The sequence below is a fragment of the Levilactobacillus humaensis genome, from assembly GCF_024345185.1.
Lineage (GTDB): Bacteria > Bacillota > Bacilli > Lactobacillales > Lactobacillaceae > Levilactobacillus > Levilactobacillus humaensis.
The window spans coordinates 1-57671 of sequence record NZ_BROB01000016.1; the positions used below are offsets into that span (position 1 = coordinate 1).

Below are 57671 nucleotides of genomic sequence, written 5' to 3' on the forward strand. Positions count from 1 at the left end.
TGTTGTGGTAATTCTATTAAAGGCCTCTATGGGCTTTTTTGTCTACAAGTGTTCGGTTATATTTTACAATCTCCCGTGAATTAAAAATTTTGTTACCCATTGAGGGACTACCGCCGATCTGTTTTTCCAGTTTCGTTGTGACCAGTTTGTTTGGCATCGTTAGGTATCATTTTGGTGCTTCCATCTAAGCCGTGAGGCCGGTAGATAGGGGCTCAGGCGCGTCGTTCTCCTTAGTCAGTGAGTGATCTTCTCACTGGCTTAGGAGAAAACCAAGCTTGGAGACTCGTGAGCTTCGAGGCTTCAAGTTGTGTTCGCACCGTTCCAGCCCCTAGCTACCGGCCGGTAAGGCGACAAGTACTGCCACGGTTGCCGATTGAACGAAAAACCTGTGACAAAAAAAGAAGCCATGCTCCGCGGCATGACTTCTCTAAAAAAGTTAAAAATTTAGTTCTTTTTGAATAATGCGGTTAAGTATTCCATGAAGGTCTTCAAGTAACGGTCCTTATCAACGGCAACAGAAACTTTGACGTTGGTAGGTTCGTTCAGACGGTTATCGTCACCGATAGTCCGGCCGTAAGTTTCCTTGTTGTAGTTAACCACCATGTTTAAGTCAATGGTCGTGACGAAGCTAGGGTCAAGGGCAACACCAACGGCGAGTGGGTCATGCAAAGCACAGCCACCAAGGTTGTCGTTAACGTCAACGTAAGCTTGGATGTAGTAGTCCACGATGTCGGCAAACTTTTCACCGGCTTCGGTACCTAAGTCACGCCATTGTTGGGTTTCCTTCTTGGTTAAGAGGGTCCGTAAGGTAACGTCCAAACCAACCATGGTTGAGTGCATTGGGCTGGTCAATACGGCGTTAGCAGCTTCAGCATCTTGGTTGATGTTGGCTTCAGCATAGGCCGTCACGTTACCAGGAACAGTTAAGGCACCACCCATGAAGGTCATGTTCCCAATTTCATTGGCGATTTCAGGAGCCTTCTTGAGGGCAGCAGCTAAGTTGGTCATTGGACCAGTAGGAACTAAGGTTAAGTCCTTACCATATTTGTGGGCAGCTTCGATTAAGAAGTCGACACCAGATTCTTTTTCGATAGAGCGCTTTGGTTCAGGCAATTCGACTTGACCAATCCCATTTTCACCGTGGATGTCGGCACTAACTTGCATGCGGTCAAAGTGATCACTAGTTGAAGAATGGCTTTCGCCCAGGTAGACAGGAATGTCAGTGTGGCCGAGTAATTCCAAAATCTTCAAAGAGTTTTGGCCACCGGCTTCAACAACAACGTTCCCATAGGAACCAATAATCCCAATTAAGTCTACATCTGGAGCACCTAATGCATATGCGATTGCGAGTGAATCGTCAATCCCAGTATCTAGGTCTAAAATCATTTTGCGTTTTGCCATGATATATTTATCTCCTCTTTCAGCTATAGTTGGCGGGTCGCCTACTACAACTATAATGTAACTGTTTACATTTAGCAACCTCCGAACCATCAGATGTTGAAGCGATTCGTCGTTCAGGGTAAGATAGGACTCAGGTTTAAGAAACGACTTGCAACACGCCTAAACCGTTTAGGGGGGACTGTGTATGGCTGATAAAGAGTCAGTAAAGCCGGTTAAACGGCATTTCGAGTACCACAATCATTTACTAGATGATGCAACCAAAGAGATGAATGAGTGGACTGGAGAAAATAAAGTTGTGGAAATTCATTTATTTTCGATGTTTTCCGCCGTATTTAAGCATCATGATCTGGACGACGCGGAGTCGTTGTTTATCGTCGGAACCCGAACAACCACACCATCGTTGGAGGCCGTTTCGGCGGCACCCGTCAAGCCTTGGTTATTTTCACGAGTCTTTGGCGTCCTAGGGGTCAGCTTCGTGCTACTAGCGCTGTTATTCCTGGGATTCCGGAGTAATAATGCCGTACCCGGGATGATCTTCATTGGGTCATTGACGGTGCCATTCTCACTGCTGATCATGTTCTTTGAAATTAACGTCTTCCGGAACATTTCCGTTTACCAACTGATGACGGTTTTCTTAGTCGGCGGTATCCTATCTCTGGTGGCGACAATGATTCTCTACTCCTTGATTCCATCTGGAAATGGGACCTCGTGGGAGTCGGCCGTCATTGTTGGCTTTATTGAGGAAACGGCCAAGATGTTGATTATTGCTTATTTTGTCAATCGATTTAAATTAAATTATATCTTCAACGGTCTCCTCATTGGCGCCGCGATTGGGGCTGGATTTGCCGTCTTCGAAACCGCAGGATATACCGGCCAGTATGGGTTAGTGACGTTGCTCATGCGAAGTTGGCAAGCCATTGGAACCCATACAATCTGGTCAGCAATTATGGGAGCTGCCATCATTTTGGCTAAGGAGCGACATCAGCCTGTTACTGGGAGCAATATGGTTGCCCCCAAGTTCCTTAGGTTTTACCTACTGGCGATCGCGCTACACGCCGGTTGGGATTGGAATGCGCCCTTTAACGTTCTAGATATTCTCTACCTACAACAGTGGGTCTTGATTGCTATTGGTTGGCTGGCCATTTTCGTTCTCATCAATGCGGGATTGCGTGAGGCCCGGACCTTACAGGGGCAACGCATCCTAAAGAATAGTCAACTCGGTGGATAGAGGAAGCGAATCATGATTCGGTCGATTGCCGGATTCTCATGAAGCAGGGAGTGCTGCATCTGCCAGACAGGCCCTCTAAGCTCTTGAAAGCGGTAGCTGGCTACTTGTCCGGCTACGAGGCGTTTCAGGGGTGTGACGGTGTCTATGGGCACCTCACTGTCGTTATCGAGGCTACCAATAGCTCCAGCCAGGTTTAAAATGTGGAGTTGAGGTTCCGCCTGCTTGAGTGGTTGGCGACCTGGAAAGTCGGCGCCGATACAGACGAGGCGTGAGACCGTGACTGGCGCGTGTTGGGCCTGGTTCAAATAATCATAGGCAATGGTACCGCCAGAGGAATGCCCAACCATATTAACGTGGGTAATGCCATAGCGATTATGGAGCTGTTGCAGGACAGTCACGAGTTGCCGAGCTTCTTTGCGGGAGTGCGTGTTATCTTTAAAGAGCACGGGGATCAGCGTATTCGTTGTGATGGGGGCATGTTGCTGCCAGCTGACCTGACCGTCATTTGTCACGCGTGCCGTTAGGCTGTAATGCCCAAGATGGGGCCGGTCGAGACTGGTGACCATCCCACGCAGGGACAACCAACCACCACTATTCCCCGGTAGAAAAAGGGTGGCGGTGTGGGTTTGCGGGACGCGCAGGTTGGTTAAGGATCGTTGGCGTGCCTGCCAGGCCCAGCCCAAGACACCCAGGGTCAGACAAGTTGTGAGAAAGATAATGAGGCCACGACGATGTTTCAAGAGTAAGACCTCCTTTAAAGGCGTCGAAATGGAGTGAAGAGAATTGATCGAAAACTTTGATATCACAATTATTGGTGGGGGACCGGTCGGCATGTTTGCGGCCTTCTATGCCGGCATGCACAACGCCCACACCCAGGTTATTGAAAGCCTGAGCGAGTTGGGTGGTCAGGTGAATGCCTTGTACCCGGAGAAAACGATTTTAGATATTGCTGGGGTGCCGAGCATCACCGGTAAGGATCTGATTCGTGCCCAGCAGGACCAGTTAACGCAATTTCCATTAACCTTGAAGACCGGTGAGGCAGTCAATAACGTCATCCCGAATGAAACAGGATTTCTGGTGACGACCCCCAAAGGAACCAGCCAGACCAAAGCGGTGATTGTCGCCGTCGGTAACGGAGCATTTACCCCGCGGCCACTCAAGGTTCCAGGCGCCGCCGAACTCACGGGGCAGCACCTTTTCTACAGTGTTCGTGACCTGGAACGGTTCCGCGATCGGCGCGTCTTGATTGCCGGTGGCGGGGATGCGGCGATCGACGAGGCTTTGATGTTAGCAACGGTAGCTGAATCGGTCACGCTGATTCACCGTCGTGCCCAATTCAGAGGGCTTCCGCACATGGTGGACCGGTTGCATGCCTCCAGTGTTCAGGTGGTGACGCCGTATCTGATCAAAGCCCTGGCCAGCACGCCAACTGGTGAGATTGCCGTGACCTTGAAGCCCGTGGGCGGCGACGGTGAACCGCTAGAGCAGGTCGTTGATGACGTTGTGGTCAGTTATGGCTTCATTGCCGACCACCGGGCGTTAGATGCCTGGGACGTGGACTTCGAACAGGACCGACACGTGATTACCGTTGACCGCCAAATGATGACCAGCGTTCCCGGCATTTATGCCATTGGGGATGGTGCCACGTATCCCGGCAAGCAACCTTTGATTGCCGTGGGCTATGGTGAGGCGCCGCTAGCTGTTCAAGCCATCATGGATCGTGAATTTCCGGATCGCCGGGGTCCTATTCATAGTACCTCCCTGGCACCTAAACAGTCCTGATAAAAGCTTAAAAATTAAAGGAAGCTGACCAATTAACCCTTGTGGGATTGGTCAGCTTCTTTTGGTGCTTGTGGAGATTGAGGTAATAGAAAAGGTGGCGCTGCTGCTAGCAGGCCACCTTTTGGCGTGTGCGGGGAAGTTTACATTGTCGAAACGTGTGCGCCCAGGCAGTCAGCTCCGCTTAACACCGATAGCCAAACAATCCAAGTTCGGGATTGTCTGGCTATCGCCGTTAATGCTCACTGACTAACCGCCTGTGCGCGCACTCTCTTACTTGCCGCTAGTATCATCCTGATTCGTAATCTTGATCCGGTTAGAATCAGTTTCCTTATGGTTCAGTTCCGGAGCATCCGTGCGGTAAAGGTCCTGAGTCGACTTGTCGCCGTCTCTGGAGAAGATACTGGTTGACTTGAGTCCCAGTGACTTCTCGAGTTTCTCGGCCTTGGTGAGGCCGTTAGCGTAGTTGTAATCAGAAGGGTCTACTGCCTTGAAGCCCTTAGGATTGTAGAACCGCAAGAGATTCTTTTGGTTCAATGAGTCGGAATCGGACAGGCCTTGGTTGACCTTATCCTGCATCTTTTCCAACTTTTCCTTGAGCTTACCGGTTGGATGGATCTCCTGTTGCGTCTTGTTGCTGTAAATCGTGCCGTCGATGGACGTGTAGTCTGGGCTGATCCAGTCACGGTTACGGAAGGCCACGACCTGGTTGTGTTCCTTAGAGAAGAGGTCGGTCCCAAATTGTAGGTACTGTTTAGAACTCATCCCCATCAAATGGAGCAACGTTGGCAAGACATCGACTTCACCACCATAGGTGTGTTCAACCTTCCCGTGTTTGTACCCAGGCATGTTGAACATGAGGGGGACGCGTTGGAGCTGCGCATTGTCGTAGTCGTTCCAGTCGTCGGGATTGACGCCCAGGACCTTGGCCAGATTCTTATTCGACGAGTTAGAAATCCCGTAGTGGTCCCCGTAAATCATCACGATGGAGTTCTTAGCTAAACCAGACTTGTTCAGGTAAGCGTAGAATTCTTTGATGGATTGGTCGAGGTAGTTGGCGGTCTTGAAGTAGTTATCCACCGTCTTATCCCCAGTATCTGGCGTCTTGAAGGAAGAATCTTCACTATCCAGAGTGAATGGGAAGTGATTGCTGACGGTCAGGTACTTCACGTAGAACGGTTGTTGTAAATGCTCGAGGTATTTGACCGAGTCATTGAAGAGGAGCTTATCCTTCAAACCATAACCCAAGGACTTGTCACCCGAAGTATCGTAGTAGCTGGCGTCGAAGAAGTATTGATAACCTAAGTTTTTGTAGGTGTTATTTCGATTCCAGAAACTCCCGACGTTTCCGTGGAAGACAGCCGTTGAGTAACCAGCCTGATCGAAGATGGCAGGGGCCGCCTGGAAGGTGTTGTCATTCCCTAATTGGGTGAACAACGATCCTTGCGGCAGGCCATAGGTCCCGGTCTCCAGCATCGTTTCGGCATCAGAGGTCTTACCTTGACCGACTTCATGGAAGAAGTTGTCAAAGGCATAGGTCGACTTGCTCTTGTAGAGCTTGTTCAAAAACGGCGTGACCTCTTGGCCGTTAACCTTCTTGTTAATTAGGAACTGTTGGAAACTTTCCAAGTGAATGATGATGACGTTTTTCTTTTTGGCCACCCCGTAGAGTTGTTTATCCGGAGCCGCATAATTTTTATGGATGTATTTAAGGATGCCATCGAGTTCGGATTTCTTGGCGTTCGCCCGCATCTCGCTAGTATGTCCGGACTTGATACCGTCGTAAACAGTGAAGGCATCCAGCCCGAGGTACTTGACCACGTAGGTCCGATCGAAGGTCCGCGTCAGGAGTTGCGGACGGTCCATTTCACCCAGCGACAGGTTTACCGTGAAGGCTAGAAAAGCGACCGAGGTGACGGCCAGGCCGACGCGCTTGTTTACCGGTCGAGGGTCGATGCGAATTCGCCGGACGGCCAGAAGAACCAAGATGACAACCAGGTCCAGCCAGTACAGGATGTCATGAGGGGAGGTCAGGGCCAGCGAACTCCCGGAGAGTCCTTGGTCAACCTTGGAATAGCCCAGCATCGTGCTCACGGTCATGAAGTCCGTGAATTCCCGGAAGTAGATGACATTGATGTAGAGTAATAGGGTATTGAGAATATCAATCAGAAAGAGAAACGGGTAGAAGAAACGGGCCCGTTTAAAATAAAGAGCGAGACCAAACAACAGGATGGTCGTCGCGATAGGATTGAGGAGCACAATTAGAAATTGAAACGGGTCGCTCAAGTTTAACTTAAAGTCAACGAAGTAGGCGACCAGCGTTTTTAACCAAAAAAGGATGACCATCAGGGTGACAAAGCCCATACGGGTTCCCGTTCTGGCCCATAGTTGTTTGAGACGTTCCAAAATATTTCGCTCCTTCATGTCTAAATAAAGTAGTTCCAGTTTACCATAGATGAGTCGCGGTGCGATCACTAGGGTCCGGTGTTCATCCTAGCAAAGAATTCAGCTAAGGTGGGGGGAATAGGGCAACTTTAGGAAAAGTTTAAGGCCGCTTAAAATGCTTGTCGCGGGTGACCACATCTTTGGTAGAATAGAGCTAAGAACGGAAGTAACTGATGTGATGAAAGGTGTGAAGGCGTTATGGATAAGGAAGTCACGCTCTACGTGGTTCGCCACGGCCAGACCTATTTTAACATTTATAATAAATTGCAAGGGTGGAGTAATTCACCTTTGACGGACAATGGAATTGCGGATGCTAAGGCCGCGGGAGAACGGTTAGCCGCTGTGCCCTTTGTGGCCGCCTATTGCAGCGATACCACGCGAGCCGAACAGACGGCTGGCATGATTTTAGCCGCCAATCAGTCGCAACCGGCAGTTCACCTGACCGCGTTACCTGAATTTCGTGAGGAGTTTTACGGCTATTACGAGGGAACGGACATGGCACAGGCCTGGTACGTTGCCGGTGCTCCCCATGGCACGCCAACCTTTAAGGCGATCGAAGAGAAATATTCGATTGGCCAGGCCAAGGACTTCCTGAAGGCTGCCGATCCTTTCCATCAGGCGGAAGATAATCAGGAGTATTGGACGCGCGTGGACCGCGGCTTTGCGGCGATTTTGGCCAATCCAGCCGTGCATGACGGCGACAAGGTGCTTCTGATCAGCCATGGCAATACGCTCTTGAGTCTGATGGAACGTTACGGCCAGGGTCGCTACGACCTGAGTGTCCGGCCAGCTAACGGGAGTCTGACCAAGTTACGTTTGACCGCCGATGGCATTACCGTACTTAGTTATAACGAAAAAGATGAGAAGTGAGGGTGGCTTAATGGAGTGTAAACATGCTTGGGGTGTCGCAACGCCCTGCTACGAGGACGCGCTAGGAATCCGTGAGGCGGTCTTTATCGATGAACAAGGGATTGACCCTGAAATTGAGTTAGACGGCGCTGACGAGGATAAGATGCACTATGTCGGCTACGTCGATGGCCAACCCGTGACGACGGCCAGAATTGATATGCTCGCAGGTAATCGCGTGAAGATTCAGCGTGTCGCCACGGTTAAGACCGCTAGACATCACGGTTATGCTGGCGCTTTGATTAAGCAAATTATCAGTGATGCCCAGCACTCCGAAGTTCGGGGCGTGGAGCTCGATGCGCAGGAAACGGCGATCAATTTTTACAAAGAACTCGGGTTTGAACCCGTTGGAACAACCTTTCAAGAGGCTGGTATCACGCATCAAACCATGCGTTATGGTGCCTAAGATGGCCCTAATAAGACGTCCCACTGACCGGTAATCGGGAGTGGGGCGTTTTTCTATGGGATCAGAAAAGCGTCACCGTAAGCCAATTGCTTACCGGTGACGCTTCATTTATAACGTTCAGTCATTCATGAGGAAACTTGAAACTAGTCAGTCGTCACACGAGCATAACCAACAGCGTGCCACCATGGGGCGTGAACAGCTTCGCGAACCACACCACGGTTTTGTGCATCGATCATCTTACCTTTACCAATGTACATCCCAACGTGAGAGATAGAACCCTTACTCCAACCGAAGAAGACCAAATCACCCTTCTTGATGTTCTTGTAGCTCACGTGCTTGTAATGGTTGTATTGGGCTTGAGCAGTCCGAGGAAGTGTGGTCTGAGCACCCTTCTTGTAGATGTAGCTGGTAAACCCAGAGCAATCAAATGCGGAAGGACCAGTAGCACCGTAAACGTAACGGGCACCTAAATGCGACTTAGCAACTTTGTAAACTTGGTTGTATGACTTGTTTGAAGCAGCAGAAGCGGTCGTGGAAGTGGACATGGTCAGTGCGAAGAAACCAACAACCAGTAAGGCTAAAGCGGCAATCGTTTTGACAACTTTCTTCATTCCTATAAACAACTCCTCATGAATTATTACAACTACAAGCCTACCAATGTAATGTGACAAACGTGTAACAAGAAAGTTGCAAGCCCGTTAAATGTCTTAAACAATTCATTACTTTTGCTGAAATCTTGTAAAATAACGCGTAATATTGGTAAAATCTAACATGAATGGTAACTAAGTTGACAGGGGAGGTTGAGATCCAGATGGCAGAATTTACGAAACAAGTGCGTGAAACCTTTGATTTTCACCGGTTAGTCTTTCGAATTGGGGAATTGGGGACGATGACCGGCGTTTCAGCCCGGCAACTGCGATACTGGGAGAAGAAGGGCTTCATTACTTCGCAGGAACGGACTGATGAACAGCAGGCCCGGGTCTACACGTTCAAAACCCTCATCAAGGTATCCATGATGAAACATTTCTTGGATATGGGATTTACGCTGACCGCCGCAGAACATCAGTCCACGGCACGTGAGCAACGGGTTAAATACATTCACCGGTTTATTTCAACGGGCTTGCAGGGACTGGCTAACATCGATGGGCAGATGGCGCTGAACCTGGGGGCCTTTGATGATCAGCAAACGCTGATGGCGCTGCTCCCAGATGATGGTCCGATAACCTATCGGTTGTTACCTAACGCCGAGGCCCAGCGCTTAACGGATGAAACAGAGGAATAGATTGACTGAAAGACGACGTCCGGTCGTCTTTTTTTCATGAGAATTAATTGTTGAATATATCGTCCCGATATATTATAATAAGTTTCCGAAAGTTGAGGTGTTCGCGTGATGTATCATTTATTTGTGTTGGGCCAGCTCATGGATCACGCCATGACCGGCTATCAGCTTCGTAAGGCTTTGGCGGCCGCAGTGGGGCAGGAGCAAACCATGAGTTATGGCGTCCTCTATCCCTTACTCGAACGGTTGGCCGCGGCGGGGGAAGTGACCCTGACCGAGAAGACCGAGGGTCAACGTCAAAAGCGCTGGGTGGCAATCACGGATCGGGGACGTGACCAGTTCCACCAGTTGATTGTGATTCCCGTCGTGCGTAACAAACAGACCCAACTCTGGTTCCAGATTAAGATGATGGGGTTACACCTCTTGTCACCAGCAGACCGGCGATTGGTGTTGACCGACTTTCAAACTTGCACCCAGGAGCAACTGGCCCATTGGCAACACGTTCACGACTACTTCTCCGATCAGCCGAATATGGTTCCCGGGGATGTGGCCGATGGCTTGCAATTGAATCAATTGCAACAACAGCAGACCCAGGTTCAACTGGACTGGATCACGCAACAACTCACGAGATTAGATAAGGGAGAATAAGTATGGCAGTGAAAAACTTTGCGGCAGATCCGCAGATTCAAAAGCACCGGTGGTGGATTCTCATCGCTGTGTGCCTCTTTACATTTATGTCGACGTTGGACGGGAGTATCGTCAATATTGCGTTACCGGTCATGAGTCAAGATTTAAGGATTCCGATGAATCAAGCAGAGTGGGTCGTGTCCGTTTACCTGATCGCGATCTGTGCATTATTGCTATTATTTGGAAAATTAGGGGATACCCGTGGTAAGATTCGAATTTTTAAAATTGGGTCCGTGTTGTTTACCATTGGGTCCTTACTCTGTGGATTCAGTGTGGGCTTGCCCTTCCTACTGATTGCCCGAGCCGTTCAAGCTATCGGGGCCGCCATGACTATGGCGACGAACAGTGGGATTATCACGGAAGTCTTTCCCTTCAATGAACGGGGACGGGCCTTGGGGATGATTGGATCCTTCGTGGCGCTTGGCAGTATTGCCGGACCTGTAGTTGGGGGCATCATCCTGGCCCATCTCAGTTGGGGGTACATCTTCTGGATCAACGTGCCGATTGGGATTGTGGCCTTGTTGATTGGCCAACGAATCCTACCGCGAGATATTACGGTCACCAAGGCCGCCATCGACGGCCGGGGTGCAGGATTATTCGGCCTCATCATGGTGAGTGTTTTTGCCGGCGTCTTCGTGGGCCAAGAGATTGGGTTCAACCAACCAGTCATCTGGGGGCTCTTCGCCATCGGATTGGTGGCAGTTGTGGTCTTTGTCCGGTGGGAACTCAAGGCCGATGATCCCATTCTGGCGTTGAAACTCTTTAAGAATAAACGGTTCGCTGTCAGTATTCTCTGTGCCTTCTTAATCTTCGTGGCCAACTTCTTCTTTAACGTGATTTCACCATTCTACTTGGAAAATGCTCGGGGGATGGCGGCCAACTACGCTGGCTATGCGCTGATGACTTTCCCAATTGTGCAGGTCGTTGTGGCGCCAATTGCCGGGGCGGTTTCCGATAAGATTGGGCCAGAATTATTGACGTTTATCGGCTTAGTTCTCATCTCAATTAGCCAAGTGGGGTACATGTTTGCCGGCCTAGCGACACCGCTGTGGGTCTTCATGGGCTTCATTGGTCTGGTTGGTTTCGGTAACGGAATCTTCATGGCACCAAATAACACGATTGTCATGAGTTCCGTTCCAGTGAAAGATCTTGGGGTTGCCGGAGGCATCAACGCCTTGGCCAGAGAACTTGGGATGATTATCGGGATCTCCGTGGCCACGACCGTGCTGTTCTCTGCGATGGGCCACTATGCTGGGCATCGCGTGACAGCCTACCTGCCAAAGCAACCACAAGTTTTTATTGATGGGATGCACGTGGCATTTATGGTCTCACTGGCAATCTGTCTGGTTGCCACTGTCATTACCGGTTGGCGACTGTTTCATCGTCAAGGGCCGGCTAAGACCGCTGCTTAGATTAATAAATGATCGCAAAAGAAATCCCCGCAACCAGATATTCTGGCTACGGGGATTTTTAAGTTATTAGTTTTTTTACTTATCTTGGTCTTGATGATCTTCTGGGACGGGCCGGTCAGCACGCTTCTTGTGGCGGAACTGAATTGGCTTTTGTCCAGGGATAATCACGGACAGCTTCCCGAATGAGGAGGCCATCAGTGGTAAGGCCAGGTTGAAGATGATCGCCGTGAAGATGGTAATCAGGGCCACGGCGGTTAATGTCTGCGATTCCGCGGCCAAGAGCCCCAGGACCCCAGCAATGACGATAAACAGCGAGTGACGCATGGTTTGACCCACTTCATGGATACCTGGGAGTAACCAGTCTAACAATGGGGCATCATTGAGCCGGTAACTCAGTGCGAGTTGCGTGAGTTCAACGACGGCCAACACCGTCAGTGGCACGAAACTCAACAATGGCACTTGCCAGTTGAATTCATTGTTTCCAGTTAACCACTTCATCAGGAGTTGCGTCAGTTGGTAACCAGCAGCGGTCGAGGCGATAAACGTCAGGAACCAGTAGCTGGATTGCAGGACGGAACGGCTGAAGAGGATCAGGAGTAACAGGGTAATTCCAGCAATGAGCAGGAGAACCCGTGGTAAGTCGTGTTGATATTGTGATTGAATGGTGCTGGCAACGACCGGTTGGCCGCTAAAGGTTAACGTTGCCTTGGAGAGGGACGTGCCGCGAAGTTGACTCTGAGCGACTTGCTTCAATTGCTTGAGCGTCTTCGTTGTCGTCTTAGCGTTTGGTTCCTGCTTCAAAGTGATGGTCAGGTACGTGGTCTTAACCTTAGCATCGGTATAGTTGACCAGGGACTGTTGGAAATCGCCACTGGAAATCTGAGCTGGTGATAGGTAGAGGGCCTTTGCTGCTTCGGACGTTTGTAAGCCCCCGAGGTAGAGGTAAATCTGGTTCAATGACTTTTGCATTGAAGCAACCTGCTTCTTCGAACTCTTCAGGCTCTTGTTAACGGCTTTGAGAGAGGCAGCGTAGTTGCTGAGGTTACTGTGAGCCGTTGTCACGTCGGTATTGGTGGTGCTGACCGCGGAAGAGAGGCTACTCAAGGAACTCAGCGCACTGTTTAATTCGGAATTAACCTGGTTTAACTGGTTAATGTATTGGGTGATTCGAGCAGAGGTCTTGCTGCTCCCGGAAGCGTTTGAACGGTTCAATGCCGCTTGGAGGGAGGTTTGCAGAGAACTGCTATCGCTCATCAACGTTGATGTCTGACCGGCCAACGTGTTTAAACGTTTGACTTCGGCATTCAACGTCTTTTGTTTCAGGTTGGACTGGTCGGACTGCAAGTCATTGCGGACCGTTCCCAGTTGACCAACGATCCCTGTGAGGTTTTCACTCAGGGAGGTCAGTTGGTTAGAAACGTAATATTGGGTGATTGGTTGACCACCAGGTTGCGTTACTGAGGTGACGGAAGCCACACCCGGTTGCGCCTTGAGTTTTTTGGTTAAATTGTCCAATTGGAATAATTGGTTCTGATTGTCTAGGCGTTGGTTCGATTGGATGTAGAGCGTTACCGGAGTGGCTTGCCCTTGACCGAAGTGCGCGCTTAAGACCCGAGCACCCTGCACGGCTTGGTTATTGGGAATATCCTGAGTGTTGTTGTAGTTGAGCTGTTGGTGACCGACCGTCAAAGGGACGATCAGGTAGAGGACGGCAGCAACGGCAATCCAAGGTTGCCAGAGGCCGAACTTAGCCAAGTGTCCCCAGAGACGGTGATCCTTGAGCTGTGGCCGCGTCTTCTTAGGCCAGAAGAGGCTTTCGCCAAGCATCCCGGTGAAGATTGGGGTAAGACTCAGGCTGGCGATTCCAGTGATGGCAAAGCCAATCCCGAGAATGCCGAGGGCCCGAACAGATGAGAAGTCAAAGAACATGAGGCTACCAAAGGCAATCGTCAAGCTCAGGGTACTGATTAGAATCCGGTAACCCAAGTTGTAAATGACCGTCGAGGTGGCTTCTTGACTCTCCATCCCGTCGTCAACTAACTGGCGTAATTCTCTGTAGAACCAGAAGCTGGTCAACAGCGTGAAGAGGCTAATCCCCATTAACAGGAAGATTGGCGTGTATTCGGAGTACGCGAAGTTCCAGTGGTAGGCCAAGTTGGTTGCGAGTGAAAGCGTCGTCACATAACTGATTAAAATGGCAAGGAACGTAATAATCGGTGCAATCACTGAGGCAAAGAGAATGCCCATCGCAACTAAAGCAATCAGCAACGTCATGAGAATCACAATGAGCGTGAACGAGGAAATATGTTCGTTGGCCGCGTCACTGACAATTTCTGGACTTGTCACGTAGGTCGTGAGGCCAACGGTGGAGACGGCCGACTTCAGTTGACTGGCCATCTGGCGAACCGTGCCTTGGTTCCGGCTAACGGCCAGCTGCACAATTTCCGTGGATTTATCCTTGGAGAAGAGTTGTGGCTTACTGGTTGGCGTGTTGGTCATCGTAGTAATCTTCTTGATGCCGTAGTAGCTCGACTTCTGTTGCAAATTGGAAACGGTCTTGTTGACCGAGGCCAATTGCTTATTCGTCAGCACACCATCGGGATTGTTGAAGACCGCGTTAACGGTGTAGGTCCCGTCTAAGTTGCGTCCCCAATTGTTCTTAATCTGGGATGCTTTTACGGGCTGACTCGTATTTGCTAATTGTGGTTGACCGTCATATTGAATGATGGTCTTGATGTTTGGCAGGGTAACAATTGCCGCAAAGACCACGATTAGCCAGAATACGAGTGCAAAAATCCGGTTGTGGTGAAGCTTTCTTATCCGTTCTTGCATATGTAATCTGAGTCCTCTCTATGTAATCAATTTCCCGCCGTGCAAGCAGGGTGCAGTTCAATGTTAATTTTACCATATCGGCAGACAATCGGGCTGTTTTCCTGGTTATTTAAGAAAGTTTAAAAAAGTCGTAAGGATGTCTTTCGTTGACTCTGGCCACAAAGCGGGTAAAGTAAAAGATCTGATTCTAAATATTTAAGAAGGAAAGTGACCCCTAATGGCCAAACATCGTCGTCCTTATCAAAGTCCCTTTGCCCCACTCCTTACTGCTGATCGCTATGCGTTTGCGACACAATTAGCCACGCGTTATGGCAAGGATCAGAGTGAGATTCTCTTCGCCTACCTCCAAATCACGGCCGCTACTCAGGCTTTAAGCTTAGCCGAAGGCTCCCGGCAACGAGAGATCGATCGCCGTTTTCAAGCCTTTTTAGCCGCGGATCAGCCGCAGTAAGGCAATTGATTGAATCGGTTCAAATTTTCACGTAAACTGAATTAACGATCTAAATTAATTATTCAGGGAGGGTGTTTGGCATGTGTACCAGTATCTTACAGTTGACGCGCGATGGTCGCCACATTCTGGCGCGGACCATGGATTGGCACCGTTTGGCGGTGCAACCGGTCTTCGTTCCCCGGAATTTTCGGTGGCAGAGTGTGTTTGACAATCGCTGGCACACCAGTCGTTACGCGATGATCGGTGGTGGCGGAGCGCATCATCACGAGATCGACGTGTCCGACGGCGTTAATGAACAGGGATTGAGTGTTCAAAAGTTGACATTTGCCAACGGCTCCCAGCTCGTTGACCACCCTACGCCAGGTAAAGTTCATCTGGCGCCTTACGAATTTTCCTATTATCTGCTAGCTAATTTTGGCACGGTGGCCGAGATTGAAGATCATCTGGCCGAAATTGAACTCATGAGTCGTCAATTTGCGGTCAATCCAATTGGGGATGCGGAACTCCATTTTGCCGTGGTCGACCGAACTGGTCGGACCGTGGTGATTGAACCGACACATTTTCCCATGACGATGCGGGAGAACCCCCTGGGGGTAGTTACCAACAGTAAGGACTTCGAGGTTCAGTTGTCGCGCTTGGGACAGTATGTCACCTACACCGATGACTTCTTGGCCGGCACCGTGCCCCTTAACACACCGCGAGTGACGACCGGTAAGTTCTCCGGTAAACCCGTTCCCAGTGGATCCTTTACGCCCGGTGGCCGGTTTGCCCGTGCCGCTTATTATAAGGAACGAGTAGATTTTCCGGAGGATGAGGCGGCGGGAATCATTAGTGCTTGGCACCTGCTAAATAGCGTGACGGTTCCTCAGAGTCATCGCTATCGCCCGACCTATTCCGTGTATCGGGCGGCGACGAGTTGCGAGTCGTTGACCTACTACTTTCAGCCCTACAATCGGTTGGACGTGGTGAAACTACAATTAACCCCGGCGATGCTCACGGCAACCGAGCCAAAGTTCTATCCGGTAGCGAATACCTTGCAGGTCACGTCGCTAAATGAGTAGCCAGACCAGGTTAACCGCTAGTAAGAGCACAGTCACCAGACAGTGAAAACGCCAGTCACTAACCAAAATGGCCATGAACTCGCGGGCAAAACCGATGGGCACGTAGTCCAGAGGCGTCGGCGCGGGAACACTACCGACGTTAAGGCCCAGGTGACTGGCCAGGCGTCGCGTTCGAAATAAATGATAGCCATTGGTGATGACGACGACGCGGCCACCGTGGTTAGGCAGTTGTTGCCAGATGGCTAGGCTATTGGCGAGGTTGGATCGCGTATTGGTCGCAGCCGTTTCCAAGCGAATGGCGGTCGCCGGAAAGTGGTGGCTTCGCAGGTAAGCAGCCATTGCCGCAGCTTCGGTCAGGTCTTCATCGGGGCCTTGACCACCGCTAACAATGATGGTGACGGGATGGTCCTGTCGGCGGGCGACTTGTAGGGCTGTGTCGAGCCGAGCAGCCAGCACGCGACCAATGTGGTGGCCGGCGATGAGTCCAGCCCCCAGAACCACGAGGGTGTCAGCCTGATGTGCGCGCCAGATAACGACGCGTAGATAACCCACGACACTGGCCGCGAAGAGCAGCCCGAGATAGGCACTCAGTCCGGGGATGAAAGTCAGCCAAGGCCAGAGGGTGCCAGTGAAGTGGCCGGTGCTTAGCGCCCAGATCCAGCCGGCGGTTAGCAGAAGCCACCCCCAGATGCCTACACTCATCCCCAGTGAGAGACGTTCCTGCTTGCGGACGATAAGCTGGGGGCGTATCGCAATTAGCAAGAGTGTCAGTAGGCCCCACAAACCGATGAAGCCAATGGTAATGGTACCGATGCCAGCCATCAGAGTTGGCAACCAACCGTGGGCCCGATAGGCCATCCCCGTGATGATCCCGCCACCAATGACGGTGAGTGTAGCACTGAATAGACGCTGTGGGGGCCACCAGGTAGCCAGGATCATGATACCGATAATGAAGATGATTAGGTAACCGAACATAAGCCACCCCTTTCAAAGCTTAAGTTTTTTTGAGAGTTCGTAAATTTTAACGTTTTAACAGGAAAGATCGTTATAATTGAGAACATTATAACTGAGATTGGAGGGACGAGGGTGCCTAAACGACGAAAAAGACGGCGAAAAAAGACGGCGAGTCCGGCGACGGCCACGTGGATCTTTGTCATGGTCCTCTTGGTTCTGGGTGGCGGATTGCTAGTCCGCGGTAAGATCAAGACGGAGATGCAAAACCAAGCGACGACCCAGACCGAGACGGGTGCGAGTTCCAATGAGTCGGCGAGCCAACAGAAATTTATTAAGAAAATGGCGAAGCCGGCAGTGCGTGTTTATCGCCAAAATGGGCAGGTGCTTCCCAGCATCGTGATTGCTCAGGCCATTCTTGAATCCAGTTGGGGTACCTCAGCCCTTTTCCTACAGGCGAATAATCCGTTTGGTGTGAAAGGAAGTTATGAAGGGCGGACTAAGAGTTTTCCTACCACGGAATACGTGAACAATAAGAAAATTTCGATCAATGCCAACTTCCGGGATTATCCGTCATTAACGGCGGCGATCTTGGACCACGATGCGTTACTCAAGCGGGACTACTTCAAGCAAACGGTCACGGATTATCCGACGGCGGCTAAGCTCCTCCAGCGAAATGGCTACGCAACGGACCCCAAGTATGCCAAGAAACTCACGAATTTGATCGCAACGTACAACTTAAATGAATATGACACCTAATAAAAGAGAGTGGGAAAAAAGGCGGTTAGTCAGCGAGCATTAACGTCGATAGTCGGACAATCCTGGGTTTGGATTGTTTGACTATCGGGGTTAAGCGGAGTTGACTGCCTTTTTTTGCGCGTTTTGGCAAGATAAACTTGACGGCAAAAAGACCGGGACAGTTGTCCCAGCCTTTTTTTAATTTCAGATTAGTTTTCGTTGTAGTAGCGCGCCACATCGTAGAGGTCTTGTGCCAAATCGTCAATCGAACGCGTTGGACGCTGGTTGGCGAAGAGGACGACGCCTTGACGGTTACCCTCGGTACCATAGAGGATGGCTTCGTAGCCACTGCCACTTAAGACCCCGCGAACTCGTTTGATACTCCCGGTCAGGTGGTAAAGCCCACCCGCATAGGAATAGTGATAGTCGTTCATCAGGTCGTAGTACTGGTTTTTCGTCAGAATCTTGCCATTACGAATCCCCTTTTGGATGGCATAGTAGTCTTCGGGGGTGGTGTAGTAGTTCCCTGCACCCAGAAGAGATGACATCATCTTCGTGGAGACTGCGCCGGACTGGTTGGCTTTGCCGTTGGCGTACCGGTAACCCGTGGCAACCTGGGCGTTACTTGGCAACTGGTTCCAGGCATAGGTGTGCTTCAAGCCCAGCGGCTTCACGATACGCTGATTGACCAGGGTGTTGTAATCCTTACCGGTGACTTTGGAGGCAATGCCGGCCAGCAAGACGTAGTTGGCATTGGTGTAATTATAGTTATTGTTCCCGGCAACCTTCATTTGGTCGAGGGTGTAGTTGATTTCGGAATTCTGCGACGTCAATACCTTGCTAGGGGTCGTTTCATCCATATCGATGCCGGAACGGTGATTCAGGAGTTGACGAATCGTGATGTTCTTGCTGTTATTGACCGAAGGATAGTAGGCACTCAACTTGGTATTCATGGAGAGTTTACCGCTGGCCGCCAACTGTTCGATGAGGGCTCCGGTCATGACCTTCTGTAGGGAGGCCGTTGGGTAGAGAGAGTTCGTCGAGTTCAGGATCTTCTTGTCGGCATTGGCATAGCCGACGCTGACGTGGCTAGCCCCTTTTGTGAAGTTGTTGAAGACCATGGCACTCCCTTGAAAGTTAGCATGATTCAAGAAAGTCTGGATCTTCTGGGAGCGACTGTACTTTTGGAGGGCCTTGACGTCTACCCAACCAATGGTTTTCCCATACCAAGAGAACTTGGCAAATTGTGCGCCGTTTGACAATGTGACGGTTTGGCTAACCCGGACGAAACGATGCTGCCAGTTCTTACCGCTAGCATCCCGTGTCTTCGCGGAATGCTGGGTGTAATAGGGACCATAGTAGTAAATCCCATCGTTTCGAGCTTTCTGATTCACAAACCGGGCATTATAATCGGTATTCTTCGTTTTGGTAATGGTTAAATAACTTTTGGCATGAGCGACTTCAACGGGTGCCACTGCACCAACCAGGAGAGACAGTCCAGCAACAATCCACAAATACTTTTTCAAATTTATCATCCATTTCCCTTAAATTACCTCCCATACTAACGCGTTTTCATTGCTATTGTGTAACAGAGGCGTCGCAATTTGGTAAAGTTTTAAACGTTTTAAATTATAAATGAATTATTTTTGCTTATTAAATCGTTAATTAATAGCGGCCCTGTAACGATGAATACCGTGCAAGTCATGGGGGTGTATGGTACACTAGCCAAAAATAAATATGTTAATTAAGGAGCTGAACCAAGCGTTGTTACATTTTCTTGGTCAATTATACGGGCCATTCTTTTCTGTTCATAATTGGGAAACCGTGATCACTTCCGGGGATGACTGGTTAATTATTTTTTCGTTAGTTTTAATTGAATGTTTATTATCCGTGGATAATGCCGTGGTACTGGCCGCGCAGACGCAGTCGTTGCCGACCCAGAAACAACGGGAAGAATCCCTGTTCTATGGGATCTGGGGTGCCTACATCTTCCGGTTTATCATCATTGGACTGGGAACCTATCTGATTAACTTTTGGGAAATCAAGGTGGTTGGGGCCCTATACCTGGCCTTTTTGGTCTTCCAATTCTTCAGTAAGACTCGTGTCACCCACACGCGGAAACTGGTGAGCGAGAAGAAGCGACGGATCTTACCGTTGTTCTGGTCGGTGGTGCTGCAGATTGAAATGATGGATATTATCTTTTCGATTGATTCCGTCCTGGCTTCGTTAGCCATTTCCAGTAATCCGGTGATCGTGTTGATCGGGGGCCTGATTGGGATTCTAGCCATGCGAGGGGTTGCCGAGGTCATCATGAAGCTGATGCAACGGATTCCAGAACTGGAACCCATGGCCTACATTCTTATTGGCTTGATTGCCGTAAAACTCTTCATTTCGATTCCTGCCATTGACATTGAAATTCCAGCTGCCTTGTTTGGCATGATCGTCGTTGGGGCCATTGTCTTGACGTTACTGATTCATGTCGTGCGTAAACGCCGTCATGACAAGGAAACCGAGGACAAACCCGCAACCGAAGATGAGAAGTAACACGCTTCGTTTCGTTCGATAAAATCAAGATAAGTCAAGGGATCTGTGAGCTCATCACGGGTCCCTTTTTACTGGGCATTGGGGGTCTACTTCAGTGGTATGATAGAGATAAGTTATGAAGGAGGCACCGCTTATGCAAATTGGATTTATCGGAACCGGTGTGATGGGCACCGGAATTGTGACGAACTTGTTGAAGGCTGGTCAATCGGTGGTTGTTTACAACCGAACGAAGGCCCATGCGCAGACTGTGTTGGATGCCGGGGCGACCTGGGCAGATTCACCCCAGGCCGTGGCGGAACAGAGTCATCTGATCATGTCGATGGTTGGCTATCCTCGCGATGTTGAGGACGTTTATACCGGGCAGCAGGGGGTCTTTGCCGGTATCCAAGCTGGGAGTATCGTGGTGGATATGACCACCAGTACCCCCGCATTAGCGGTTAAATTAGCACAGCTGGCCCATGACCACGATGTACTGGCCTTGGACGCTCCCGTCTCCGGTGGGGATGTTGGTGCCAAGAATGCCACACTGACCGTGATGGTCGGCGGTGACAAGGCGGCCTACGATCAGGTGCTACCAGTCTTCAATGAAGTAGGACAACGCGTGGCATACTTTGGGGATGCCGGCAAGGGTCAACATACCAAGATGGCCAATCAGATTATGATTGCCGGCACCATGACCGGGATGACAGAAATGTTGGTCTACGCGAAGGCGGCCGGCTTGGATTTACCAGCTGTCCTGGAAACGTTGGCCAGCGGTAGTGCCGACAACTGGAGCATGGACAACTATGCCCCACGCATCTTAAAGGGTGACTACACGCCAGGTTTCTTTGCTAAGCATTTCCTGAAGGACTTACGGATTGCCTTACAGGAGGCGGATCGCATGGACCTGAATCTGCCAGCAACTAAGCAGGCAAAGTTATTGTACGAGGCCATGGTCGATGACGATGAACTCGGCAATGACGGGACGCAAGGCTTAATCAAGACCTACGAGAAGTAAGTTTTTGATAAAAATAAACAGTCAATGAACAGGGGCAATGTTGCGTTGACCCTGTTTTGCGATCAAGTGGAAGTTGGCGGAAACTATGTTAAAAGCCTACTTAAAGGGCGTCGTGCCATTTATTTTGATTCTAGCCATTAGTACTTATAATTTGCGGGCTGGAAAATTTGATTTCAGTCTATCCTGGTGGCTGGTCTATCTGATTCTGAGTTATCTGGTTATTTTTCCCTGGGCGTATCGGCGTCTATCGGGGGACTTCAAGCGGGCGCCCGACTTCGCCAAACGACTAAACCGTTCGCAGGAAGATTCGGAACAGAAGGCTTTGCGGATGGGGTCAAACTATGCCAACACCGGTCGGATGGGCGTTAGCCGAATTGGGGATGCTTCCGGAAAGGAAAGTTGGATCACCCGTTGGGGGACGGACTTCGTACTACGGATTTTTCTAATTCTGGCGGGTGTCTTTCCGGCTGTCTATTGGTGGGTTAAAGATCGTCGAGCGAGATGAGAGTGTAACAAAAGGCGGAGTTGACTGCCTTTTGTCACACGTTTCGACTATAGATGTTCGGAGCGCAAGAAGGGCCTGAGACTTTTGTCTCAGGCCCTTCGATCATTTAAAAGGTTTTGTGCAGCACCACTACGGGCGCGCCATCTTCATCATATGGACCGTCACTAACGGTGTAACAACAACGCTCATAGAACTTCTGGGCGGTAACTTCACCGTGAATTAGGCCATTCTGATAGCCGTGTTGGCGGGACCAGTCTTCGGCCACCGTCATGAGTTGACGTCCCAATCCGTGACCACGCAAATTTTGGCGGGTGCAGACCCGACCAAAGCGCATTTCAGTGGGTGTTTGGGGTTCCAACCGTAGCGTGGCAACGGGATGACGGGCATCCTGGTAGAGCACAACATAGAGGCGTTCGGGTGTATCGCGGTCATCGAACTCAACCTCGCGAGGGATGCCACGTTCAGTGACGAAGACCGCCTGACGGAGTGACAGGGCAGCGGCGCGGTTGAAAGGTTCATTTGAAATAACGATTTCCATGATTCAGGTTCTCCTATTCAATATCGGCAAAGAAGCTGTAGAGTTTTTCGGTGGTCAGGGCCGCCTTTTCCTCACCGGAAACGTCGAAGGTGACCTGACCGTGATGTAGCACAATCAGACGATTGCCGTAGGTTAGGGCATCTTCAAGGTGATGGGTGATCATCAGGCAGGTGAGCGCTTCTTCTTGAACCCGCTGGTTGGTCAGGTGCATGAGGTCCTGACTGGTTTGTGGGTCCAGAGCGGCAGTATGTTCGTCGAGCAGCAGAATTTCTGGCCGCTTCAGGGTGGCCATCAGGAAACTCAGCGCTTGGCGTTGCCCCCCAGAAAGATTTCCGGTGGCTGTGGTGAGGCGTTGGTCCAGGCCATTATGCATGGTGGCCGTAATCTTCTCATAGCGTTCGAGTTGTTTATTGAGATGACGCGGTGCTAGGCGCCGGCGTTGGCCGCGGCGTTCCGCCAGCAATAGATTTTCCGCAACGTTCATCCGCGGTGCCGTCCCTAGCTTGGGATCTTGAAAGACGCGCGCGAGGAAGCGGGTGCGTTTCTCCACGGATTCATGGGAGATGTCCTTGCCCTTCAAGAGGATTTGACCGGAATCGATCGTCAGGTCGCCCCCGATGGCATTGAACAACGTGGACTTGCCGGCCCCATTTGATCCGAGGAGGGTGATGAAATCGCCCTCGTTAACGGTGAGGTTGAGGTGATTTAGAATCGTAATTTCTTCGGGCGTGTGGCGATTAACCTTGAGTACGACGTCCTTGAGTTCGAGTAATGGTTTAGTCATTGGTATCTAACCCCCGTTTCAGCAGGTGTTTAAAGTTCAAGACATTCTTGAAGACAGGTAACATCATGCAGACAGCCAGGATGATGGCGGAGATGAGGTTGAGGTCGTTGGCCTGGAACCCCAGCTTGAGCACAATCAGCAGGACAAAACGGTAGAGAATACTCCCGAGGGTCACGGCTACCAGTCGTTGGTTCAGCGTCAGATCGCCGAAGGCCACTTCACCGATAATGATGGAGGCCAGGGCAATGACAATGATGCCGATTCCCATGTTAACGTCGGCGAACCCGTTGTTCTGAGCGACGAGGGCACCGCCAAAGGCGATCAGGCCGTTGGAAACCATCAGGCCCATAATCTTCATGTTGTCGGTGTTGATCCCCAGGGACCGTGCCATGGTTTGGTTATCACCAGTGGCGATGAAACCTTGACCCAATTCCGTTTGCAGGAAGTAAATCACGATCGTGGTGATAATCACCATGACAATCGTTCCCAAAACCACACTGTCGAAGTATTGGGGGAGACTGGCGAGAAAATGATTTTTAAACAACGTGTTTTTTCCGAGTAGGGAGACGTTGGCTCTGCCCATGATTCGTAAGTTCACGGAGTAGCAGGCCGTCATCACGAGAATCCCGGCTAATAGGATGGGAATGTGTCCCTTGGTGTAGAGCAACCCGGTGATGAGCCCGGCGAGAGCGCCCACGGCAAAGGCCAGCAGCGTGGCTAACAAGGGATTCATACCGTGGCTGATCGCCATGACGGCGGTAGCCGCACCGAGCGGGAAGGTTCCCTCAACAGTCATGTCGGCGAAATCTAGAATTCTAAAGGTCAGGAACAGCCCGACCCCGAGGACGGCCCAGAGCAGGCCTTGTCCGATAGAAGAAACGATTAAACTCATTTGAAAACCTCCCCGTGTTTTTGGGCTTCTTGAATGACTGAATCAGGTAACGTGATGCCGAGTTTTTTGGCCTGGGTGAGGTTGATGGTCATTTCACCCTGCCGTTCGAAATGAATGGGGGTGTCGGCCGGGTTCTTACCCTTAAGAATGGCGGCCGTCATCTTACCAGTCTCAACACCCAGTTTGTATTGGTTGATGCTGAGGGTCGCGAGACCACCGGCCTTAACCATCGTGTCGACGGCTGGAAAGACGGGGACCTTCTTCGCGTTGGCCGTGGAGACCAGTGTCTGCATGGCACTGGCGACGGTGTTGTCGGTTGGCACGTAGATCGCGTCGACCTGGCTGACCATCTGTTGGGCTACTTGGTTGAGGTCGTTGGTGCTGGCGATCGTGTAGGCCTTGAGGCGAACGTGTTCCTGTTTACAGAGCGCCGCAAATTGGTGGTACTGTGCGGTTGCCGAGTCGTCGGAAGAGGTGTAAATGATTCCCAGCGTTTGCATCTTAGGCATGATTTTTTGGATGAGCTTCAGTTGCGATTTGAGGGGGGCTTGGTCAGAAACACCCGTGACGTTGTTGCCAGGGTGCTCGTTGCTGTGGACCAGGTCGGCGCCCTTGGGATCCGTGATGGCGCCAAGAACAACGGGAATATTGGAACTAGCGTTGGCCAGGGCCTGGGCAGATGGGGTGGCGATGCCGATCATGGCGTCCGCCTTCTCGTCCACGAAGCGGGCACTCATGGTTTTCAGATTACTCTGATCGTTCTGGGCATTCTGGAAGTCAATCTTAACGTTCTTGTTGACGTGATAGCCTTCCTCAGCCAATCCGTGAATAATTCCCTTATGAATGGCATCCAGGGCCGGATGGGATAACAGTTGAAGAATGCCGACCGTGGGGACGGGTTTCTTAGTGGCGGAGTCCGGTCGACTCTCCTGAACGAAGGCGAAGCCCAGGAAGACCACTAGAATTGCGATTAAACCGTATAGACGTTTCATATTTTTACCTCACTTTAATTCAATGGTTGATGGTGTTAGTCGTATAGAAAAAGAGCACCCAGACCGGCTGGGTGCCCAAGAAAAAGGCCCGCAAAACCGGAGAAGAAGACATCCGTGCGGGCTATTGCATCAGAAAGTTAGCCGGCGCAGATGCGAGAATCGCTCTGGGAGCTCAAGTCGCATCTACTCGATGACGACTTGATTACCGGCTTTGCCAACGTCCATTTAACTGAATACCAGACATTTGCATAAACTTTCCTTCTTTCCGAATTTGATTAAGACTAGTTTACGGCATCGCTGAAAAACCGTCAACCACCTTTTCGCCTTTTTTGTTATACTAGAAGCCAATAGAAACGATGAGGAGGGTGGCACTAATCATGAAAATTGCAGTGATGACGGACACATCATCGGGAATTTCTTTCGATGAAGCGGCACAACGCCACATAACACTCTTACCGGCACCCATCATGTTCGGTAACCGGCAGTATCACGAGTACTTAGACCTGTCCACGGCGGATTACTACCGTTTAATGCGACTGGCAAAGACGAAGAAGGTTGTGCCGACAGCGCCACAGTTATCGATGAAGACGATTCAGGCAGCTTGCCAGAAGTTAGCCAGTGAGGGCTACACCGATGTCATTGTGATTGGGCCATCGCTGGGGATTTCCGGGTTCGTGAATACGCTGGCGGCTTATGTGGAAAATGTCACGGCGCTACACGTGCGACCATGGGATTCTCGGGGCGTCTTGACGGTCATGGGCGATCAGGTTCGTTTAGCGGCTGCGATGGTGCAACAAGGGGCCTCGATCACCGATGTCTTTGCACAATTGACGGCCTTACGCGCAACAGTTCACAGCGCCTTTGTCGTTGACTCCATGAAACCCCTCCTGCGAACGGGGGAAGTTAATCCGCGCCACGCACCCGGGAGTAATCCGCTCTATGCGGGAAAACCAATGTTGACGTTTGAACCCTCGGGTAAGATGCGCTATGCCGGGAGTGCCTTGCGTTCTAAGGGCGCGCTCAGTGACTTTTTGGATAGTCTGGCAGTTGATCTGTCAGGGAAACACCCTGTCAAGACGACCATCCTTAATGCCGACCAGCCAGAGACGACGCAACAGTGGGTGGCGATTGCGCGCGATCGGTTCCCAATGGCGACCTTCGATGTTGCCCCAATTGGTCCCAGCTTTGGGGTTCACGTTGGGGACGGCGCCATGGGCTTGGCCTGGTCGCAGGACTATCACAGTCTGATTCCGAAAGATGAGAACTAAATGAGAATTCGGGGTTGACAGTCTCATTTTTTAATGGTTAACTGGTACTTGTAAATTGAAAAATGAAAGGAACTTCACTCATGAAGCCAAACAACCTCACTCATTTAAATAACCAATTTGCCTTTAGCTTTTTCTTTAGATAGCGTTTGTATTCACACGTTGGATACGAACGCGCCGCTCAATTGCGTTCGTATCTATCGATTAGCTAAAGTTTTTCAACATGACTTAAGCGCCAGATAGGTACGGGTATAATCTATCTGGAGAAAATATATCGGGGCCCGATAACACCAGGTAGATTCTACTCAGAATCTATCTGGTGTTTTTTTGTTTTCAGAGTGTGAACCAAGGCGGTTAGGGGACGAGCATTAACGTCGCTAAGCCGATAATCCTGGTTTTGGATTATTGGTTTAGCGGGGTTAAGCGGAATCCCCTTGGCGAACACGTTTCAGAAGCAGGCCAGGCTGGCAAGATGGACGCATCACACCAGCCGCCACGTCGACTTAAACAAAACCAAGTCAGTTGAAGAATCGGTGAGCCAAATGGCCCCATACTTATCAGTCAATGAAAATAACGAAGTGGCCAGCGCAACTGGTCCAACATACTTTGGAGGAATCGATTATGAAAAAAGGATTATTAACGGGTATCGCCTTATTAGGATTGGGATTAACATTAGCGGGCTGTTCGAGCAAGTCCGATGCTAGCAGCAAGGACACACTGAATGTTGGAATTTTACAGGTCGTCCAACATGGGTCCCTCGATGAAGCCAGACAAGGTTTCAAGGCTGGCCTGAAGCAGGAATTAAAGGATCATCACAAGTCTACTAAGGTGACCTATCACTACCTTAACGCGCAGGGGGATCAGGCCAATCTAAACACGATGAGTCAACAGTTGAGCCAACAAAAGAATGACCTTCTCTTAGGGATTGCCACACCGGCCGCTCAGGCCTTAGCCAAGAAGACGAAGACCACGCCAACCCTGGTAACGGCGGTGACCGACTTGAAGGCCGCCGGGTTGGTAAAGACCAACGACAAGCCACAGACCAACGTCAGTGGGACCAGCGATTTAACCCCGGTTGGCCTGCAATTGAAGCTCCTAGCCAGCCTGAGTAAGGGCAACAAGCCATTGGGAATTATGTACAACTCATCCGAAGAAAACTCGGTCTTACAGGTGAAATTAGCCAAGGCTTATGCGAAGAAGCATGATTTGAAGCTCAAGGTTGTCAGTGCGACCAGCACCAACGATGTGGCCAGCGTACTTGCTGGTTTGCAAGGCAAGATTTCTGGCTTGTACCTGCCAACCGATAACCTGATGGCCAGTGCCATGAAGACAATTGGTCAGAAGGCCAAGGCCGCCAAGTTGCCTGTTGTGACTGGGTCGATTGAAATGGCTGAAGATGGTGGGACCGCGACCTACGGCATCAATTACTACGACCTCGGCAAGCAAACCGGGAAGATGGCATACAACGTGTTAGAGAACGGTAAGAAGCCACAGAACATGGCGGTTGAAACCTCCAAGCACCTACATCTCTACATCAACAAGGCCAACACCAAGGCCATTGGCATGCAACCCAAGCAGATTAAGCAACCCTAAATTTAGAAAGGATGATCAGTCATGTTAATCACGAGTATCGGTCAAGGTCTTCTGTGGGCACCCCTGGTAATTGGGGTCTTCCTGACGTTTCGTATTTTAGATATTCCCGATCTGACCACCGAGGGAAGTTTCCCACTGGGAGCCGCGGTGACCGTCAGTGCGATGATTCACGGCCAGTCGGCCATTGTGGCTAGTCTATTAGGCTTCTTAGCTGGCTGTCTGGCAGGATGGGTGACAGGGATGCTGGACACCAAGTTAAAAATGCCGTCGTTACTGGCGGGGATCCTCACAATGACGGGACTGTATTCCGTGAACATGCATGTGATGGGTAAGTCTAACGTGCCGCTCCTGGATCAGAAGGTCCTGACGAGTTATCTACCAGCGACTTGGTCGGTGGACCTGCAGACCATCGTCGTGGGCCTGGGCGTCACCGCCCTGGTCATGGCGGGCCTCATCTGGTTGTTCCGAACGCGGCTTGGCCTTTCTCTCATGGCGACCGGGAACAATGCCGCTATGAGTGCCGCTAACGGGATTTACACCGACCGGATGGTGATTCTGGGCTACATGGTTTCTAACGGCTGTATCGCCCTCTCTGGGGCCTTGATTGCCCAGAGTAATGGATTCGCCGATATTGGCATGGGGATTGGGACCATCGTGATTGGCCTAGCCTACGTGCTGGTCGGGGAGATCTTCTTGCGTGGCCGCCAGATTTGGTTACGTCTGACCGCGATGGTGTTGGGAGCCGTGATTTATCGTTACCTTCTGACCGTTGCCATGGGTCTGGGTTTCCCAGTCGACGACCTCAAGATTCTCTCAGCGGGCATTCTAGTTATCGTGATTTGCCTGCCATTGTTACGAAATAAGTTACAGACGAAGCAACAGTTGAAACGTTATCTCAAACAGATTGGAGTCGATGAGCATGCCACAACCAGCAGTCTTAAGCGTCAAGCACCTACAGAAGGTCTTCTTTCCCGGAACGGTAAATGAGCGTCACGTCTTAAAGGATGTCAGTCTCACCATTGAACCAGGGGACTTCGTGGCCGTCATCGGGAATAATGGTGCCGGCAAATCTACGCTACTCAATACGATTGCCGGCACGTTGCCGGTCGACGCTGGCGAGTTACGGCTCGCCGACCATGATGTGACGCATAAGCCTGTGGCTTACCGGTCGCGTTGGTTGTCGCGGGTCTTCCAGGATCCCAAGATGGGCACGGCTGGTGAACTGAGTGTCGCCGAGAATCTCACGCTGGCGGAACAACACACCGGTAGCATGAGTCTTCGTGGATTCCGGCATAAGGGTCAGACAGCGGCCTATCAAGAACTTCTACAGCCCTTGAACATGGGGTTAGAAGACCGCTTGACCACTCAGGTGAAATACCTATCGGGTGGGCAGCGCCAAGCATTATCCCTATTGATGGCGACGCTGAGCCATCCTGAATTGTTATTGTTAGACGAACATACGGCAGCGCTGGATCCCCAGACTAGTCACCAGGTGATGGCCCTGACCCAAAAGATTGTGACCGAGAATCACTTAACCACCCTGATGATTACCCATAAGATGAGTGATGCCTTAACTTATGGTAATCGCTTGGTCATGGTGCAAGATGGCCAAATTAAACTGGATGTTCGGGGCGAAGAGAAGCAACGAATTCGTCAAGAGGATCTCTTGGGCTTGTTTGCCGATTAGCGCAGAGGGGTTAACGTTCCATTTCAGAAATAGCCTGAAGGCACAAATGACGGGGCTTAAGGACAAAACTAGTCAATAGTCGTTAATACTATACGCCACTATCGCGAATGTGTGGAGATTTGCTTTATCTTCTGATAAATCAGCCGTATACTAAAGCCGTATTTAAGATTACGGATTTTTCTGAAGGTGTTCGGGGGAAGCCGTAAACAAAGTTGTGGAAGCTTCTTGTTGAAGACCTAAACGGACTAACCGTAATGAGAAGGCCACTATCCCAGTGATAGCGGCACTAAAAGGTCACCACCATCAGCGACGGGCTAGCGTCCTGTGGTGCAAGAAAGGTCCCCCGAGCGATTGCTCGGCGGACCTTTTTGTTATGTCGCTAGATTAATGACATCAAATTATTTAAGAAATGTAGGACGATGTTATAGCGAATATCCTTGAAGTGCAGGTAGGCGGCCCCGAGGACCCACCCCAGTCCAGAGTACATGAGTAGGGTTGGTGACAGGCCGGAGACGTGCATGCTACCGAAGATAATCCCAGAGATGAAGACCCCAAGGAAGTTCATGAGGCGGGTGTTCTTTCTGAAGAAGTAGTTCAAGAAGATCCCGCGGAAGATGAATTCCTCATAGATTGGAGCCAACAAGATTGGATAGGCGGTGTTCCAGAAAGGCAACTTGACCACTTGCTGATCGATGATCTGCTGGTTAGCCGGACTCGGCAGAATGTGAAAGTGAATCAGCAATCCCCAGCTGTATTGAATGGCCATCATGAGGATGAAGAAACCAATCAACTGGGCAACGGACTTCCATGAAAAGGGTGTTCGGCCGATCTGCCGGGGATTGTTCTGCTGAAGCTGTTTTTGATAGCGCCAGGTGATAAATGCCAGCAGTAAGCCAGAGTAAATCAGCATTGTCCCGATCAGCTGATTGGTGGATCCGCCACGACTCGCCTGATCGGTAGCTAGCAAGAGAATCATGCTATCAATCAGATAGAGAACGAGGAAGCCCACCCACTGGAGATCACGTTTGAACCAATTCAGGAGCCAGCGGGTACTAGAACCAAACATATTCATTCAAGCTGACCTCCCATTAGTTGTCGTATTTACCAATTTCAATGAGGTTTTCATCCGGATCTCGGACGTAAACGGAGGTCATTGGGCCCTGGGCACCTTGCTTGGGGATGGGACCGTCCACGATCTCAACGGCATAGTTGGTGAGGTGAGCGAGGATGTTGGCCAATGGGTCGGTGGCGATGATAGCAAAATCAGCGGCCCCAACCGTTGGGTGCTTGGCAATGGGCAGATGAGGGGCATCGGTGACTTGGAAATTCAGCTTTTGTTTTCCCAGCTTAACGCCCTTACGGCCATCGTCGAAGGTAATAATGGGGAGGTCTAAGACCTCATGGTACCAGCGAAGTGAGCGTTCTAGGTCACTCACGGTGAGCGTAAGATGATCGATGTTTCGAATATTCATGACAGTCAGTCCTTAACTAGTAAATTTCAACCATTATAGCATAGATAACCCCCGAGGCCCTAGGCGGTGAAGTTGACGAACCCGGGCGTTTCGTGGTAAGTTACTACTTATATATTGTTTAAATAAAGGCCTTGACGCTGTCGAGGCTTTTATTGCGTTAAGAGAGAGGAAGGATTTTTGTGCCACTATTAGAAGTTGACAACCTGAGCATGAGTTTCGCTGATAAGAAGCTGTACGAAGGTGCCAGTTTTCAACTCAACAAGGGAGAACACATGGGCGTCGTTGGGCAAAACGGTGTCGGCAAGTCAACCTTGATTAAAATTATTACCGAACAAGAACTACCACTGACTGGAAGCATCAAGTGGCAGAAGAAGACGCATATTGGGTACTTGGACCAATACGCCGATATTCCGGCGGGGATGCAGTTGATTGATTTCCTCCATACGGCCTATGCAGACCTGTATGAGATGAATGACCGGATGACGGCCCTGTATTCGGAATACGCTGAAACCATGGACGACAAGCTCTTAGAGCGCGCCGGTCGAATTCAGGAAGAACTCGATGCGCGGAACTTCTACGGTGTCGAAACCGAAATCGAACGGGTTATCTCAGGTTTGGGTCTCGATGACATTGGTCGGGACCATGAAGTGGCGAAGATGTCCGGGGGACAACGGTCTAAAATTATTTTGGCCAAGCTACTCCTGGAAAATCCAGACGTCATTCTGTTGGACGAACCGACCAACTATCTGGATACCGCGCACATCGCGTGGTTGGAGGACTACCTGAATAACTTTGAGGGTGCCGCCCTCATCATCTCCCATGATTATGATTTCTTACAAAATGTGACGAACTGTATCATCAACCTGGCCTTTGGGCAAATCACCAAATACCGAGGAAACTTCAAGCAGGCCATGCGGCAACGGGCCGAGAAGGAAAAGGTTCAGCAACGTGAATTCGACAAGCAACAGGTCGTGATTGAGAAGGCCGAACGCTTTATTCGGAAGAACAAGGCCGGGACGAAGTCAACGATGGCGAAGTCCCGAGAAAAGATGCTGAATCGGATGGATCGGGTTGATCCACCTTCGACGAACATCCAAGCCCACTTTGATTTCCCTTATCAGGAAACCGGGTCACAGAATGCCTTGGTCGTGGATGAATTGTCCGTTGGTTATGACCGGCCACTGTTGAAGCCCGTGACTTTCTCCGTGACGACTGACCAAAAGGTAGGTCTGACTGGATTCAACGGGGTTGGGAAGTCGACACTGATCAAGTCTATCCTGGGCATTATCAAAGCCAAGGGTGGCTCGGCCAGCTTCTCACCTTCTGCACGGATTAGTTACTTTAGCCAAGACTTGGTCTGGGAGAACAACCGGCAAACACCACTCCAGATCATTCAAGCCAAATACGAAAAGATGCCACAAAAGGCCATTCGAGGCAAATTGTCTAAGTGTGGTTTGGATTCCGCCAACGCCATGAAACCCATCGGAGAACTCTCCGGGGGAGAACAGACGAAGGTTAAGTTAGCCTTGCTGGAATTTGAACCCGCAAACTTCTTGATTATGGACGAACCCACGAACCATTTGGATGATGAAACTAAACACGCCTTGAAAGAGGCCATCGACAAGTTCCCAGGGAACGCCATCATCGTGAGTCATGAGGAGAGCTTCTACACCGGATTGGTCGACAAGATCTTAAACGTGGAGAAGTTAAGCTTGCGTAACGCCCCACAAGAGTAAGTTACGGTAAGATTATAATTCGGTTAAGGCCGTTCCCTTTTGCCTTAAAATCCGTTACAGTGAAGCTAGTATGAATTTTACTGAAAAGGACGGAAGAACATGAGACGATTTAGACAGTTACTCGTCATTGTCGTATTGGTCCTCGTGGCGGGATTTGGCATTAATCGCGTGATTCAACGGACTTCCGCTAATCGGACGCCGGTGGCTCAGACGATTCGGAAAAAGTTTACGGCGACCAAGCAAATTAATTGGCGGGAACCTTCGGAAGATAAGGCGTATCCTAACCTGAAATCCTATCCCAATGCCTGGCTGGATGTGAATACCAGTAAGCAGCGGGTCTACGTCCGGAGTGGCAACAAGGTGCTCTACACCATGTACTGCTCGACGGGGACCGGGAAAGACAATGCCACGCCGCACGGCACGTATTATATTCAGGCCGAGCGGGGCAAGTTCTTCTACAACCAGAACTCTGGCGAAGGCGCCAAGTACTGGGTATCGTGGAAGGACCACGGGATTTATCTCTTCCACAGCGTGCCAACCGACAAGAACGGGAATTACATTGAAAGCGAAGCCAAACAGCTCGGCAAGACGGCGGCCTCACACGGTTGTGTGCGGTTGTCCGTGGCCGATGCCAAGTGGGTCTACACCAACGTGCCTTACGGGATGAAGGTTGTGATTCACTAACTTCACAGGAAATTTATCAAGCAGTCCGACAGCAATCCTTAGTAGGTGGTTGTCAGACTGCTTTTTTGACGAAAAAAATCCTCATCACTAATTTTACTAGTGATGAGGATTTTAGATGACCCTGATTAAGCGTTGAAGTTGTCAGATTCCACGTCGCGGATAAACGTTGCCAAATGGTCGTAGTAGACCGGGGCATTGTCAATCATGTGGTGGTGGCCACCTTCAGGCGTCGTCACGAAGCGAGAGTGGGGGATGAGTTCAGCCATCTTTTTACCGGTGGCAATTGGCATGGTTTCGTGTTCACCGAAGGTCAAGAGCGTTGGCACTTGGATTTCCTTCAGGTGTTCGCGGAAGTTCCATTCCTTGAGCTTACCCTTGATAACGAATTCGTTGTCACCTTGGAAGGCCCCGTAAACGGCAGTTGCCGTGGTGTCGATTAAGTGAGAGATAGCGGCTGGCTTTTTCCGGTCAACGTAGCCATCGTTTAAGATGCCCACGTAGCTCTGGTATTTAGCGTCGTCGTAGTTTCCGTTGGCCTCGACTTGTTGCATGTAAGCCACTTGGTCAGCAGAGAGTACCGTTTCACGGATATGGTTGATGCTTTCAACGTATTCGTCAATGTTATCAACCATGGATGAAATGATGGCACCCTTTAAGTGTTGGCCATACTTAGCAGCGTACATTTGAACTAATGCGCCACCCCATGATTGGCCAATCAAATAAAATTGGTCGATGCCTAATTTTTGCCGAACTTCTTCAACTTCGTCTAAGAAGTAGTCGTAAGTCAGGTACTTTTTAGCGATCTCTGGGTCGCTATAGTCGGGTTGGTCTGAATACCAGGACCCGAGTTGGTCGTACATGTGAACCTGAACGTTGAGTCCTTGGTTCGCTAATTGTTTCGCGGTGTCTTCCCAGTATTCGTGGTTGCCACCAGGGCCACCGTGTAAGGCGAGCAGGTGAATGTCACCAGTGCCTTGGGTGTTGGTCCAGAGGTGGTAGCCGTTGTCTAGCGTGATAATCGTGGTTCCTTGTTTCATGGGAAAGCCCCCGTTTCTAATAAAGTTATTATTATTTTATCACTGTTATCTTAGTTACGAAACCGTGACCTGTAAATTCAAGTTAGTCCGTGACGGTTGGAATGGCCAAATTGGCCTGGGCCAACTGGATGGAATATTGTAAATCTTGATTGCCACGCACCGTCATGCCAAAGTCAGTGGCATAGATGACCAGGCCAAGTTGGTGACCCGCAACTAACTTGTAGTGAGTGGGTTGCAGGGTGACGGTGAGATCGTAGAACTGGTTTGGCTTGAGTTCGTCAATCTGGTAGGCGTTGGTACGGTTCTGCAAGTTGCGATGGCCCTTGGTAATCATCTTCCAAGGGGTCGGTGCGGCCAGCTGGAATTCACGCAGGTCGTCTTCACGCCAGCGATAGCCCTCATCGAGCGCCTTGCGGGCAAGAATGGTTGGGCTGACGCCTAAGCGGGCCGCTTCACCATAGTCGACGACTTGGAAACTCAGCATACCAACAGGTTGGTTAACCGCCACCTGTAAGGTCACCGTTGGCTTTCCATCTAGGATCAAGTCATCGGTAAGGACCGCTGACTTGAAGATGAGCCGGTGACCAAAGAGGTCGTTATGTTTGTCGCCAAGCAACTCTTTCTGCCAAGCGGCGATGTCCTTCGTGTAGCGATGGTACTGGGCCACAGGAAGTTGGTCGTTGAAACTCGTGGCGTAGGGCTGTGGGTCCTGCGTGCCAGCATCGACCAGTTCATCGTGTTGGAGGTTGAAGACCCGTTCATTGTTGGCGGGATTATCCCAATCCGCAGCGGCGTGCCAAGTTTCGGGTTCGACGTTGTCCTGAATGATGACATTTGGCAGGAGGGTGTCCGCTTGGTTATCGACGCCCAGGAGTTCGTGGGTCAACCAGAGATTGACGATGTCGGTATAGTCGATGGAACGAAAGGCATTGATGTAGATGTGCTGCCCTTGATGCAGGATGAGTTTCTTGGTAACCGGGAGGTCGCGTACCGCGTTCCAAAGGTTGTTAACGTTACGGGGCTTGACGTTCCAGTCGTTGAGACCATGAACCAAGAGCAGGTCGGCCTTGATGTTCTGCGCGTGTTTGATGTAATTTCGCGCATCCCAGAAACTGTTGTAGTTTCCAGTGGCGCGGTCTTGATCATGGGTGATGCCAGCCAGATCGGCTTGCCATTTCGCTTGAATACGGTGATAGTCACCGGGCAAGAGTTCACGGCTAAAGGTTTCTTCGGCCAACACATCGGCGTCTTCGCCAGGGAAACCACCGGGAGCGATGACCAAGCCACCGTCACGGTAGTAGTCATACCAGTTGGAAATAGCGGCTTCACTGATGATCGTCTTGAGCCCCGTGACCCCGCTGGTTGCGGCAGCGGTGGCCAAGGTTCCCAGGTAGGAACGACCGGTCATGGCAACTTGGTGGTTGCTCCACCAAGCGGGGATGGCTTCGGTCGCGGCACGGGTGGTGAAGGCGGTGCGATTGCCGGCTAGCCATTCGATGATGGCAATGGTCGAGGTCGTTTCCTCGGGGTCACCCGTGGTGCGGACCCCATCCGAATCCCTGGTCCCAATCCCAGCGGCATAAACCACGGCGAATCCCCGTGCTAAGAAGTAGTCATTTAAGGTATATGACTGTTCTCGCGCGAAGGTTTCGACGGCCGTGTGCGTACTCGTGGTTACTGGACGCGGGTCGGGAAGGGCATCGGTGGCTGGTGTGGCTAAATCAGCCAAGGTGACCTGTTGAGGTTGCTTGGGCTGTAGCGGAACGTTGACGTTGTGGGTCAAGGCTTCACCAGCTTCATCGTTGGTACCTTGATTGTAAGGACTGGCGGTGTAGAGTACCGGAACCTTGAGGCCCGTGGCTGTTTCGACTGGACGAATGATCTCAGCCTTCAACAGGTCACGGTGCCCGTCGTGGTCAGTGTCTTGCGGACTTTCGACGTAGACGACCTCGCGGATGAGGTGGGTCGTATCGAAGACGGCCTGGGCCTTACCGTTGAAGATTAAGGGCTTAGGAACACTGGGATCGGTCACGAAGGGGGCAAAGTAGCCGTGCGTCGTGAGGTGGTCCAGGAAGCTTTGACCATTCTTGGTATGGGTAGTTAGCAACAGATACCAGGCTTGCTTTAACTCGTTGACGGTGAAGTCATCAGTGGCATGGCCGCTAACGGGCAATTGGATCTTAGCCATAGCGGCCAGAGGATCGGTTAGCTGGAAGTCCAGCTCAGGACTGAAGCCTAAGCGTTGGAGAGCCAGGTTGTAGAACACTGTGACGGGTAATGTGTCGTGGGTGGTCAGGTACGTCCAACCATCTTCGTCCGGGGTGGCCATGAGATTGGCTAACTGGGCGGTGACACTGGCGTGGTCCTGATATTCGGGCCAACTTAAGTCATAGAAGTTTAGGAGCAGGGCGGTAGGACTGGTTAAATCCTGATTGTCCGTCGTTAAAAAGTGAATCTCTTCGAGCTCGCGCAGGGCTTCCGCCGGCTGCGTCGGTCGAATAGCAAACTGTTGATTACGCAAAACGATCGCCTACCTTTTCTAAAGTCTGACTAACTAATTTTAATCCTGATCATTTAAGCGGCTGTGATGTAATCCATAGCTGAAGTAAATCACCAGGCCAAGCGCAAACCAAATGGATGATGCAATCCAGGTTTCGGCGGGTAATTGAAGCATCATGCCGAAACACAGGAGTCCCGAGATAATGGGTAAGACGGGATAGAGGGGAACCTTGAACCCAGAGTTCTGGGGCAGTCCCTTGAGGTGCCGGAGCCGCAGAATCCCAAAGGAAACGAAGAGAAACGCCACCAGCGTGCCGATGTTAACCAAGTTGGTCAGCTGGGCCAGGGGAACGAAGCCCCCGAGCAGGGCAATGACCACGGTAATCACGGCGAGACTGTTGCGAGGCGTTCCCGTTTCATCGTCGATCTTGCCGAGAAATTTGGGTAACAGGCCGTCGCGACCGATCGAGTAGATCAGCCGGGACGAACTGTAAATCATGGTGACCATCATGGTAAACATCCCCGCGAGGGCGCCCAGTGAGATAATCCCAGACGTCCAATCCTGATGAACCAGGGTCAGGGCAAAGGCGACGGGGTCGGCCACGTTGAGCCGGGTGTAGTGCACCATCCCGGTGAGAACCACGGCGACCAGCATGTAGAGCACAGAGGCCACGATGAGGGTCCCGATGATCCCAATTGGCATATTCTTCTTGGGATTCTTAACCTCGGCGGCCGAGGCCGAAACGACGTCGAAACCGAGATAGGCAAAGAAGACGGTCGAGGCACCGCGGAGAATTCCCTTGGTTCCAAAGGGCGCGAAGGGATGCCAGTTAGCTGGCTTGACGTAGAAGATCCCAACCAGGACGAAAAGAATAATAATGGCAATTTTCACGATGACGATGACGTTGTTAATCCGCATCGATTCGCGCATGCCCCGGCTGAGTAGCCAGCTAATCAGGAAGACCACGAGAATGGCAATAATGTTGCCATAGGTGCCGTGAGCCGGGTCATAGGGTCCGGTTACAGCCGTTGGCAAGGCCAGGTGGAACCCCTTCAGGAGAGAATTGAAATACGCTCCGAAGGAATTGGCAACCGCCGCCACGGCGAGCACATATTCCAGAATGAGGGCCCACCCGAGGACCCAGCCGATGATTTCGCCGAAGACCAGGTTCCCGTAGGAATAGGCGGATCCGGCGACCGGTAAGACGGAGGCAAATTCGGCGTAGCACATCGCCGCAGTGGAACAGACGATCGCGGCGAGGAGAAAAGACAACACGATTCCCGGTCCGCTGTATTGGGCCGCGATGGTGCCGGGGAGAATGAAGATCCCGGTTCCAATCACCGCCCCAATACCCAGTGACATCAAGTCCTTTGCCGACATGGTTTTGGCAAAGTGTTGGTCACTTTCTAAATAATTATCTAAGCGTTCGCGGCGGAAAATTCGCGAAATAGCCATAAGAAGCCTCCTTAATTAATGGTGATATCTCGGATAGTGTACCCTAGACTTAAATTAAAAGTCAATGAGAGTTGGCGGTTGTTTTGAAAAATGCAGCGGAAAACCTTTCCGTTCAGGGGACTTTCGGGCTAAAATAGAACAGAACTAATAACGAGGAGGAACGCTAGTCATGATTACTGAACGCGCAAGTGGCGCTGTGGTTTACCAGCGCCGTGCTGGTGTGCCCTATTATTTATTATTAAAGAGTGCCACCAGTGACTTCTGGGGGTTTCCTAAGGGCCACGTCGAGGGTCAGGAAACCGATGTCGCCACGGCCCAACGGGAGATTCGCGAGGAGACAGCATTAGAAGTTGCGGTTGCCACGGAATTCCATGCCGACCTCGATTACGATATGGCCAATGGTCACCACAAACACGTGGTGCTGTTTACCGCGGAGGTGTCAACCGATGTGGTGATTGACCGGCAAAAAATTGAAATCAGTGAGACGGCTTGGTTACCATACAACGAGGCTCGTGAACGGCTGACGTTCGATAATCTTAAGGGATTATTGGATCAGGCCAACGACTACCTAGTGGGGTCGACACATGGCAAATAAGGTGTTGGTCATTACTGGGGCAACGGGGACTGGGAAGACCACGGTCCAGGACTACCTCGTGGAACACTTTCCAGTTACTAAAGTGATCACGCATACGACGCGGCCACCTCGTCTGGGAGAAGTTGATGGGCGCGACTACTATTTCGAGACGACCGAGAGCTTTGAACAGAACCATTATTTGGAATCGGTTCGTTACGCCGGCTACCAGTACGGCTCGTCTCGTGAAGGTCTGGCTGATGGTTTTAATCGTGCGCAATTCGTGGCCATTGTCCTTGATTCCAAGGGTGCGGTGACTTATCAGGAACAGCTAGGTGATGAGGCTGTTGTTCTGTTCTTAACGGTAAGTGATCCCGAGTCACTGATGCACCGGGTGACGCGCCGTGGGGATGACCAATTGATGGTCAAACAACGTTTCGCCAGTGCCGAGTATCGGCGTGATCTGACGATGCCATTAGCCTTACAGGGACGAGTTATTCAGATCAACAATGACAATTGGTCACAGACCAAGGTCAAGTTGGCGAACCTGATGCGGACGCTTCAGGAGGACTAAGCGATTCGGTTGAGTTTATCCCTGAGATATGCGACACTAGCAAGGAATTCGGACTAAATTTGAGAAGGAGGCCGCCCATCATGGCAGAGTCATTAAACGCCGCTGTGGCTGTTTTAAGAAAGAATAAGTTGAAGTTAACCAAACAACGGCACGCGCTGTTAGAGTTTTTGTTGACTAATCAGAGCCATTATACCGATGTGGTGACCGTCGATGCGTACATGCGCACCGAGTTCCCAGGGATGAGCCATAACACCGTCTACCGCAACCTGAAGGAGTTCGAGGAAGTTGGCATTGTTGAGCAGAACACGGAACAGGAACGCGCCCGGGTTAAGTATCAGTGTGATGCCCAACACTCGCATCATCACCACTTCATTTGTCAGAACTGTGGGAAGGTTACGGAGCTTCAAATGTGCCCAATGGCGTTCTTCACGGACCAACTGCCAGGGTGTGAGGTGACGGGGCACAGTTTCGAACTCTATGGTCTCTGTGCCGATTGCAAGATGGCCGGTGTGACTACCGAGAGTTTAGCTAAAAATTAAGAGAAACTTGAGAGATTTTTGAGTTCCACGTGGGATAATGAATGCAACGAGTAATTGTGAAGGGAGGATGACGACATGGCATACCGCACACCACCATTTATCACGCCATTTGCCTTGGTCTCAATGGCCTTGGCTTTGGGTGCGACCAATGTGGTTACCAACTCGGTCACCAAGACGAATGAAGGGGCGACGCGAACTTCGCAGACCTCTTCAGTTGTGTCGAACTCGTCGACGAGTTCCAAGAAAAAGGAAAGCGACGACAGTTCGAAAAAGAAAAATTCGGATTCTTCTAGCAGTAGCGAGTCATCCGATGAAAGCAGTAGCAGCAGTAGTTCATCGACGACCACGCAGAGTTCTTCCGCGGATAACACATCCGAGACGGAGAGCTCACATGGCACGACGACTGGCAATACCGGGACAACGTCTTCATCGACGACCTCGTCAAGCACTAGTGACACTACTGATGATACGACAGGCACTTCTGGTGATACCGCTAATGATACGACCACCCAGAGTTCTCACACTTACAGTGGGACGACTGATACGGGTGAATAAGACAGAAAGGGGGACCGATAATGCTTAGTTTTCTAGACATGATTAACCACTACTTAGGTTATATCAACGTGAGTGTTAAGCTGAAGAACCGCATATACACGGTGCTCGGGGCCCTAGGTAATCTCTACCTGTTCTACATTGGGTTCCGTTATCTCCAAAATGGCCATCCTTTCTGGGGATTGTTAATTCTGGCGATTGCCGTTGTCATGCTCTACTTCGTTTATCTCAATACGATGTACTACTTCACCAAGAAGAAGGCACCCTTCGACATCTCACCGAAGATTGAGAAGTGGTTGCACATGAAGCCCAAGGACGCCGACCTGGAAACGGGTAAGCCAGTCATTGGGGGGCGCAACATTCCAGCCAATGGGTATTTTGACGAAAAAAAGATATTACCCGGGAAATTGTCATCATCCACAATCGAATTGCAGAATATTCAAAACTTGGCCACTCGGTTGCAGCAGAATCAGCTGATGCAGCTGGATTACTCTGGCCTCGGTGACCGGGAGATTACCGATCAAGTTCGTAAACTTGGGAAGCCGGTTTACGCTTCGGGACCAGGTGTCCTGATTCCCTACTTTGAGATGCAGACCGAAGGCAAGCAACTCGTGGTCTACGCCGGGATTAACCAGGCGGAGAAGCAACGAGTCGGAACTGTCGCAACGGTTGGTCTCCAACAGGTGGCCGATGTTCAGGACCAGATTGAATTGTACCTGGCCAATGCCACACTGGTCGGCGGTCCTTTCAAGGTTCTCGGTCGGACGAGTCTGATTGAACAGGACAATGATTTCCAAGTAGCCGTGCAATTGGCCTATAAGCACCAAGGGTCAACGCCAACGACGACCTCGCGGGTTACCCGCGAGGCGTCACCGGTCACGCCGACCCGTGAGTCGGAACCAATGACGCGGACGTCACGTTACCATCACTAGGGGTGACATTGAAAGTTCAATAGCATAACGAAACAGTAAGGACCTTCCGGCTAAATTTAGCTGGAAGGTCCTTTTTCTATAACGACTGGCAATTAAGTCATATTCTGTCCAAACGACGCGTCAAGACATTTATTTTTTCAGGGGACTCGGTTACGAAGAAAATCCTTGGTACATCTAATATTAAGCGGCCTAAACTTTTTTCGGGGGTCCCCATACTGGAAGTGTTTGTTTTGACCGGGTTATTTTTTTGGTTTAAACTTTGCATTAGACCCTAATCAATTCAGGTTACGACGCGGATAAAGACGATCGTCGAGAGGGTTGATGGGACGCCGCTGAATTCAGTTTGTGACGGTGTAACTTGATGGATAATCTGTTTGCATAAGTATTCATGTAAGCCGAAACAATTTTTTAAAAATGCGATTAATCAAGCAGGGGGAAAAGCTTATGTCAATGATTGAATTTCACAACGTGGAAAAGTATTACGGTGACTTCCACGCGCTGCACAATATTAATTTGACGATTGAGGCCGGTGAAACGGTTGTGTTGATTGGTCCTTCCGGTTCAGGAAAATCGACGCTGATCCGGACTGTCAACGGGCTGGAATCTATTCGTCACGGGCAATTGATCGTTAACGGTCAAGACCTTGCCAACCCCAAGACGGATATGAACCGAATTCGCAAGAACGTGGGGATGGTGTTCCAACACTTTAATCTCTATGCCAACAAGACCATTTTGGAAAACATTATGTTAGCCCCACGAATTGTGTTGCACCGAGAGGAAGCAGAGAACAAGAAGGTCGCCATGGAGATGCTCGACCGAGTGGGCCTGGCTGACCAAGCCCCAAAGATGCCTTCCCAACTTTCCGGGGGGCAACAACAACGAATTGCCATTGCGCGATCCCTGGCGATGAAGCCGAAGTGTTTACTGTTCGACGAACCAACCAGTGCCTTGGACCCAGAAATGATTGATGATGTGTTAAATGTTATGAAATCCATTGCCCGTGACTCCAGTATGACGTCGCTTGTCGTGACTCATGAAATGGGCTTCGCTCGTGAAGTGGCCAACCGAGTAATCTTCATGGCGGACGGCCGTGTTCTGGAAGACGACACTAAGGAACAATTCTTCGATGGCCAGCCAACCAATGAACGGGCTCGTCAATTCTTAAGTAAGATTTTGACTCATTAGTTGGGGGGATATCGAAATGAAAAGATTAATTCGTCGTCTGGGCCTGCTGGTTGCCCTGACTGCCCTCACGGTGACGGTGACGGCCTGCGGGAGTAAGCCGTTGTCGTCACGAAATGTGTGGCACACGGATCAACAGTCCAAGACCATTACGTGGGGTGTGAAGGCCGATACCCGGTTGTTCGGGCTTCTTGACACCAAGGATGGCAAGATTAAAGGTTTTGAAGTGGATCTGGCCAACGCCTTAACCAAGCAGATGCTGGGTAAGAATGCTAAGGCCAAGTTCATTCAAGTGACGAGTTCGACGCGGATGCCCATGTTAAAGAATGGGAATATCGATGCCATTATGGCCACGATGACCAATACGCCAGAGCGGCGTAAACAGGTCGATTTCTCAAACACCTACTTCTTTGCCGGACAATCGCTCCTGGTGAAGAAGGGCAGTTCGATTAAAAATGTGAAGGATTTAAACCATGAGAAGGGCACTGTCCTTGGGGTGGTTGGATCCGACTCCGTTGAAAATGTTGCTAAGGTTGCGCCGAATGCCAAGGTACTCCAATTGACTGACTATGCGCAAGCCATGACAGCTTTAAAGTCTGGTCAAGGTCAGGCGTTAACGACCGATAACGGGATTTTATATGGGATGTCCGTTCAGAACCCGGGCTACGTCGTCACGGGTGGCACATTCGTCTCTGAACCTTACGGCATCGCGGTTGATAAGAACCAACAAGACTTCGTTAAGGCCACCAACAAGGCCTTAAAGGAACTCCGAGCTAACGGCGAATATAACCGGTTGCTTCACAAGTGGTTCCACAACGTGAAGGGCTTTGACTACGAGGAGGCGGCTAAAGAATGATTAGTATCTTTCAAAACTACGGGGGAACGCTCTTGTATGGCTTGGGTCAGACACTGTTATGTAGTCTGATTGCCTTGGTCCTTAGCCTCATCATCGGAACGTTCTTCGCTCTGCTTGAAGAGTCTCCCAGCAAGCTTGCTCGGGGTATTGCTCGAGTCTACATTGAAATTTTCCGGAACATTCCCTTACTGGTCATCACGATGTTCTTCTTCGTGGTTTTTCCCTTGTACGTCGTCAAGATGAACGGGTTTACCGCGGGGACCATTGGACTGACGTTGTATACGTCCTCCTTTATTGCCGAAACGGTGCGGGCGGGGATTAAGTCCGTGGATCCTGGTCAGATGGAAGGGGCCCGGGCCAATGGCCTGAGCTTCTGGCAAAGTATGCGTTACATCGTGTTACCACAAGCTTTCCGGTACGTTATTCCGCCATTAGGTAATCAATTTGTGAACCTGGTTAAGAACTCCTCGACGCTGGCCTTCGTGGGTGGCTTTGACCTGATGTATCAGGGGAATGTGATTGCTTCGAGTTCACTACAAACCATTGCGGCTTACTCCGCGATTGGGGTGCTCTACTTGGTTATCACGTTGCCAATCAGTTACTACATGCGTTACCTGGAAAAACGGTTAGCTTAGGGGAGGAGAATAGATATGCTACAAAACTTTATTAACGCCTACTCCCCTGACAACCTCCGCTATCTCTTTGGCGGACTGGGGATCACACTGCTAGTCTCTGTGATTTCTATCATCGGGAGCTTTATTATTGGGGCCATTCTGGGGATCATTCGTTACGTCAAGATTAAGTACGTCTCCGCCATTGTCGGGGTCGTCATCGATGTCATTCGGAACCTGCCGCTGATTCTGATTCTGTTCTTCACCTACTTCGGGTTACCCAACCTGGGGGTCAAGCCAGAGATTATTCCAGCGGCAATTCTGGCCATGACGATCTTCGAATCGACAATGCTGGCCGAAATTGTGCGTTCAGGGATTCAAGCCGTGGATTCTGGGCAGATGGAAGGGGCTCGAGCCAATGGGTTAACCTACTGGCAAGGACTCTGGTATATCGTCTTGCCACAGGCTTTGGTGAAGATGATTCCAGCGATCGTGAGTCAATTTATCTCGCTGGTTAAGGATACGTCGTTGGCGACGATTATCCTCTTGCCAGAAATGCTGTTCCGGTCCCAGATTATCTATGGGCAGAACACCAATTACATTATTCCAATGTTCGTGGCCATTGCCGCCATGTACTTCGTGGTTTGTTACCTGCTATCATTGCTGGCACGCCACTTGGAAAAGCGTCAGGCTTAACATTTTAAATTTGAACGCCACACCGAGAATCAAATTCGGTGTGGCGCTTTTTGTTATGTTGTGTGCAGTTTGGCCGCCTGCGGCTGCCAGGGATTACGCCTGCTGTGGGGACGCTTCAGCCTGTGGGCTTCTCGCTCGATTTGAAGCCCCGCCAGGGGCGCGGGTCTTCAAAGTCGCCCGTGGTGTAAGGCCGAGAAAGATCACTCGGTCTAACACCACCTCCACGGCCGGCTCCATCCCTGGCCTCCTCCGGCTAAGATTGATCGTTACCGCGACAAAGAAAAAAGGCAGCGACGCTATTGTCTTGAGCATTCAGGTAGCCGGTTGGTCTGACTTATTGGCGTTTAGGTTATGGGATGGCTATTTGACTGCTCTTCAATTTTCACAGTGACGGACTTCAAGGACTTCCTCCTGAAGTTGGCTTGGTGCTTCCACCTAAGCCGTGAGGCCGGCAGATAGGGGCTCAGGCGCGTCGTTCTCCTTAGTCAGGGAGTGACCTTCTCGCTGGCTTAGGAGAAAACCAAGCTTGGAGACTCGTGGGTTTCGAGGCTTCAAGTTGTGTTCGCACCGTTCCAGCCCCTAGCTGCCGGCCGGTAAGGCGAGTGATTCTGCCAAAGTAGCCGAATATTGGAGATAGACTAATTGTCTTAGTACATCCCTAAACGGGATTGAGAACAAGAAAAAAGCCATCCTAGCAAGTGCTAGGATGGCTCACAAAACGAATTTAGCTGTGTTCTTCGGTAACGACGAATTTCTTGAAACGGTCAAAGTCAGCCTGTTGGAGTTCGACCTTGATGGCTGTCCCATCCTCGACATAGTCCGTGCTCAAGACGTGGGCATGTTCGTTGAGGTAAGAGACCACTTCACCCTCAGAGAAGGGGATGAGGAAGTTAGCCGTGACGTAGTTGTGGAAGACTTTCTCCTTGATAGCTTGAACCAACAGGTCCAAGGAAGCATCATCCAACGCCGAGAGGACCAATTGGTCACCGGCCCGGGTTGGGTAGGTGGCTTCGGTCAGGTCGGCCTTGTTGAAGACGGTAATCATGGGCACGTCGGTCACGCCAATGTCCATTAAAGTCTTCTCAGTGGTGGCCATCATCGATTCCTTATTGGCGTCGGCGTAGTCGACAACCTGAATCAAGAGGTCGGCATTGGCAGCCTCGGCCAGCGTTGAGCGGAAGGCCTTGACCAGTTGGGTTGGCAACTGGCTGACGAATCCAACGGTATCGCTCAACAACATTTTCTTTTGATCGGGGAAGACCAGTTGCCGCACACTGGTATCCAGCGTTGCGAACAACATGTCCTTAACGAAGACCTGTTTGTCTTCGTTCTTCCCAAATTTACGAACTAGGGCATTCATCAACGTTGATTTGCCGGCGTTGGTGTAACCGACCAGGGCAACGGAAGGCAGTTGGTTGCGTTCTCGTTGTTGCCGCTGAGTCGCAGCGGCCTGGTTGATTTCCTTGAGTTCGTGGTTGACGTGGTTGATGGACCGTTGAATGGTCCGCCGACTCATTTCAGTCTGAGATTCACCGGAACCACGGTTGGTGAAACCACCGCCACCACCGCTACCAGTCTGTTGGTCCAGTCGTTGTGAGGCGCTGGTGTGTAGGCGAGGTAACTGGTATTGGAGCATGGCCAATTGCACCTGAAGCTTGGCTTCACGGGATTGGGCCCGGTTAGCGAAAATTTCGAGAATCAGGCCGGTCCGATCAATGATGCGGGCCTTGGTGCCATTCTCCAAGTTACGAATCTGACTTGGGGTCAGTTCGTCATTGACGATGATGACATTGACTTCGTCATCCGCCACAATCTCGGCCAATTCTTCAACTTTCCCAGTTCCGAAATAAGTTCCGGGATTTGGTTTGGTGAGTGATTGTTGAATCTCCTCAACCACTGTCATGTTGTTGGCCTCGACCAAGTTTTTAAGTTCCGTCATCGAGTAATCAAACGTGGCCTGACCAGCGTTTAATCCAATCGTAATAACGGGTGTTCGTGGGGTTTCTTCCATGAGATGACCTCCTCTTAAAGTCCTTGTGTTGAGTATAACATGCAGGGCAAAATCCGGTTGATTTTTTGCCAGTAAATTAAATTAATTAAAAAAACATGTTGATTCTCACCGTTTTATAATCTACAATGAATCCTGACGTTTACGTCGAGAGGAAATGAAAGATTGAGAGGGGTCGGAATTAGTATGAAGGCTAGGTCATTAATTACGTTAGGAGCCGTTGCCACACTCGCTGCAGTTTCATTAGCAGGTTGTGGGAACTCCTCGAGCAGTGCCAGCCAGGCCAAGGATCAAACCTTAACTTGGATGGAAAGTTCTACCTCACCCACCATGGATAACTCATTGGCAACCGATGTGGTTTCCGGTGAAACACTTAACAACACTGGTGAAGGTCTACTGAAGTTTGGGAAAAACAGTAGCACACACCCAGGTGTCGCTAAGAGCTATAGCAAGTCCAAGGATGGCAAGACGTATACGTTCAATCTCCGGAAGTCCAACTGGAGTAATGGGGACAAGGTTACCGCAAAAGATTTCGTTTATGGGTGGCAACGCACTGTCAACCCGAAGACGGGGTCACAATACGCCTACTTATACGCTGATGTCGCGAATGCCAACGCCATTATGAAGGGTAAGAAGGCTGTCTCGACCTTAGGAATTAAGGCTGAAGGGGATTACAAGGTTAAGGTTACCTTGACGCATCCCGTTAGTTACTTCCCAACGTTGGTTGCTCAGACAGCATTCTTCCCACAAAACCAAAGCGTCGTTGAAAAGTACGGTAAGAAGTACGCCACGACCGCTGCGGACAATGTCTACAACGGGGCATTTACGCTGAGTTACTGGACCGGGACTTCCGATAACTGGACCCTCTCTAAGAACAACAAGTACTGGGATGCTAAGCATGTGAAGTTACATAAGATTAAGTTTAACGCGGTTAAGGATCCGCAGACGGCACTGAGTCAATACCAGAGTGGTAAGCTCGACGCCATCTACTTGAGTGGTCAACAACCAAAGAACTACAAGCACGATAAGGAATACCATGCCCGGAACAGTTCACGAGTTTCTTACATCGAACTGAACCAACGTAAGGATAGCATGATGCAAAACGTCAAGGCTCGTCAGGCTCTGTCGCTTGTCTTGAACCGTAGCCAATTCGTCAACAAGGTTCTTGACGATGGCTCAAAGGTGGCTACTGGTATCGTTACCAGTGGGTTAGCTATCCGTAACGGCAAGGACTTCGCCCAACAAGGGACGATTCCAGCTGCTACTGAACACAACGTTGCTAAGGCGCAGAAGTTGTGGAAGGAAGCCTTGAAGGAAACGGGTCGCAAGAGTTATGACCTGACCTTAACGGCCGACGACACGCCTGAAGGTAAGAGCACGACCGAATACGTTCAGAGTCAATGGTCGAAGTTGTCTGGTTTGAAGGTCACGAATGCCAACATTCCTTACAAGACGCGTTTGTCACGTTCCGCTTCTGGGGACTTCCAAGCCGTTGTCACCCTTTGGGGGGCCGACTTCCCAGACCCAATCACCGACCTGTCACTGTTCACGTCTAACAACACTTACAACGATGGTCGTTGGAAGAACAGTCAATATGACAAGTTGATTGATGAAGCTACCACCAAGAACGCTAACAAGCCAGCCGCTCGTTGGCAGAACTTGATTGATGCCCAAAAGGTTCTTTTGAAGGACCAAGGGATCATTCCGGTTGCTCAAAGTGGGAAGCCACAATTGGTCAAGTCTAACGTCAAGGGTGTTATCTACTTCCCAGTAAGTTCTAACTGGGACTTCAGTAGAGCCTACATTAGCAAGTAAAAATTAAACAGGAAAGGTGGAAATCGGCGTGTTCGCTGATTCCCACCTTTTTGGTCCTCAGGATAATGAGGTGACGGTTTCAAATAGCGGTTGTTGCAGGGTCGACCGACTGGGTTAAATACTTAACCTATAATAGGAAGAAACTGATGAAAACGTTACCAAAAAGTTATCTGAATATGAGAGAAATGTGTAATTTAATTTTAATTTGCCATTTTAAAGCCTGTTATACCGGCATTTGCAAGTAATTCGTTAGTTTAAATTAATATTTGGCATTGATTTTAATCGTATTCTAATATACAATTGGAAACATCAAATTTGAGGCTATCAATTTATATCACAACTACACATAAAGGGGTTGGATTTATGAAAGTCAAATCGGCAGTCAAACTGGGGACGGTGGCTACTTTCGCCGCAGTAATCCTTGCGGCCTGTGGGTCATCGTCGAGCAGTTCAAGTGAAGCAAGTAAACAAACGTTAAACTGGATGGAAGCCTCTGCTTTACCATCTATGGATTCCGCCACCGCCACCGACGTCGTTTCGGGCGAAACGCTTAACAACACTGGTGAAGGTCTGTTACGGTTCGGTAAGAACAGTAGCGTTCATCCTGGGGTTGCCAAGAGTTACAAGGTTTCTAAAGACGGCAAAACCTACACCTTCAATTTACGTAAATCTAACTGGAGCAACGGGGACAAAGTTACCGCCAAGGATTTCGTTTATGCCTGGCAACGCACTGTGAACCCGAAGACAGCTTCCCAATACGCCTACATGTATGCGCCGGTTAAAAATGCCAATGAAATCATGACCAGTAAAAAAGCTGTTTCTAGCTTAGGGGTCAAAGCTGTTGGTGATTACAAGTTGGTTGTGACCTTAACGCAAGCGACGGATTACTTCCCATCCTTAGCCGCTAGCCCAATGTTCTTCCCACAGAACAAGACGGTCGTTCAGAAGTACGGTAAAAAGTACGCCACGAACGCTCAGGACAACGTTTACAACGGACCATTCAAGTTAACCTACTGGACTGGGACATCAGATAACTGGACGTTAAGTAAAAACAGTAAGTACTGGAATGCAAAGAATGTTAAACTAAAGAAGATCAACTTTAAGACGGTGAAGGATCCACAAACCTCTTTGAGTCAATACCAAAGCGGGAAACTGGATGCCACTTACTTGAGTGGTCAACAACCGAAGAACTACAAGCACGATAAACAATACGTTGAACGGAAGGGGGCTTCGACGTTCTACATTGAATTGAACCAACGGAAAGACAGTATGATGAAGAACAAGAAGGCCCGTCAAGCCTTATCATTGGCTATCAACCGGAAACAATTTGTGAACAAGGTCTTAGCCGATGGCTCCTCAGAAGCTAAGGGGTTGGTCTCAACTGGGTTGATGTCATACAAGGGTAAGGACTTCAACACCGCTTCCGCCGTTCCAGAAGCCACTTCCACTGATTTGACCAAAGCCAAAAAGCTTTGGAAAGAAGCCTTGAAGGAAACTGGTCGTTCAAGCTACGACTTAACGTTAACGGCTGACGATACGCCAGCTGCTAAGAACACCTTGGAATTCGTTCAAAGTCAATGGTCGAAGTTAGGCAACATCAAGGTTACCAACCAAAGTCTCCCATTCAAGACGCGGTTGAGCCGTTCCGAAAACGGTCAGTTCCAAGCCGTTGTTTCTGGCTGGGGTGCTGATTACCCAGATGCTATCTCCTTCCTGGAAATGTTCACCAAGACCAATTCCTACAACCGTGGGAAATGGGTCAATGCTTCATACGACAAGGATATTGCCGCTGCTGATGGCAAAGATGCCAACAATGAAGCTGCTCGTTGGACCGATTTGGTTGACGCACAGAAGACGTTATTGAAGGACCAAGGGATCATCCCACTGTACCAACAAGGGAAATCACAACTGGTCAAGTCTAACGTCAAGGGTGTTATCTACTTCCCAACCGGCGCTAACTGGGACTTCAGTAAAGCTTACATTGCCAAATAATTTCATTTAAATTAGTCATTACGTTATAGAACCAATCGTGATAGTTTCATCGGGGAGTAAGGATTAACGAGACTGTTAGTCCTTACTTTTCGATATTTAGCAATCATTTATCGTCTTGTTGTTTTCAACTAATTCTTGTTAAGCTTAACAACTTAACGGTAACGAATAAGTCTACTGATTGAGAGGTAAACAAATGGCAAAGTACCTAGCAAAGCGGATCTTTTATCTGATCCTGACCTTATTCATCGTTATTACCGTCACATTCTTCCTGATGAAGTTGTTACCAGGGACTCCCTTGACCAACCAAGCCAAGCTCTCACAGAGCCAAATTGCCTTAATCTACAAGCAATATGGTTTGGACAAGCCAGAATGGCAGCAATACCTGCTTTACTTAGCAGGGGCTGTCAAAGGGGACTTTGGAACGTCCTTCCAATTCAGCGATCAACCCGTATCCTACCTGCTTTCTAGTCGGATCGGACCATCCTTACAGATTGGGCTGCAAGCCATGGTTGTTGGGGTTGTTCTGGGAATCTTGGTCGGCGCCATCGGAGCTATGCGGCAAAACACTTGGGTTGATACGACCACTACGGTGGTGTCAATTCTGGGGATTTCAATTCCTTCCTTCGTTCTTGCGGTCTTACTCCAATACTACTTGGGGTTAAAGGCCCAGCTCTTCCCAATCGCCGAATGGGGTGGCTTCATCTACACGGTGCTCCCAACCCTGGCGTTAGGCGCGACACCGTTAGCCGAATCGGCGCGGTTCGTTCGAACGGAAATGGTTGACGTACTCAGTTCCGATTACATTGAACTGGCAAAAGCCAAAGGGCTCAGCCGGATGGGGGTTATCTACCACCATGCCTTACGAAACAGTCTGATTCCGCTAATTACCATTGTGGGGCCTTTAGCGGTTAACATCATGACCGGGTCCATGGTTGTGGAAAACATCTTCTCTATCCCTGGGATTGGGGAACAATTCGTCAAGTCCGTCTTGACCAATGACTACCCAACCATCATGGGCTTAACCATTATCTATTCATTCATGCTGTGTGTCGTCCTGTTGTTCACCGATATCCTTTACGGAATCGTTGACCCACGGATTCGACTCACGGGGAAAGCTAACTAGGAGGTAAATAAATGGCAGATACAGCAAAACTTCCAGCAGATAGCTTCAAGCCAATGTCGGCCGACGATCGGGCTGCGTTAGATAGCGAAAAGATCGCGGCGCCTTCACTGACATTTATGCAAGATGCCTGGCGTCGACTCAAGAAGAACAAGGGTGCTTGGGTATCCTTGATTCTCTTGGCGTTGATCTTCATCTTCGCTTTTGGCTCAGCCATCGTTTCACCACACGATCCGAACCAAGTTCATCCAGAGTATGCGAACTTGCCGTCTAAGATTCCTGGCATCGGCATTAACGGCTTTAATGGGACGCTGGTTCAGGCTGGCCAACGGATCGACGCTTACAAGCAGGCCGGAGCTACTGGTGCTCACTACTTGATGGGGACCGACTACTTAGGTCGTGACCTGCTCTCCCGGGTACTCTACGGGACGCGGATTTCTCTAATTATTGCCTTAGTGGCAACGTTGTTTGACCTGACCATCGGGGTAACCTACGGGATCTTCTCCGGTTGGAAGGGTGGCCGCGTGGATACCTTCATGCAACGGATTATTGAAATTATCCTGTCCATCCCTAACCTGGTGGTTATCGTCTTGTTAATCCTGATCTTAAAGCCTGGGATGCTGTCGATTATCATCGCAATTGCGTTGACGTCATGGACCAACATGGCCCGACTCGTCCGAGCGCAAACGTTGGAGATTAAGGAACAAGAATACATCTTGGCGGCACGAACCTTGGGGGAGAGTTCCCTAAAGATTGCCTTCAAGCACCTGTTGCCAAATCTCTCGAGTGTCATTATCATCAACACGATGTTCACCATTCCAAGTGCCATCTTCTTCGAAGCAACCTTGTCCTACATTGGGATCGGGATTTCTTCGCCACAGGCTTCCCTCGGGACCCTGTTGAACGATGGGCAAAAGAACTTCCAGTTCTTGCCTTACCAGATGTGGTGGCCAGCCTTGGTCCTATGTATCATCATGTTAGCCTTTAACCTTCTGGGTGACGGGTTACGCGATGCATTCGACCCACGCACGAAAGAGTAGGTGAAATAACGTCATGGATAACGAAAACAACATTTTAGAGGTTCGTAACTTACAAGTGAACTTTAAGACCTATGCCGGTGACGTTAAGGCTATTCGTAACGTGAGCTTTGATTTACGGAAAGGGGAAACTCTCGCTATCGTGGGGGAATCCGGTTCCGGTAAGTCCGTTACCACACGGACGATCATGGGCTTGAACGCCAGCAACGCCGACATTGCCAGCGGTAGCATTATGTACAAGGATCAAGACTTACTCAAGAAGAGTGAGAAGGAAATGGAAGGGATTCGGGGGCAAGATATTGCCGAAATCTTCCAAGACCCGATGACCTCACTTGACCCAACGATGAAGATTGGCCGGCAGATCGCCGAACCCCTCATGGTTCACAAGGGGATGAAAAAGGATAAGGCCTGGGCGCAAGCTCTGGAAATGATGAAGCTGGTTGGGATCACCGATGCCGAAAGCCGAATCAACGATTATCCTCACCAATTCTCTGGTGGGATGCGGCAACGGATTGTGATTGCGATTGCTTTAATCAACTATCCAGAAATTCTGATTGCCGATGAACCCACGACCGCTTTGGACGTGACGATTCAGGCTCAGATTCTGAACTTGATGAAGGAATTACAAGACAAGATTTCGACGTCAATCATCTTCATCACCCATGACCTTGGGGTTGTGGCGGGGATGGCTGACCGGGTCGCCGTCATGTACGCGGGTAAAATCGTGGAATACGGGACCGTTGATGAAATCTTCTACAACCCAAAGCACCCATACACGTGGGGCTTACTGAGCTCGATGCCAACGTTGGACTCCAGTGGTGATGAGTTGCCTTCCATTCCAGGAACGCCACCCGATCTGTTGGATCCACCAACTGGGGATGCCTTTGCGGCTCGTAACGCGTATGCGTTGAAGATCGATACGGAACAGGAACCACCATTCTTCAAGGTTTCTGATACCCACTATGCCGCAACTTGGCTGCTCCATCCGGATGCCCCTAAAGTGACGCCACCCGCTCAGATTGTGGAACGGCAGGAGAAGTACGCGAAGATGCAACAGGCCTTGGCTCAAGCAAAGCAAACGACCGGGCCAGTTGAAGAAGAGGAGGAACAGCAATAATGGACTACGAAAATGCCGAAAAAATCCTCGAGGTCAAGCACCTCAAGCAGTACTTCAACGTGGGTAAGTCCGACGAAGTTCACGCGGTTGATGACATTTCCTTCGACATCTACAAGGGCGAGACCTTTGGACTTGTTGGAGAATCCGGTTCTGGTAAGACCACGACTGGACGCGCGATCATTCACCTGTACGAACCCACGTCCGGTGAGATTTTATTTGACGGGAAGAACGTTGATTCCTTTACCAGTAAGCAGGAGAAACGCGACTTCCGCCAAGAGATGCAGATGATTTTCCAAGATCCCTATGCGTCTCTGAATCCACGGATGAAGGTCAAGGACATTGTCGCCGAAGGCATTGATATTAATCATCTTGCCAAAGACGATGATGACCGGACCAAGCAGGTCGAGGACTTGTTGGAAACCGTTGGATTGAACAAGGACCACTCCAGTCGTTACCCGCACGAATTTTCTGGTGGGCAACGTCAACGGATCGGGATTGCCCGGGCCTTGGCCGTGAGACCAAAGTTTGTCATTGCCGATGAACCGATCTCCGCTTTGGATGTGTCGATTCAGGCCCAAGTGGTTAACCTGATGAAGAAGCTCCAACGTGAACAGGGCTTAACGTACCTGTTCATCGCCCATGACTTGTCCATGGTGAAGTACATCTCCGATCGCATTGGGGTTATGCACTATGGCCGGATGTTAGAGATCGCCGATTCCGACGAAATCTATGCCCACCCTCTGCATGATTACACCAAGAGTCTCTTGTCAGCTGTTCCCGTACCGGACCCCGAGTTCGAACGGGCACGCCAAGAGATTGCCTACGATGGGGGCCAAGAAAATGACGGCAAAGAACGTCACTTGGTTGAAATCGCACCACGTCACTGGGTCCGTGCGGCCGATGACGAGATCGACATGTACACCCAACGGGCACATGAGGCGTCGTTGATTCACGATTAAAGATAGCGTGTGCTAGCAGGCGGCTAGTCGTTGAGCATTAGTTGCTTACCAGGTTTAAGCGGAGTCTATTGCCTGCTAGCACACGTTTCAGCATTATAAATGCCAAGAACACCAAGAGTGGTGACGACTGTCACCGACTCTTGGTGCTTTTTTGTGAACCGAATGTTTTTACTGTCGCGCTGGTTTCGGTACAATGGGATCAAGAACTTCAAAAAATTAAGGAGGACTTCGCATGACAGAGTATTCGGAAAAGTTACCTTTACGATCGGGTGTGACGTTGAAGAACCGACTGATGATGTCGCCGATGACGACCCGTCAGAGCTTCTTTGATGGCCAGGTTACGCGGGATGAAATCGCCTATTACCAGGAACGGTCGCAGGGACTAGGTGCCGTGATCACCGGGGCAGCTAACGTTCAGGCAGGTGGCAAGGGCTGGCCCGGTGAGTTGAGCGTGGCCAGCGATGACATGATCCCTCAACTTCATGACTTGGCCAGTGCCATCCAGGGTCAAGGAGCCAAGGCCATCTTGCAGATCTTCCATGCCGGCCGGATGACTTCTCGAGCAACCTTATCCGGGGAACAACCCGTCTCGGCCAGCGCGGTGGCTGCCGAACGGCCAGAGGCGGAGACGCCACGAGAACTGACGGATGCTGAAATCGAAAGTATCATTCGTGACTTTGGTGAGGCGACGAAGCGGGCCATCGTGGCCGGTTTCGATGGGGTTGAGCTTCATGGGGCCAATACCTATCTGCTCCAGCAGTTCTTCTCACCACATTCCAACCGGCGGACTGACAAATGGGGTGGCGATCGGACGCAACGCGCAGCCTTCGTTCGCCGCGTGATTGAGAGTACCTTTGCGGCAGTTAAGGAGACGGCGGACCGGCCCTTCCTCGTCGGTTATCGCCTCTCTCCGGAAGAATTCGAAACACCGGGAATCCGGTTCGATGACACGCTATATCTCCTGACACAATTGCAGGAGTTCCCATTGGATTACATTCACGTCTCCCTCGGCAATTATGACCGGGTCGCTAGAGGAACCGACTATCAGGATAAATCAATGATGGCCTACATGTATGAGGCTTTAAATGGTCAAATCCCATTGGTCGGTGTCGGCGGGGTCCGCACCCGGCAGGACGTCGCTAATGTCCTCCAGGAGGCCGACTTGGTTGCGGTAGGGCAACAGCTCCTGTTTGACCCGAAGTGGGCCGTCAAGCTCGCTTTACACCAGGATAAGCAGATGGTGACAGCGGACTTCGGCAGCCTGGTCATGACCGGAGACTTTACGTTACCACTGCGGGACTTCTTGGAACGGCGATATAACAAGTGAAAGTACGCAATATTGTGTTAATTATTAGAACCCCATAAAAATAGCCTCATTCCAATCAAATGGAATGAGGCTATTTCAGTTATTCTGAAAGATTTAACTAAATGATACTGAGTGATCAACTTTAGCCGGAGGAGGCCAGGGATGGAGCCGGCCGTGGAGGTGGCGTTAGACCGAGTGGATTTCTCGGTCTTACACCACGGGCGACTTTGAAGACCCGCGTCTTTGGCGGGGCTTCAAATCGAGCGAGAAGCCTGGTTTCCAGGCTGAAGCGTCCCCACAGCAGGCGTAATCCCTGGCAGCCGCAGGCGGCCAGTTTCAACTCAGTTTCAACTCAATTTCAATACAGTTTAGACCTAAGCAATCGGTCCTTCAGTATTGTTGTAGTCATCGACGCGATACTCGCCATCGGTCACGGTCAACTTGGTAATGCTCCCATTGGCCACGGGAACCGAGACATCGACGTCGGAGAACTTGGACACAATACTCCGAATAGTCGTACTGTGCGTGGCGATTAGGACGCGGTCACCGTCACTAGCAGTGGCCACGACATGGTCCAAACCAGGTTGCAACCGAGCCCAGTATTCTTGGTTGTCTTCGGCATCACCATAAGGATCGTTGGCCTTGAAGAGGTCTTTGGTCTTCTCAATGGTGAGGCTGGCAATCATTTGATTAAAGTCATCGAGACCCATCGGACTGCCCAACGTGTGCCAGGTGAAGCTGGTGTCGAGTCCTTCGAAGAAGCCGAAGTTCTCTTCCCGAAAAGCTGGCATAATGGTTGGCTGGTCGAGGGCGCTGACATTGCGTGCCAGGATCTCCTTGGCCGTGTTGCTAGCTCGGGTGGTGTCACTAGCGTAGGCTGCCGCGAAGGGGACCTTAGCCAGTCGTTTACCGGCGTTTTGGGCATCCGCGATACCTTTTTCCGTGAGTGGGGAGTCGGACCATCCTTGGATGCGATTGTATTTGTTCAGATAGGTTTGGCCGTGACGGACCAAATAGATTTCAACTGTCGCCATGTCATCTCTCCTTTAAACTTAGTTACTTTTATTTTAGCAGTTCTAATTGAGAATGCCTAGTTCGCGCCGAATTTCACGAGCCGTCTCGGGACTACTGGTGAAGATGATCCGGTCGTTAAATTTCAAGGTTGTCGCCCCAGTTGGTCGAACGAAATGACCATTTCTGAAGATCTGACTGATGGTGATATTCCCGACAAATGGCAAGCTACGGATAGCCTGATTGGTATAACGACGGTTGCGCAGGGCAACTTCGTAGACAGCCGAAGTGGAAGACGTCAACAGGCGCAGGGTCGTTGGGGCTTCGATCAGGCTTCGTAGCATGGCAATGTTGACGTTTGGTGTGTTGTAGACTTCAATGCCCAGTTCCTTGAGTTCGTCTTCCCGTTCATCGAGGACGTTACGGTCTTCGAAACGAACAATGACGCGGTTGACGCCGTAAGATTTAGCGGATTTAGCCAACTCATAATTCTTGGTGGCATTGAGGTGGCCTAAGACCACAATGTCTGCGTCGAA

Annotated in this window: 54 protein-coding genes (1 of these 54 running past the window's edge); 35 read left to right on the forward strand and 19 right to left on the reverse strand. The window is 50.4% G+C overall.

The annotated features are described in order from the left end of the window. Positions 1-444: 444 nt before the first annotated feature. Positions 445-1401, reverse strand: a complete 957-nt coding sequence (locus tag OCU14_RS06250; RefSeq protein ID WP_057878481.1) for a nucleoside hydrolase — start codon at positions 1399-1401, stop codon at positions 445-447. Between the two features lie 184 nt (positions 1402-1585). On the opposite strand from OCU14_RS06250, the gene OCU14_RS06255 reads away from it, so the two are divergent. Further along, a complete protein-coding gene (locus tag OCU14_RS06255) occupies positions 1586-2629 on the forward strand; it encodes a PrsW family intramembrane metalloprotease (protein WP_261810272.1) in 1044 nt (347 codons plus the stop codon). Here the strand turns inward: OCU14_RS06255 and OCU14_RS06260 are convergent. Next, on the reverse strand, positions 2614-3369 hold the full coding sequence (locus OCU14_RS06260) for an alpha/beta fold hydrolase (RefSeq protein ID WP_261810273.1): 756 nt from the start codon (positions 3367-3369) through the stop codon (positions 2614-2616). The two genes, OCU14_RS06255 and OCU14_RS06260, sit on opposite strands and share 16 nt — an antisense overlap. Before the next feature lie 43 nt (positions 3370-3412). Here OCU14_RS06260 and OCU14_RS06265 point away from each other — a divergent pair, with 43 nt between their 5' ends. Then, positions 3413-4411 (forward strand): NAD(P)/FAD-dependent oxidoreductase, encoded by a 999-nt coding sequence (locus OCU14_RS06265; RefSeq protein ID WP_261810274.1) that lies wholly within the window; start codon positions 3413-3415, stop codon positions 4409-4411. Between the two features lie 270 nt (positions 4412-4681). On the opposite strand, the gene OCU14_RS06270 is transcribed toward OCU14_RS06265, so the two are convergent. Further along, positions 4682-6814 (reverse strand): LTA synthase family protein, encoded by a 2133-nt coding sequence (locus OCU14_RS06270; RefSeq protein WP_507762965.1) that lies wholly within the window; start codon positions 6812-6814, stop codon positions 4682-4684. Between the two features lie 237 nt (positions 6815-7051). Here OCU14_RS06270 and OCU14_RS06275 point away from each other — a divergent pair, with 237 nt between their 5' ends. Further along, the gene (locus OCU14_RS06275; RefSeq protein ID WP_261810275.1) at positions 7052-7723 is read left to right on the forward strand and encodes a histidine phosphatase family protein; all 672 of its coding nucleotides are present in this window, start codon (positions 7052-7054) and stop codon (positions 7721-7723) included. A gap of 10 nt (positions 7724-7733) precedes the next feature. Beyond that, positions 7734-8165: a GNAT family N-acetyltransferase gene (locus OCU14_RS06280; RefSeq protein WP_261810276.1), complete on the forward strand. Its 432-nt coding sequence runs from the start codon at positions 7734-7736 to the stop codon at positions 8163-8165. A 143-nt stretch (positions 8166-8308) separates the two neighbouring features. Here OCU14_RS06280 and OCU14_RS06285 read toward each other — a convergent pair whose 3' ends face one another. After that, on the reverse strand, positions 8309-8776 hold the full coding sequence (locus OCU14_RS06285) for a C40 family peptidase (RefSeq protein WP_261810277.1): 468 nt from the start codon (positions 8774-8776) through the stop codon (positions 8309-8311). 200 nt (positions 8777-8976) lie between these two features. On the opposite strand from OCU14_RS06285, the gene OCU14_RS06290 reads away from it, so the two are divergent. The 3 genes from OCU14_RS06290 to OCU14_RS06300 all read left to right on the forward strand — a co-directional run bounded on the left by OCU14_RS06290 (position 8977) and on the right by OCU14_RS06300 (position 11543). After that, positions 8977-9447 carry a MerR family transcriptional regulator gene (locus OCU14_RS06290; protein WP_261810278.1) on the forward strand — a complete coding sequence of 157 codons (471 nt, stop codon included), beginning with the start codon at positions 8977-8979 and terminating at the stop codon, positions 9445-9447. A gap of 108 nt (positions 9448-9555) precedes the next feature. Next, entirely contained in the window at positions 9556-10092 is a 537-nt protein-coding gene (locus tag OCU14_RS06295) for a PadR family transcriptional regulator (protein WP_261810328.1), read from the forward strand. 2 nt (positions 10093-10094) lie between these two features. Further along, positions 10095-11543 carry an MFS transporter gene (locus OCU14_RS06300; RefSeq protein ID WP_261810279.1) on the forward strand — a complete coding sequence of 483 codons (1449 nt, stop codon included), beginning with the start codon at positions 10095-10097 and terminating at the stop codon, positions 11541-11543. Between the two features lie 75 nt (positions 11544-11618). Here the strand turns inward: OCU14_RS06300 and OCU14_RS06305 are convergent, their stop codons facing one another. Further along, complete coding sequence (locus tag OCU14_RS06305; RefSeq protein ID WP_261810280.1) at positions 11619-14375, reverse strand: MMPL family transporter; 2757 nt, start codon at positions 14373-14375, stop codon at positions 11619-11621. A gap of 217 nt (positions 14376-14592) precedes the next feature. Between OCU14_RS06305 and OCU14_RS06310 the strand changes: the two genes are divergently transcribed. Beyond that, complete coding sequence (locus OCU14_RS06310; RefSeq protein WP_261810281.1) at positions 14593-14826, forward strand: hypothetical protein; 234 nt, start codon at positions 14593-14595, stop codon at positions 14824-14826. 80 nt (positions 14827-14906) lie between these two features. After that, on the forward strand, positions 14907-15887 hold the full coding sequence (locus OCU14_RS06315) for a linear amide C-N hydrolase (RefSeq protein WP_261810282.1): 981 nt from the start codon (positions 14907-14909) through the stop codon (positions 15885-15887). Here OCU14_RS06315 and OCU14_RS06320 read toward each other — a convergent pair. Next, positions 15876-16862, reverse strand: a complete 987-nt coding sequence (locus OCU14_RS06320) for a YdcF family protein (protein ID WP_261810283.1) — start codon at positions 16860-16862, stop codon at positions 15876-15878. The two genes, OCU14_RS06315 and OCU14_RS06320, sit on opposite strands and share 12 nt — an antisense overlap. A gap of 111 nt (positions 16863-16973) precedes the next feature. On the opposite strand from OCU14_RS06320, the gene OCU14_RS06325 reads away from it, so the two are divergent. Then, complete coding sequence (locus OCU14_RS06325) at positions 16974-17597, forward strand: glycoside hydrolase family 73 protein (RefSeq protein WP_261810284.1); 624 nt, start codon at positions 16974-16976, stop codon at positions 17595-17597. Positions 17598-17785: 188 nt separating this feature from the next. Here the strand turns inward: OCU14_RS06325 and OCU14_RS06330 are convergent, their stop codons facing one another. Then, complete coding sequence (locus OCU14_RS06330) at positions 17786-19102, reverse strand: serine hydrolase domain-containing protein (RefSeq protein ID WP_261810285.1); 1317 nt, start codon at positions 19100-19102, stop codon at positions 17786-17788. Positions 19103-19340: 238 nt separating this feature from the next. On the opposite strand from OCU14_RS06330, the gene OCU14_RS06335 reads away from it, so the two are divergent. The 3 genes from OCU14_RS06335 (at position 19341) to OCU14_RS06345 (ending at position 21622) form a co-directional block, all read left to right on the forward strand. After that, the gene (locus OCU14_RS06335) at positions 19341-20120 is read left to right on the forward strand and encodes a TerC family protein (RefSeq protein ID WP_261810286.1); all 780 of its coding nucleotides are present in this window, start codon (positions 19341-19343) and stop codon (positions 20118-20120) included. Positions 20121-20253: 133 nt separating this feature from the next. Further along, positions 20254-21117, forward strand: coding sequence for an NAD(P)-dependent oxidoreductase (locus tag OCU14_RS06340; protein ID WP_261810287.1), 864 nt, complete (start codon positions 20254-20256; stop codon positions 21115-21117). Positions 21118-21202: 85 nt separating this feature from the next. Continuing rightward, positions 21203-21622 carry a hypothetical protein gene (locus OCU14_RS06345; protein WP_261810288.1) on the forward strand — a complete coding sequence of 140 codons (420 nt, stop codon included), beginning with the start codon at positions 21203-21205 and terminating at the stop codon, positions 21620-21622. Positions 21623-21728: 106 nt separating this feature from the next. On the opposite strand, the gene OCU14_RS06350 is transcribed toward OCU14_RS06345, so the two are convergent. Genes OCU14_RS06350 through trpX form a run of 4 tightly spaced genes read right to left on the reverse strand, consistent with a single transcriptional unit; the run spans position 21729 to position 24828 of the window. Next, a complete protein-coding gene (locus OCU14_RS06350; protein ID WP_261810289.1) occupies positions 21729-22160 on the reverse strand; it encodes a GNAT family N-acetyltransferase in 432 nt (143 codons plus the stop codon). 13 nt (positions 22161-22173) lie between these two features. Next, positions 22174-22944 (reverse strand): ABC transporter ATP-binding protein, encoded by a 771-nt coding sequence (locus OCU14_RS06355; protein WP_261810290.1) that lies wholly within the window; start codon positions 22942-22944, stop codon positions 22174-22176. Continuing rightward, positions 22937-23836, reverse strand: coding sequence for an ABC transporter permease (locus OCU14_RS06360; RefSeq protein ID WP_057878461.1), 900 nt, complete (start codon positions 23834-23836; stop codon positions 22937-22939). The genes OCU14_RS06355 and OCU14_RS06360 overlap by 8 nt, the downstream gene beginning before the upstream one ends. Continuing rightward, a complete protein-coding gene (trpX, locus tag OCU14_RS06365; protein WP_261810291.1) occupies positions 23833-24828 on the reverse strand; it encodes a tryptophan ABC transporter substrate-binding protein in 996 nt (331 codons plus the stop codon). The genes OCU14_RS06360 and trpX overlap by 4 nt, the downstream gene beginning before the upstream one ends. Before the next feature lie 377 nt (positions 24829-25205). Here trpX and OCU14_RS06370 point away from each other — a divergent pair, with 377 nt between their 5' ends. From OCU14_RS06370 to OCU14_RS06385, 4 genes are all read left to right on the forward strand, one after another. Then, the gene (locus OCU14_RS06370) at positions 25206-26096 is read left to right on the forward strand and encodes a DegV family protein (protein WP_261810292.1); all 891 of its coding nucleotides are present in this window, start codon (positions 25206-25208) and stop codon (positions 26094-26096) included. 618 nt (positions 26097-26714) lie between these two features. After that, complete coding sequence (locus tag OCU14_RS06375; protein ID WP_261810293.1) at positions 26715-27686, forward strand: ABC transporter substrate-binding protein; 972 nt, start codon at positions 26715-26717, stop codon at positions 27684-27686. 21 nt (positions 27687-27707) lie between these two features. Beyond that, positions 27708-28673: an ABC transporter permease gene (locus OCU14_RS06380; protein WP_261810294.1), complete on the forward strand. Its 966-nt coding sequence runs from the start codon at positions 27708-27710 to the stop codon at positions 28671-28673. Continuing rightward, positions 28606-29373, forward strand: coding sequence for an ABC transporter ATP-binding protein (locus OCU14_RS06385; protein ID WP_261810295.1), 768 nt, complete (start codon positions 28606-28608; stop codon positions 29371-29373). The genes OCU14_RS06380 and OCU14_RS06385 overlap by 68 nt, the downstream gene beginning before the upstream one ends. 379 nt (positions 29374-29752) lie before the next feature. Here OCU14_RS06385 and OCU14_RS06390 read toward each other — a convergent pair whose 3' ends face one another. Further along, positions 29753-30445 (reverse strand): CPBP family intramembrane glutamic endopeptidase, encoded by a 693-nt coding sequence (locus OCU14_RS06390; RefSeq protein WP_261810296.1) that lies wholly within the window; start codon positions 30443-30445, stop codon positions 29753-29755. 16 nt (positions 30446-30461) lie between these two features. Then, entirely contained in the window at positions 30462-30845 is a 384-nt protein-coding gene (locus OCU14_RS06395; RefSeq protein ID WP_261810297.1) for a VOC family protein, read from the reverse strand. Positions 30846-31024: 179 nt separating this feature from the next. On the opposite strand from OCU14_RS06395, the gene OCU14_RS06400 reads away from it, so the two are divergent. Together OCU14_RS06400 and OCU14_RS06405 are read left to right on the forward strand one after the other, a co-directional pair. Then, positions 31025-32581, forward strand: coding sequence for an ABC-F family ATP-binding cassette domain-containing protein (locus OCU14_RS06400; RefSeq protein ID WP_507762966.1), 1557 nt, complete (start codon positions 31025-31027; stop codon positions 32579-32581). Positions 32582-32680: 99 nt separating this feature from the next. Continuing rightward, a complete protein-coding gene (locus OCU14_RS06405) occupies positions 32681-33265 on the forward strand; it encodes a L,D-transpeptidase (RefSeq protein ID WP_261810298.1) in 585 nt (194 codons plus the stop codon). A gap of 125 nt (positions 33266-33390) precedes the next feature. Here the strand turns inward: OCU14_RS06405 and OCU14_RS06410 are convergent, their stop codons facing one another. The 3 genes from OCU14_RS06410 to OCU14_RS06420 form a co-directional block, all read right to left on the reverse strand. After that, positions 33391-34302 (reverse strand): proline-specific peptidase family protein, encoded by a 912-nt coding sequence (locus OCU14_RS06410; protein ID WP_261810299.1) that lies wholly within the window; start codon positions 34300-34302, stop codon positions 33391-33393. Positions 34303-34384: 82 nt separating this feature from the next. Beyond that, positions 34385-36823, reverse strand: coding sequence for a Xaa-Pro dipeptidyl-peptidase (locus OCU14_RS06415; RefSeq protein WP_261810300.1), 2439 nt, complete (start codon positions 36821-36823; stop codon positions 34385-34387). Positions 36824-36862: 39 nt separating this feature from the next. Continuing rightward, positions 36863-38257, reverse strand: a complete 1395-nt coding sequence (locus tag OCU14_RS06420) for an amino acid permease (protein WP_261810301.1) — start codon at positions 38255-38257, stop codon at positions 36863-36865. A gap of 169 nt (positions 38258-38426) precedes the next feature. On the opposite strand from OCU14_RS06420, the gene OCU14_RS06425 reads away from it, so the two are divergent. The 9 genes from OCU14_RS06425 to OCU14_RS06465 all read left to right on the forward strand — a co-directional run bounded on the left by OCU14_RS06425 (position 38427) and on the right by OCU14_RS06465 (position 44770). Next, positions 38427-38852, forward strand: a complete 426-nt coding sequence (locus tag OCU14_RS06425) for a bis(5'-nucleosyl)-tetraphosphatase (RefSeq protein WP_261810302.1) — start codon at positions 38427-38429, stop codon at positions 38850-38852. After that, a complete protein-coding gene (locus tag OCU14_RS06430) occupies positions 38842-39402 on the forward strand; it encodes a nucleoside/nucleotide kinase family protein (protein ID WP_261810303.1) in 561 nt (186 codons plus the stop codon). The genes OCU14_RS06425 and OCU14_RS06430 overlap by 11 nt, the downstream gene beginning before the upstream one ends. An 80-nt stretch (positions 39403-39482) precedes the next feature. Then, the gene (locus OCU14_RS06435; RefSeq protein WP_261810304.1) at positions 39483-39941 is read left to right on the forward strand and encodes a Fur family transcriptional regulator; all 459 of its coding nucleotides are present in this window, start codon (positions 39483-39485) and stop codon (positions 39939-39941) included. 75 nt (positions 39942-40016) lie between these two features. After that, complete coding sequence (locus OCU14_RS06440) at positions 40017-40496, forward strand: hypothetical protein (protein WP_261810305.1); 480 nt, start codon at positions 40017-40019, stop codon at positions 40494-40496. Between the two features lie 20 nt (positions 40497-40516). Then, complete coding sequence (locus tag OCU14_RS06445; protein ID WP_261810306.1) at positions 40517-41425, forward strand: DUF6681 family protein; 909 nt, start codon at positions 40517-40519, stop codon at positions 41423-41425. Positions 41426-41869: 444 nt separating this feature from the next. Continuing rightward, positions 41870-42610 (forward strand): amino acid ABC transporter ATP-binding protein, encoded by a 741-nt coding sequence (locus OCU14_RS06450; RefSeq protein WP_125573872.1) that lies wholly within the window; start codon positions 41870-41872, stop codon positions 42608-42610. Between the two features lie 16 nt (positions 42611-42626). Next, complete coding sequence (locus OCU14_RS06455) at positions 42627-43463, forward strand: transporter substrate-binding domain-containing protein (protein ID WP_261810307.1); 837 nt, start codon at positions 42627-42629, stop codon at positions 43461-43463. Beyond that, a complete protein-coding gene (locus OCU14_RS06460) occupies positions 43460-44098 on the forward strand; it encodes an amino acid ABC transporter permease (protein ID WP_261810308.1) in 639 nt (212 codons plus the stop codon). Before OCU14_RS06455 ends, OCU14_RS06460 begins: the two co-directional genes overlap by 4 nt. A gap of 15 nt (positions 44099-44113) precedes the next feature. Next, positions 44114-44770 (forward strand): amino acid ABC transporter permease, encoded by a 657-nt coding sequence (locus OCU14_RS06465; RefSeq protein WP_125573869.1) that lies wholly within the window; start codon positions 44114-44116, stop codon positions 44768-44770. A gap of 724 nt (positions 44771-45494) precedes the next feature. Here OCU14_RS06465 and hflX read toward each other — a convergent pair. After that, positions 45495-46781, reverse strand: coding sequence for a GTPase HflX (hflX, locus tag OCU14_RS06470; protein ID WP_261810309.1), 1287 nt, complete (start codon positions 46779-46781; stop codon positions 45495-45497). 183 nt (positions 46782-46964) lie between these two features. Here hflX and OCU14_RS06475 point away from each other — a divergent pair, with 183 nt between their 5' ends. The 7 genes from OCU14_RS06475 (at position 46965) to OCU14_RS06505 (ending at position 56145) form a co-directional block, all read left to right on the forward strand. After that, on the forward strand, positions 46965-48593 hold the full coding sequence (locus OCU14_RS06475; RefSeq protein WP_261810310.1) for a peptide ABC transporter substrate-binding protein: 1629 nt from the start codon (positions 46965-46967) through the stop codon (positions 48591-48593). A gap of 363 nt (positions 48594-48956) precedes the next feature. Then, positions 48957-50585: a peptide ABC transporter substrate-binding protein gene (locus tag OCU14_RS06480; protein WP_261810311.1), complete on the forward strand. Its 1629-nt coding sequence runs from the start codon at positions 48957-48959 to the stop codon at positions 50583-50585. A 193-nt stretch (positions 50586-50778) separates the two neighbouring features. Continuing rightward, positions 50779-51708, forward strand: a complete 930-nt coding sequence (gene opp3b / locus OCU14_RS06485; protein WP_125546968.1) for an oligopeptide ABC transporter permease — start codon at positions 50779-50781, stop codon at positions 51706-51708. 11 nt (positions 51709-51719) lie between these two features. After that, positions 51720-52745: an ABC transporter permease gene (locus tag OCU14_RS06490; protein ID WP_261810312.1), complete on the forward strand. Its 1026-nt coding sequence runs from the start codon at positions 51720-51722 to the stop codon at positions 52743-52745. Between the two features lie 13 nt (positions 52746-52758). Continuing rightward, positions 52759-53859 carry an ABC transporter ATP-binding protein gene (locus OCU14_RS06495; protein WP_261810313.1) on the forward strand — a complete coding sequence of 367 codons (1101 nt, stop codon included), beginning with the start codon at positions 52759-52761 and terminating at the stop codon, positions 53857-53859. Next, entirely contained in the window at positions 53859-54818 is a 960-nt protein-coding gene (locus OCU14_RS06500) for an ABC transporter ATP-binding protein (protein WP_261810314.1), read from the forward strand. The genes OCU14_RS06495 and OCU14_RS06500 overlap by 1 nt, the downstream gene beginning before the upstream one ends. A gap of 232 nt (positions 54819-55050) precedes the next feature. Then, a complete protein-coding gene (locus OCU14_RS06505; RefSeq protein ID WP_261810315.1) occupies positions 55051-56145 on the forward strand; it encodes an NADH-dependent flavin oxidoreductase in 1095 nt (364 codons plus the stop codon). A gap of 353 nt (positions 56146-56498) precedes the next feature. Here the strand turns inward: OCU14_RS06505 and OCU14_RS06510 are convergent, their stop codons facing one another. Together OCU14_RS06510 and OCU14_RS06515 are read right to left on the reverse strand one after the other, a co-directional pair. Next, the gene (locus tag OCU14_RS06510; RefSeq protein WP_261810316.1) at positions 56499-57158 is read right to left on the reverse strand and encodes a histidine phosphatase family protein; all 660 of its coding nucleotides are present in this window, start codon (positions 57156-57158) and stop codon (positions 56499-56501) included. 42 nt (positions 57159-57200) lie between these two features. After that, positions 57201-57671, reverse strand: the end of a protein-coding gene (locus tag OCU14_RS06515; protein ID WP_261810317.1) for a cation:proton antiporter family protein. The gene runs 1386 nt beyond the window's last position; the window shows 471 of its 1857 coding nt (coding positions 1387-1857); its start codon lies off the right edge, out of view; it ends in the stop codon at positions 57201-57203.

Excerpts from the sequence above, each read along its gene's own strand:
- OCU14_RS06250 (WP_057878481.1), bottom strand. The coding sequence starts at position 1,401 with ATGGCAAAACGCAAAATGATTTTAGACCTAGATACTGGGATTGACGAT.
- OCU14_RS06255 (WP_261810272.1), top strand. The coding sequence starts at position 1,586 with ATGGCTGATAAAGAGTCAGTAAAGCCGGTTAAACGGCATTTCGAGTAC.
- OCU14_RS06275 (WP_261810275.1), top strand. The coding sequence starts at position 7,052 with ATGGATAAGGAAGTCACGCTCTACGTGGTTCGCCACGGCCAGACCTAT.
- OCU14_RS06280 (WP_261810276.1), top strand. The coding sequence starts at position 7,734 with ATGGAGTGTAAACATGCTTGGGGTGTCGCAACGCCCTGCTACGAGGAC.
- OCU14_RS06285 (WP_261810277.1), bottom strand. The coding sequence starts at position 8,776 with ATGAAGAAAGTTGTCAAAACGATTGCCGCTTTAGCCTTACTGGTTGTT.
- OCU14_RS06290 (WP_261810278.1), top strand. The coding sequence starts at position 8,977 with ATGGCAGAATTTACGAAACAAGTGCGTGAAACCTTTGATTTTCACCGG.
- OCU14_RS06295 (WP_261810328.1), top strand. The coding sequence starts at position 9,556 with ATGTATCATTTATTTGTGTTGGGCCAGCTCATGGATCACGCCATGACC.
- OCU14_RS06300 (WP_261810279.1), top strand. The coding sequence starts at position 10,095 with ATGGCAGTGAAAAACTTTGCGGCAGATCCGCAGATTCAAAAGCACCGG.
- OCU14_RS06305 (WP_261810280.1), bottom strand. The coding sequence starts at position 14,375 with ATGCAAGAACGGATAAGAAAGCTTCACCACAACCGGATTTTTGCACTC.
- OCU14_RS06310 (WP_261810281.1), top strand. The coding sequence starts at position 14,593 with ATGGCCAAACATCGTCGTCCTTATCAAAGTCCCTTTGCCCCACTCCTT.
- OCU14_RS06315 (WP_261810282.1), top strand. The coding sequence starts at position 14,907 with ATGTGTACCAGTATCTTACAGTTGACGCGCGATGGTCGCCACATTCTG.
- OCU14_RS06320 (WP_261810283.1), bottom strand. The coding sequence starts at position 16,862 with ATGTTCGGTTACCTAATCATCTTCATTATCGGTATCATGATCCTGGCT.
- OCU14_RS06340 (WP_261810287.1), top strand. The coding sequence starts at position 20,254 with ATGCAAATTGGATTTATCGGAACCGGTGTGATGGGCACCGGAATTGTG.
- OCU14_RS06345 (WP_261810288.1), top strand. The coding sequence starts at position 21,203 with ATGTTAAAAGCCTACTTAAAGGGCGTCGTGCCATTTATTTTGATTCTA.
- OCU14_RS06350 (WP_261810289.1), bottom strand. The coding sequence starts at position 22,160 with ATGGAAATCGTTATTTCAAATGAACCTTTCAACCGCGCCGCTGCCCTG.
- OCU14_RS06355 (WP_261810290.1), bottom strand. The coding sequence starts at position 22,944 with ATGACTAAACCATTACTCGAACTCAAGGACGTCGTACTCAAGGTTAAT.
- OCU14_RS06360 (WP_057878461.1), bottom strand. The coding sequence starts at position 23,836 with ATGAGTTTAATCGTTTCTTCTATCGGACAAGGCCTGCTCTGGGCCGTC.
- trpX (WP_261810291.1), bottom strand. The coding sequence starts at position 24,828 with ATGAAACGTCTATACGGTTTAATCGCAATTCTAGTGGTCTTCCTGGGC.
- OCU14_RS06370 (WP_261810292.1), top strand. The coding sequence starts at position 25,206 with ATGAAAATTGCAGTGATGACGGACACATCATCGGGAATTTCTTTCGAT.
- OCU14_RS06375 (WP_261810293.1), top strand. The coding sequence starts at position 26,715 with ATGAAAAAAGGATTATTAACGGGTATCGCCTTATTAGGATTGGGATTA.
- OCU14_RS06380 (WP_261810294.1), top strand. The coding sequence starts at position 27,708 with ATGTTAATCACGAGTATCGGTCAAGGTCTTCTGTGGGCACCCCTGGTA.
- OCU14_RS06385 (WP_261810295.1), top strand. The coding sequence starts at position 28,606 with ATGCCACAACCAGCAGTCTTAAGCGTCAAGCACCTACAGAAGGTCTTC.
- OCU14_RS06390 (WP_261810296.1), bottom strand. The coding sequence starts at position 30,445 with ATGAATATGTTTGGTTCTAGTACCCGCTGGCTCCTGAATTGGTTCAAA.
- OCU14_RS06395 (WP_261810297.1), bottom strand. The coding sequence starts at position 30,845 with ATGAATATTCGAAACATCGATCATCTTACGCTCACCGTGAGTGACCTA.
- OCU14_RS06405 (WP_261810298.1), top strand. The coding sequence starts at position 32,681 with ATGAGACGATTTAGACAGTTACTCGTCATTGTCGTATTGGTCCTCGTG.
- OCU14_RS06410 (WP_261810299.1), bottom strand. The coding sequence starts at position 34,302 with ATGAAACAAGGAACCACGATTATCACGCTAGACAACGGCTACCACCTC.
- OCU14_RS06420 (WP_261810301.1), bottom strand. The coding sequence starts at position 38,257 with ATGGCTATTTCGCGAATTTTCCGCCGCGAACGCTTAGATAATTATTTA.
- OCU14_RS06425 (WP_261810302.1), top strand. The coding sequence starts at position 38,427 with ATGATTACTGAACGCGCAAGTGGCGCTGTGGTTTACCAGCGCCGTGCT.
- OCU14_RS06430 (WP_261810303.1), top strand. The coding sequence starts at position 38,842 with ATGGCAAATAAGGTGTTGGTCATTACTGGGGCAACGGGGACTGGGAAG.
- OCU14_RS06435 (WP_261810304.1), top strand. The coding sequence starts at position 39,483 with ATGGCAGAGTCATTAAACGCCGCTGTGGCTGTTTTAAGAAAGAATAAG.
- OCU14_RS06440 (WP_261810305.1), top strand. The coding sequence starts at position 40,017 with ATGGCATACCGCACACCACCATTTATCACGCCATTTGCCTTGGTCTCA.
- OCU14_RS06445 (WP_261810306.1), top strand. The coding sequence starts at position 40,517 with ATGCTTAGTTTTCTAGACATGATTAACCACTACTTAGGTTATATCAAC.
- OCU14_RS06450 (WP_125573872.1), top strand. The coding sequence starts at position 41,870 with ATGTCAATGATTGAATTTCACAACGTGGAAAAGTATTACGGTGACTTC.
- OCU14_RS06455 (WP_261810307.1), top strand. The coding sequence starts at position 42,627 with ATGAAAAGATTAATTCGTCGTCTGGGCCTGCTGGTTGCCCTGACTGCC.
- OCU14_RS06460 (WP_261810308.1), top strand. The coding sequence starts at position 43,460 with ATGATTAGTATCTTTCAAAACTACGGGGGAACGCTCTTGTATGGCTTG.
- OCU14_RS06465 (WP_125573869.1), top strand. The coding sequence starts at position 44,114 with ATGCTACAAAACTTTATTAACGCCTACTCCCCTGACAACCTCCGCTAT.
- hflX (WP_261810309.1), bottom strand. The coding sequence starts at position 46,781 with ATGGAAGAAACCCCACGAACACCCGTTATTACGATTGGATTAAACGCT.
- OCU14_RS06475 (WP_261810310.1), top strand. The coding sequence starts at position 46,965 with ATGAAGGCTAGGTCATTAATTACGTTAGGAGCCGTTGCCACACTCGCT.
- OCU14_RS06480 (WP_261810311.1), top strand. The coding sequence starts at position 48,957 with ATGAAAGTCAAATCGGCAGTCAAACTGGGGACGGTGGCTACTTTCGCC.
- opp3b (WP_125546968.1), top strand. The coding sequence starts at position 50,779 with ATGGCAAAGTACCTAGCAAAGCGGATCTTTTATCTGATCCTGACCTTA.
- OCU14_RS06490 (WP_261810312.1), top strand. The coding sequence starts at position 51,720 with ATGGCAGATACAGCAAAACTTCCAGCAGATAGCTTCAAGCCAATGTCG.
- OCU14_RS06495 (WP_261810313.1), top strand. The coding sequence starts at position 52,759 with ATGGATAACGAAAACAACATTTTAGAGGTTCGTAACTTACAAGTGAAC.
- OCU14_RS06500 (WP_261810314.1), top strand. The coding sequence starts at position 53,859 with ATGGACTACGAAAATGCCGAAAAAATCCTCGAGGTCAAGCACCTCAAG.
- OCU14_RS06505 (WP_261810315.1), top strand. The coding sequence starts at position 55,051 with ATGACAGAGTATTCGGAAAAGTTACCTTTACGATCGGGTGTGACGTTG.
- OCU14_RS06510 (WP_261810316.1), bottom strand. The coding sequence starts at position 57,158 with ATGGCGACAGTTGAAATCTATTTGGTCCGTCACGGCCAAACCTATCTG.